General features: G+C 69.3%; 51 protein-coding genes and 5 pseudogenes (2 of these 56 only partly in view). 27 read left to right on the plus strand and 29 right to left on the minus strand.

Annotated elements, in window-relative coordinates:
• Window positions 1-589, minus strand: partial view of a MerR family transcriptional regulator gene (locus WBG99_RS20425; protein ID WP_338897669.1) — the 5' portion only. 347 nt of this gene lie to the left of the window's left edge; only the first 589 of its 936 coding nucleotides appear in the window; the start codon lies at window positions 587-589; its stop codon lies off the left edge, out of view.
• Between the two features lie 87 nt (window positions 590-676).
• Window positions 677-1,183: a glutathione peroxidase gene (locus WBG99_RS20430; RefSeq protein ID WP_338897670.1), complete on the minus strand. Its 507-nt coding sequence runs from the start codon at window positions 1,181-1,183 to the stop codon at window positions 677-679.
• 165 nt (window positions 1,184-1,348) lie between these two features.
• On the opposite strand from WBG99_RS20430, the pseudogene WBG99_RS20435 reads away from it, so the two are divergent.
• Window positions 1,349-1,627, plus strand: a pseudogene (locus WBG99_RS20435) (MFS transporter); the annotation flags it as partial.
• A 144-nt stretch (window positions 1,628-1,771) separates the two neighbouring features.
• On the opposite strand, the gene WBG99_RS20440 reads toward WBG99_RS20435, so the two are convergent.
• Window positions 1,772-2,062, minus strand: a complete 291-nt coding sequence (locus WBG99_RS20440) for a zinc-ribbon domain-containing protein (protein ID WP_338897671.1) — start codon at window positions 2,060-2,062, stop codon at window positions 1,772-1,774.
• A gap of 283 nt (window positions 2,063-2,345) precedes the next feature.
• On the opposite strand from WBG99_RS20440, the gene WBG99_RS20445 reads away from it, so the two are divergent.
• From WBG99_RS20445 to WBG99_RS20455, 3 genes are all read left to right on the plus strand, one after another.
• A complete protein-coding gene (locus WBG99_RS20445) occupies window positions 2,346-2,519 on the plus strand; it encodes a hypothetical protein (RefSeq protein WP_338897672.1) in 174 nt (57 codons plus the stop codon).
• A gap of 343 nt (window positions 2,520-2,862) precedes the next feature.
• On the plus strand, window positions 2,863-3,750 hold the full coding sequence (locus WBG99_RS20450) for a hypothetical protein (RefSeq protein ID WP_338897673.1): 888 nt from the start codon (window positions 2,863-2,865) through the stop codon (window positions 3,748-3,750).
• Window positions 3,751-3,863: 113 nt separating this feature from the next.
• Window positions 3,864-4,337, plus strand: a complete 474-nt coding sequence (locus WBG99_RS20455) for a hypothetical protein (protein WP_338897674.1) — start codon at window positions 3,864-3,866, stop codon at window positions 4,335-4,337.
• Between the two features lie 122 nt (window positions 4,338-4,459).
• Here WBG99_RS20455 and WBG99_RS20460 read toward each other — a convergent pair whose 3' ends face one another.
• Together WBG99_RS20460 and WBG99_RS20465 are read right to left on the minus strand one after the other, a co-directional pair.
• Window positions 4,460-5,914: a serine/threonine-protein kinase gene (locus tag WBG99_RS20460; RefSeq protein ID WP_338897675.1), complete on the minus strand. Its 1,455-nt coding sequence runs from the start codon at window positions 5,912-5,914 to the stop codon at window positions 4,460-4,462.
• Window positions 5,911-6,714: a serine/threonine protein kinase gene (locus tag WBG99_RS20465; protein WP_338897676.1), complete on the minus strand. Its 804-nt coding sequence runs from the start codon at window positions 6,712-6,714 to the stop codon at window positions 5,911-5,913. Before WBG99_RS20465 ends, WBG99_RS20460 begins: the two co-directional genes overlap by 4 nt.
• A gap of 273 nt (window positions 6,715-6,987) precedes the next feature.
• Here WBG99_RS20465 and WBG99_RS20470 point away from each other — a divergent pair, with 273 nt between their 5' ends.
• Window positions 6,988-7,737: a PRC and DUF2382 domain-containing protein gene (locus WBG99_RS20470; RefSeq protein WP_338897677.1), complete on the plus strand. Its 750-nt coding sequence runs from the start codon at window positions 6,988-6,990 to the stop codon at window positions 7,735-7,737.
• Between the two features lie 1,117 nt (window positions 7,738-8,854).
• Here WBG99_RS20470 and WBG99_RS20475 read toward each other — a convergent pair.
• From WBG99_RS20475 to WBG99_RS20490, 4 genes are all read right to left on the minus strand, one after another.
• A complete protein-coding gene (locus tag WBG99_RS20475; RefSeq protein WP_338897678.1) occupies window positions 8,855-9,535 on the minus strand; it encodes a DUF3618 domain-containing protein in 681 nt (226 codons plus the stop codon).
• The gene (locus tag WBG99_RS20480; RefSeq protein WP_338897679.1) at window positions 9,511-9,924 is read right to left on the minus strand and encodes a phage holin family protein; all 414 of its coding nucleotides are present in this window, start codon (window positions 9,922-9,924) and stop codon (window positions 9,511-9,513) included. The genes WBG99_RS20475 and WBG99_RS20480 overlap by 25 nt, the downstream gene beginning before the upstream one ends.
• 1 nt (window position 9,925) lies before the next feature.
• Window positions 9,926-10,522, minus strand: a complete 597-nt coding sequence (locus tag WBG99_RS20485) for a hypothetical protein (protein WP_338897680.1) — start codon at window positions 10,520-10,522, stop codon at window positions 9,926-9,928.
• Window positions 10,523-10,797: 275 nt separating this feature from the next.
• Window positions 10,798-10,995, minus strand: a complete 198-nt coding sequence (locus WBG99_RS20490; RefSeq protein ID WP_338897681.1) for a hypothetical protein — start codon at window positions 10,993-10,995, stop codon at window positions 10,798-10,800.
• Window positions 10,996-11,055: 60 nt separating this feature from the next.
• Here WBG99_RS20490 and WBG99_RS20495 point away from each other — a divergent pair, with 60 nt between their 5' ends.
• Window positions 11,056-11,472 (plus strand): SMI1/KNR4 family protein, encoded by a 417-nt coding sequence (locus tag WBG99_RS20495; RefSeq protein WP_338897682.1) that lies wholly within the window; start codon window positions 11,056-11,058, stop codon window positions 11,470-11,472.
• Between the two features lie 30 nt (window positions 11,473-11,502).
• Here WBG99_RS20495 and WBG99_RS20500 read toward each other — a convergent pair.
• Window positions 11,503-11,790, minus strand: a pseudogene (locus WBG99_RS20500) (transposase); the annotation flags it as partial.
• On the opposite strand from WBG99_RS20500, the gene WBG99_RS20505 reads away from it, so the two are divergent.
• The gene (locus WBG99_RS20505; protein WP_338897683.1) at window positions 11,737-11,919 is read left to right on the plus strand and encodes a hypothetical protein; all 183 of its coding nucleotides are present in this window, start codon (window positions 11,737-11,739) and stop codon (window positions 11,917-11,919) included. The pseudogene WBG99_RS20500 and the gene WBG99_RS20505 overlap by 54 nt on opposite strands.
• A 42-nt stretch (window positions 11,920-11,961) precedes the next feature.
• Here WBG99_RS20505 and WBG99_RS20510 read toward each other — a convergent pair whose 3' ends face one another.
• Entirely contained in the window at window positions 11,962-12,651 is a 690-nt protein-coding gene (locus tag WBG99_RS20510) for a TrkA family potassium uptake protein (protein ID WP_338897043.1), read from the minus strand.
• Complete coding sequence (locus tag WBG99_RS20515) at window positions 12,644-13,987, minus strand: potassium transporter TrkG (protein WP_338897684.1); 1,344 nt, start codon at window positions 13,985-13,987, stop codon at window positions 12,644-12,646. Before WBG99_RS20515 ends, WBG99_RS20510 begins: the two co-directional genes overlap by 8 nt.
• A gap of 125 nt (window positions 13,988-14,112) precedes the next feature.
• Between WBG99_RS20515 and WBG99_RS20520 the strand changes: the two genes are divergently transcribed.
• Window positions 14,113-14,346 (plus strand): hypothetical protein, encoded by a 234-nt coding sequence (locus tag WBG99_RS20520; protein WP_338897685.1) that lies wholly within the window; start codon window positions 14,113-14,115, stop codon window positions 14,344-14,346.
• 456 nt (window positions 14,347-14,802) lie between these two features.
• On the opposite strand, the gene WBG99_RS20525 is transcribed toward WBG99_RS20520, so the two are convergent.
• The 5 genes from WBG99_RS20525 to WBG99_RS20545 form a co-directional block, all read right to left on the minus strand.
• Window positions 14,803-16,434 (minus strand): ABC transporter substrate-binding protein, encoded by a 1,632-nt coding sequence (locus WBG99_RS20525; RefSeq protein ID WP_338897686.1) that lies wholly within the window; start codon window positions 16,432-16,434, stop codon window positions 14,803-14,805.
• Between the two features lie 5 nt (window positions 16,435-16,439).
• Window positions 16,440-18,503: an ATP-binding protein gene (locus WBG99_RS20530; RefSeq protein ID WP_338897687.1), complete on the minus strand. Its 2,064-nt coding sequence runs from the start codon at window positions 18,501-18,503 to the stop codon at window positions 16,440-16,442.
• 63 nt (window positions 18,504-18,566) lie between these two features.
• Window positions 18,567-19,568: a hypothetical protein gene (locus tag WBG99_RS20535; protein ID WP_338897688.1), complete on the minus strand. Its 1,002-nt coding sequence runs from the start codon at window positions 19,566-19,568 to the stop codon at window positions 18,567-18,569.
• A 360-nt stretch (window positions 19,569-19,928) separates the two neighbouring features.
• Complete coding sequence (locus WBG99_RS20540; RefSeq protein WP_338897689.1) at window positions 19,929-21,515, minus strand: serine/threonine-protein kinase; 1,587 nt, start codon at window positions 21,513-21,515, stop codon at window positions 19,929-19,931.
• 156 nt (window positions 21,516-21,671) lie between these two features.
• Window positions 21,672-22,073, minus strand: a complete 402-nt coding sequence (locus tag WBG99_RS20545) for an ATP-binding protein (RefSeq protein WP_338897690.1) — start codon at window positions 22,071-22,073, stop codon at window positions 21,672-21,674.
• Window positions 22,074-22,299: 226 nt separating this feature from the next.
• On the opposite strand from WBG99_RS20545, the gene WBG99_RS20550 reads away from it, so the two are divergent.
• The 3 genes from WBG99_RS20550 (at window position 22,300) to WBG99_RS20560 (ending at window position 23,960) form a co-directional block, all read left to right on the plus strand.
• Window positions 22,300-23,175 carry a helix-turn-helix transcriptional regulator gene (locus WBG99_RS20550; protein ID WP_338897691.1) on the plus strand — a complete coding sequence of 292 codons (876 nt, stop codon included), beginning with the start codon at window positions 22,300-22,302 and terminating at the stop codon, window positions 23,173-23,175.
• The gene (locus tag WBG99_RS20555; protein WP_338897692.1) at window positions 23,172-23,384 is read left to right on the plus strand and encodes a DUF397 domain-containing protein; all 213 of its coding nucleotides are present in this window, start codon (window positions 23,172-23,174) and stop codon (window positions 23,382-23,384) included. Before WBG99_RS20550 ends, WBG99_RS20555 begins: the two co-directional genes overlap by 4 nt.
• Window positions 23,385-23,714: 330 nt before the next feature.
• Entirely contained in the window at window positions 23,715-23,960 is a 246-nt protein-coding gene (locus tag WBG99_RS20560) for a hypothetical protein (RefSeq protein ID WP_338897693.1), read from the plus strand.
• A 37-nt stretch (window positions 23,961-23,997) separates the two neighbouring features.
• Here WBG99_RS20560 and WBG99_RS20565 read toward each other — a convergent pair whose 3' ends face one another.
• Window positions 23,998-24,936, minus strand: coding sequence for a LysR family transcriptional regulator (locus tag WBG99_RS20565; protein ID WP_338897694.1), 939 nt, complete (start codon window positions 24,934-24,936; stop codon window positions 23,998-24,000).
• An 81-nt stretch (window positions 24,937-25,017) separates the two neighbouring features.
• Between WBG99_RS20565 and WBG99_RS20570 the strand changes: the two genes are divergently transcribed.
• From WBG99_RS20570 to WBG99_RS20605, 8 genes and pseudogenes are all read left to right on the plus strand, one after another.
• Window positions 25,018-26,034, plus strand: coding sequence for a DMT family transporter (locus WBG99_RS20570; protein WP_338897695.1), 1,017 nt, complete (start codon window positions 25,018-25,020; stop codon window positions 26,032-26,034).
• A 100-nt stretch (window positions 26,035-26,134) separates the two neighbouring features.
• Window positions 26,135-26,734 carry a TetR family transcriptional regulator C-terminal domain-containing protein gene (locus tag WBG99_RS20575; RefSeq protein WP_338897696.1) on the plus strand — a complete coding sequence of 200 codons (600 nt, stop codon included), beginning with the start codon at window positions 26,135-26,137 and terminating at the stop codon, window positions 26,732-26,734.
• Entirely contained in the window at window positions 26,731-27,714 is a 984-nt protein-coding gene (locus WBG99_RS20580; protein WP_338897697.1) for a GNAT family N-acetyltransferase, read from the plus strand. The genes WBG99_RS20575 and WBG99_RS20580 overlap by 4 nt, the downstream gene beginning before the upstream one ends.
• The gene (locus WBG99_RS20585) at window positions 27,711-28,964 is read left to right on the plus strand and encodes an MFS transporter (RefSeq protein WP_338897698.1); all 1,254 of its coding nucleotides are present in this window, start codon (window positions 27,711-27,713) and stop codon (window positions 28,962-28,964) included. Before WBG99_RS20580 ends, WBG99_RS20585 begins: the two co-directional genes overlap by 4 nt.
• Before the next feature lie 437 nt (window positions 28,965-29,401).
• The gene (locus WBG99_RS20590) at window positions 29,402-30,217 is read left to right on the plus strand and encodes an AraC family transcriptional regulator (protein ID WP_338897699.1); all 816 of its coding nucleotides are present in this window, start codon (window positions 29,402-29,404) and stop codon (window positions 30,215-30,217) included.
• A gap of 38 nt (window positions 30,218-30,255) precedes the next feature.
• Window positions 30,256-30,876, plus strand: coding sequence for a LysE family transporter (locus WBG99_RS20595; protein ID WP_338897700.1), 621 nt, complete (start codon window positions 30,256-30,258; stop codon window positions 30,874-30,876).
• A 177-nt stretch (window positions 30,877-31,053) separates the two neighbouring features.
• A pseudogene (locus WBG99_RS20600) lies at window positions 31,054-31,155 on the plus strand (5,10-methylene tetrahydromethanopterin reductase); the annotation flags it as partial.
• 25 nt (window positions 31,156-31,180) lie between these two features.
• The gene (locus WBG99_RS20605; protein WP_338897701.1) at window positions 31,181-31,405 is read left to right on the plus strand and encodes a Tn3 family transposase; all 225 of its coding nucleotides are present in this window, start codon (window positions 31,181-31,183) and stop codon (window positions 31,403-31,405) included.
• A gap of 78 nt (window positions 31,406-31,483) precedes the next feature.
• On the opposite strand, the gene WBG99_RS20610 is transcribed toward WBG99_RS20605, so the two are convergent.
• Together WBG99_RS20610 and WBG99_RS20615 are read right to left on the minus strand one after the other, a co-directional pair.
• The gene (locus WBG99_RS20610) at window positions 31,484-32,482 is read right to left on the minus strand and encodes a winged helix DNA-binding domain-containing protein (RefSeq protein WP_338897702.1); all 999 of its coding nucleotides are present in this window, start codon (window positions 32,480-32,482) and stop codon (window positions 31,484-31,486) included.
• A gap of 104 nt (window positions 32,483-32,586) precedes the next feature.
• Window positions 32,587-33,321, minus strand: coding sequence for an alpha/beta fold hydrolase (locus WBG99_RS20615; protein ID WP_338897703.1), 735 nt, complete (start codon window positions 33,319-33,321; stop codon window positions 32,587-32,589).
• Window positions 33,322-33,400: 79 nt separating this feature from the next.
• Between WBG99_RS20615 and WBG99_RS20620 the strand changes: the two genes are divergently transcribed.
• From WBG99_RS20620 to WBG99_RS20630, 3 genes and pseudogenes are all read left to right on the plus strand, one after another.
• Window positions 33,401-34,375 carry a YafY family protein gene (locus WBG99_RS20620; RefSeq protein ID WP_338897704.1) on the plus strand — a complete coding sequence of 325 codons (975 nt, stop codon included), beginning with the start codon at window positions 33,401-33,403 and terminating at the stop codon, window positions 34,373-34,375.
• Between the two features lie 117 nt (window positions 34,376-34,492).
• Window positions 34,493-35,614 (plus strand): site-specific integrase, encoded by a 1,122-nt coding sequence (locus WBG99_RS20625; RefSeq protein WP_338897705.1) that lies wholly within the window; start codon window positions 34,493-34,495, stop codon window positions 35,612-35,614.
• Window positions 35,539-35,925: pseudogene (locus WBG99_RS20630) on the plus strand (LOG family protein); the annotation flags it as partial. The gene WBG99_RS20625 and the pseudogene WBG99_RS20630, both read left to right, overlap by 76 nt.
• A gap of 40 nt (window positions 35,926-35,965) precedes the next feature.
• On the opposite strand, the pseudogene WBG99_RS20635 reads toward WBG99_RS20630, so the two are convergent.
• Window positions 35,966-36,123: pseudogene (locus WBG99_RS20635) on the minus strand (IS110 family transposase); the annotation flags it as partial.
• Window positions 36,124-36,368: 245 nt separating this feature from the next.
• Between WBG99_RS20635 and WBG99_RS20640 the strand changes: the two are divergent.
• Window positions 36,369-37,682, plus strand: coding sequence for an ISL3 family transposase (locus WBG99_RS20640; protein WP_338897706.1), 1,314 nt, complete (start codon window positions 36,369-36,371; stop codon window positions 37,680-37,682).
• Here WBG99_RS20640 and WBG99_RS20645 read toward each other — a convergent pair.
• The 5 genes from WBG99_RS20645 to WBG99_RS20665 form a co-directional block, all read right to left on the minus strand.
• Window positions 37,679-38,329 (minus strand): hypothetical protein, encoded by a 651-nt coding sequence (locus WBG99_RS20645; protein ID WP_338897707.1) that lies wholly within the window; start codon window positions 38,327-38,329, stop codon window positions 37,679-37,681. The two genes, WBG99_RS20640 and WBG99_RS20645, sit on opposite strands and share 4 nt — an antisense overlap.
• A 110-nt stretch (window positions 38,330-38,439) precedes the next feature.
• Window positions 38,440-41,640: a type I restriction endonuclease gene (locus WBG99_RS20650; protein ID WP_338897708.1), complete on the minus strand. Its 3,201-nt coding sequence runs from the start codon at window positions 41,638-41,640 to the stop codon at window positions 38,440-38,442.
• A 2-nt stretch (window positions 41,641-41,642) separates the two neighbouring features.
• Entirely contained in the window at window positions 41,643-42,920 is a 1,278-nt protein-coding gene (locus WBG99_RS20655; protein ID WP_338897709.1) for a restriction endonuclease subunit S, read from the minus strand.
• Window positions 42,917-44,926 (minus strand): class I SAM-dependent DNA methyltransferase, encoded by a 2,010-nt coding sequence (locus tag WBG99_RS20660; RefSeq protein WP_338897710.1) that lies wholly within the window; start codon window positions 44,924-44,926, stop codon window positions 42,917-42,919. The genes WBG99_RS20655 and WBG99_RS20660 overlap by 4 nt, the downstream gene beginning before the upstream one ends.
• A gap of 90 nt (window positions 44,927-45,016) precedes the next feature.
• The gene (locus tag WBG99_RS20665) at window positions 45,017-47,245 is read right to left on the minus strand and encodes an N-6 DNA methylase (protein ID WP_338897711.1); all 2,229 of its coding nucleotides are present in this window, start codon (window positions 47,243-47,245) and stop codon (window positions 45,017-45,019) included.
• A gap of 488 nt (window positions 47,246-47,733) precedes the next feature.
• Between WBG99_RS20665 and WBG99_RS20670 the strand changes: the two genes are divergently transcribed.
• The 3 genes from WBG99_RS20670 to WBG99_RS20680 all read left to right on the plus strand — a co-directional run bounded on the left by WBG99_RS20670 (window position 47,734) and on the right by WBG99_RS20680 (window position 53,699).
• Window positions 47,734-47,907 (plus strand): hypothetical protein, encoded by a 174-nt coding sequence (locus WBG99_RS20670; protein ID WP_338897712.1) that lies wholly within the window; start codon window positions 47,734-47,736, stop codon window positions 47,905-47,907.
• A 129-nt stretch (window positions 47,908-48,036) separates the two neighbouring features.
• Window positions 48,037-51,456: an AAA family ATPase gene (locus WBG99_RS20675; RefSeq protein ID WP_338897713.1), complete on the plus strand. Its 3,420-nt coding sequence runs from the start codon at window positions 48,037-48,039 to the stop codon at window positions 51,454-51,456.
• Between the two features lie 824 nt (window positions 51,457-52,280).
• The gene (locus WBG99_RS20680) at window positions 52,281-53,699 is read left to right on the plus strand and encodes an ATP-binding protein (RefSeq protein ID WP_338897714.1); all 1,419 of its coding nucleotides are present in this window, start codon (window positions 52,281-52,283) and stop codon (window positions 53,697-53,699) included.
• An 844-nt stretch (window positions 53,700-54,543) separates the two neighbouring features.
• On the opposite strand, the gene WBG99_RS20685 is transcribed toward WBG99_RS20680, so the two are convergent.
• Together WBG99_RS20685 and WBG99_RS20690 are read right to left on the minus strand one after the other, a co-directional pair.
• Complete coding sequence (locus WBG99_RS20685; RefSeq protein WP_338897715.1) at window positions 54,544-55,008, minus strand: hypothetical protein; 465 nt, start codon at window positions 55,006-55,008, stop codon at window positions 54,544-54,546.
• A gap of 185 nt (window positions 55,009-55,193) precedes the next feature.
• Window positions 55,194-55,409 carry a hypothetical protein gene (locus tag WBG99_RS20690; protein WP_338897716.1) on the minus strand — a complete coding sequence of 72 codons (216 nt, stop codon included), beginning with the start codon at window positions 55,407-55,409 and terminating at the stop codon, window positions 55,194-55,196.
• Here WBG99_RS20690 and WBG99_RS20695 point away from each other — a divergent pair.
• Window positions 55,399-56,025 carry a hypothetical protein gene (locus WBG99_RS20695; RefSeq protein WP_338897717.1) on the plus strand — a complete coding sequence of 209 codons (627 nt, stop codon included), beginning with the start codon at window positions 55,399-55,401 and terminating at the stop codon, window positions 56,023-56,025. The two genes, WBG99_RS20690 and WBG99_RS20695, sit on opposite strands and share 11 nt — an antisense overlap.
• Window positions 56,026-56,462: 437 nt before the next feature.
• Here the strand turns inward: WBG99_RS20695 and WBG99_RS20700 are convergent, their stop codons facing one another.
• A protein-coding gene (locus tag WBG99_RS20700) for a GNAT family N-acetyltransferase (protein ID WP_338897718.1) crosses the window boundary here: on the minus strand, window positions 56,463-56,561 show its end. It continues 483 nt past the right edge of the window; only the last 99 of its 582 coding nucleotides appear in the window; its start codon lies off the right edge, out of view — the gene reads right to left on this strand; its stop codon occupies window positions 56,463-56,465.

Below are 56,561 nucleotides of genomic sequence, written 5' to 3' on the forward strand. Positions count from 1 at the left end.
GCGCGCCCGTGGTTCCGCCGCAGGCCGCCGCGCCCTCCTCCAGCCGCCCCAGCGAGGCCCCGATCCACTCCGGCAACTCGTCCGCCAGTGTGTGCCGTGACTGCGTCAGCAGCACCTGCGAGGCCGTGTCGACCGTTTCGACCGTGAATTGCCCGTATGCCCCTTCCGTGTTGCTCGCGCTGTTCACACCGTTCACACCGTTCACGCCGTTCATCGCAAGGTCCCTTTCGGACAACCGTCCACGGAGGTAGGCGACGAGGGTCCGCTGGGACGCGAACCGTTCCTCGGCCCCGGCCCAGTACGCGGCGAGCAGGCCGGCGGCCCGCTCGCCGTCCAGCTCGACGGCCGCCACGATCTCGGCGATCCGCGCGAGAGGCATGTCGAGCTGCCGCAGCAGGGCCACCAGACGGGCGCGTTCGGCCTGGCCGGCCCGGTAGTACCGGTAGCCGTTGACCTCGTCGACGTACGCGGGCGTGAGCAGCCCCAGCCGGTCGTACAGCCGCAGTGCCTTCGCCGACAGCCGCGTGCGGGCGGCGAAGGCACCGATGGCGAGCAGGTCGTGCGTGTCCACTGGGTCATCCTCCGTCACCGGGCGCCCTCCGCCCGGCGGGAGGGACGGTGCCCCTTGCCCCAGGGGCAAGGTCAACGGCGCACGGTCGGCGAGGGGAAGGCGTGGTCAGCCGATGGCCTTCTCCACGGCGGCGACCAGCTCCGCCGACTCGGGCTCGGTCTGCGGCGAGAAGCGGGCGACGACCGAGCCGTCACGGCCGATCAGGAACTTCTCGAAGTTCCAGCGGATGTCACCGGCGTGCCCCTCGGCGTCCGCGTGGCCCACCAGCCGCTCGTACAGCGCGTGCCGCCCCTCCCCGTTGACCTCGACCTTCTCGGTCATCGGGAAGGTCACCCCGTACGTCGCCGAGCAGAACTCCGCGATCTCCTCGGCCGACCCGGGCTCCTGCCCGAGGAACTGGTTGCACGGCACACCGAGCACGGTGAAGCCCTGCGCGGCGTAGCGCGCCTGGAGCGCTTCGAGGCCCGTGTACTGGGGGGTGAGACCGCACTTGGAGGCCACGTTCACCACGAGGACGGCCTGCCCGGCGTACTGCGCGAGGTCCGCGGGACCGCCCTTCAGGGCATCGATCCGGACGTCGAGGACGGAGGTACCGGCGTTGTCAGAAGTCATAAACGGATGCTATCTCCGGTCCCGCACGCTCCCTCCGGCCGGGTTCACGAACCGGCTGCCCGCGAGGGCCTCGGCGTTGACCTGCCACCAGCCCATGGGGTCCTCCCGCGTTTCGTGTGTGCGCGAAACACTACGGCGGGCCGGCGGAAGGCCTGAAAATCATGGCTCATGCGCAGCTATCAAGCCCTGTCCCTGACCCCGCCCGAACTCGCCGGCCACGCCCTGGGGTTGCACTCCGCCGGGATGCTCACCCTGCAGGGGGTGAGCGCGGCTCTCGCGGGCGGGGTGGCCCAACTGACCTCGCCGGGGGCGGCGATGACGTTGCTGGCGGGGGCTTCGGTGGCGGTGACGCTGGCGCTGTGGAGGCCGGCCCGCCGCTCCCGCCCGGCTCCGACCCGTGCCGACCGGGCCGGAGCCGGGCGGGAGCCGACTGCCCCTTCCTGACCGGCACGAGGGGCGCCCTCCCGGACGGGAAGGCTCCGGCGCTCGGGGCGTCCACGGTGCCCAGCCGCCCCCCGCCGGGCCGGGCGCGGGGAACCGGGAAGAACGAGAACCAGCGAACGCGCAGCTGACCCGCTCAGGGTTTTGTCATGACTGATACGGCTGTCGCTGCGGCTGACCGTACTGCTGGCCGCCGGGACCACCCCTGCCCTGCGCCTGGAGCTGTTCGGCCTGTTCGGCGCTCACTTTCTGCTCGGCGCCGCAGAAGGTGCACTGCGTCTGGTACTTCGTCGAGACCGGGAACAGCGGCACGAAGAACAGCGTGAACTTCGTGACCCGCTTCCTGAGGGTGTGCGCGGCGGGATTCCCGCACTGCCCGCACACCAGCGTCAGTATCGCGAGCTGGTACAGGTATCCCTTGGTGCCAAAAATGATCACGATCTCGATCCTTCCCGGGGGTGCCTACCGACACACTGTCCTCCAGTGTGCCTGTCCCTGATCAGGTTCGTCCGGTTCGCGCCGGGGTTCCCGCCCCGGCGGGTGCGGGTGGCACCGGCGGTCCGTAGCCCGGAACGGGCGGTGGCGGCATGGTGTCTGGACGTGCGCCCGGCGCGGCCGTCCTCCTCGGCGAAGACCGCCAAGCGCACACCCTGCTGCCCGTGAAGGGCGACCAGCCCACCGTGCACGGCAGTTGAGGACGCCGCCCTGGAGGCAGGTCCCCGTGCTGGACCGCTCCCACGACCGCGGGCACGGCCGCGAGGAGATCCGCGAAGCCAAGGTCGTCACCGTCGACGGGCTGCTGTTCCCCCACACCTGCCAGGCGGTACGCGTCCGCCGCAAGCGCCGCCGCATCGGCGCGAAGAAGCGGCAGGCCGAGACCGTCGGGCTCACTTGAGGGCAAGGCGGGCCCTGGGACCTCACAGGTACCCGGGACCGCCGCGCCGCCCCTAACGTCCCACTCAAGGGCGCACCGCCGGTGCGGACAGCCGTTCGGGGCAGGAGGGGAACCGGGCCGCACCTGAAGACGACAGCCGTCGGCGCGGCCATGGCCGGTTCGGGGACCGGGCGCGAACCGCTCAGAGCATGCGGTCCGGTGTCACTGATGTGACACCCGGGAGTCGGCTGATCGCGCTCGCGGAGGGGCTGCTTCGACGACTGTGAGAAAAACATGCGAGAGGGGGATCTTGCTGTCCGGAAATCGTTCTTCAGCTGCCAGGGATCTACTCGGTGCGGCGGCCATGGTTGCGACGCTGATCGCGGTTGTCGGCATTTCCGGCTGCGGGGTGACCACCTCTTCGGAACAGCATGAGTCAGTACGGCCTGAGGGCCGGCTGCGGGAACTGACCGCGGCCGAGGAAGTCGTGGTCGACAGGGCCGAACAGCTACTCGTCAAGAAGTGCATGGAGCAAGCGGGCTTCCAGTTCTGGGTCACGGGGGTGGAGAGCGCCGCGAGCCGAAAAGCTTCGGCATTCGTACTTGACGATGTCAGCTGGGCGAATAAACATGGCTATGGTGGGCAGTTCAGGCGGGACGCTGAAGAAGCCCGGCGAAACGGCCCGAATGGCAGTTATGTGAATTCGCTGACACGGGAAGAGCGCGTCCGCTACAGGACGGCGCTCGACGGCACACCGTCCAGTGGCGTGGTGTCGGCCGCGTTGCCGGGAGGCGGCACTGTCAAGACGCCTCGCGACAGTTGCCACGTCAGGGCGAAGGGCCAACTCTACGGCGACTTCAAGACCTGGTTCCGCGTCGAGAAGATCGCCACGAATCTCACCCCTCTGTATGTTCCGGATCTTTCCAAGGACAAGCGATTCACGAAAGCACTCGCGGCGTGGTCGCTGTGCATGGAAGGCAAAGGTATGGATTACGCCGACCCGTTTGAGGTCCGCGCGGAACTCGACCTTCTCACTGAAGGGTTGAGTGACGCCGCGGCCCATGCCGTAGAAGTAGAACTTGCGGTGGATGAGGCGGAATGCGCCAAAGAGTCGTCTCTCGCGGAAACGGCCCGGACACTGGAAGGCGAATACCGCGCGAAGAAAACCCGTCGCTACGGTGAGGAAATAGCTGCCTTCCAGCGTATGCGACTGGCCGCGTTGGATCGCGCCAAGGACATCGTCGGCGCCTGATCCCGGCTCCCGCTGGAAACTTCCGGGCGTCCGGAAGTTTCCGCGAACCCAAGATTTCCGCAGCTGTCATTCTGCGGGACGTCCCTGTCTGCAACATGACGCAAGGAGGACACGTGCGTAAGACAACCGCCGCACTCGCGGCTCTCGGTGCCGCGGTACTCGGGGTGCTCGTCCCCACCGGTACCGCGAACGCGGCCACCGCGTGTGACAACGCGTGGCACAGCCTGCCGGCAGGCAGCATGGCTGCCTACCAGCACATCAACTGTGGGGGCGCTCTCCTGGGCCGGACGCCGGGCGACGACTCGAACTGGGGCAACGGCCAGGGTGCCTTTCAGGGCAGTGACACCAACAGGGCAAGCTCGGTCCTGAACGCGGGGACGACCCACGACACGTCCTGGCACGCGGTCCAGTTCTTCAACGGAACGGGTACCGACTGGGCCGGCGGGTCCAGCTGCCTCAAGAGGAGCGAGTTCTACGCCAGCAACCTGACCGACGACTACTTCACCAGCGGTCACGTCATCAACGACGCCATCAGCTCACACAGATGGGTGCCCGAGTCCTACTGCGGGGGCCGGTTCATGACCTGACCAACGCGCCCGCAGCGGCGCGCGACGAACCTGTGCCTCGCTCCCCTGTGGGGGCGGGGCACAGGCACGTCACCCGCACCCCGGCGGAGCCCCCCGACCAGGCCTGCGGCGGCTCGGGGGGCTCAGGAGCTGCTGCTGCCCGGCCTGGCGCCGTCCCCGCACGTGGGCAGCGAGGTCGGCTCCTGTCTGGTGCGGACGGCCGGGAACCAGGCGTATCCGGACGGCTCCTCGGTGACCCGCACCCGGTACCAGCGCGTGGTGCCCACTCCGGTCTCGTCGGCCACCCAGTCCCCGTCGTACACCACGCAGTCGGCCCGCAACACATCCCCGTGCCATATCCGCTGCTCGGAGACATTGCCTGCCTGGTACTTCTCGTACGGGTCCAGGGCCAGGCCCATGCTGCAGGCACGCAGCCGCTCGATCTGGTTCCGGCACGGCGCCTCGATGTTGTAGACGGTGATCCGCGCCGTGGTGTCGGCCTTCGCGGGGTTGCCTCCATCCCGTGCGGAGAACCACCACCAGCCTCCGGCGGTTCCGGCAGCCAGTACGGCGGCGGCCGTCACCGCGGAGACCGCGAGCCGCCGGGGCCGGGTGCGCCGACGCCGGGCGTCTGTGTCGGACAACTCGCGAGCCAGGGCCAACAGCTGGTCGGCGGTGGCCGGCGACCGGCCTGCGTGGTCGGGGGCAAGACAGCGGGTGACGAAGTCCCGCCAGGCGTCGTCGAGACCGGGGTGCAGGCGCAGCGGCGCTCTTCCGGAGGCGTACTCCCGGGCCGCGGCGGTGCGTGCCCCAGCGGTGGCACCGGCGAAGGGCAGGGTCCCCCCGGTGAGGATCTGGTGCGCGGTGACGCCCAGCGCCCAGATGTCGGCTGTGGGGCGCACCGGGACTCCACGCTCGCCGAGCCCGTCCTGCCAACGCTCCGGCGGCAGGTAGTCCGGCGATCCGAGGGGCGGCGCATATCCGTGGGTGCCGTCCAGCCGGGAGACCAGGCCGAAGTCGGCCAGGCGGACCGAGCCATCGGGCATGATCAGCACATTGGCCGGCTTGAGGTCGCCGTGCACCCAGCCCTCCGCGTGAAGGTGGGCGAGGCCCTCGCAGATCTCCATGACCGTCCGTGCGGCGTCCGTGAGCGGCGCCGAACCCGATGCCGCGTCGAGCTCGTCCTGCAGGCTGCCTGCGGCACGTTCCATGACCAGGACGACGGCGCCGTCCAGTTCGGGCTGCTCCTCGTCGGTCACCACCAGGGTCTCCAGGATCCGGATGAGCCGGTCGTGGTCGGCGTTCCGGCTGAACTCCACCTCGCGCCGGGCCAGTTCCTGTAACTGGCGGGAGCGGCCCGGTCCCAGTGCGGCTGTGGGCACGAACTTCAGGGCCACCTCGGCCGGTGGCGATCCGGCCGTCTCGCCGTCGGGTCCCTCGTCGAGGGCCTCCCGTCGTGCGGCGTAAACGCTTCCCCAGTTGCCGGACGCGAGGGGGGAGACCACTTCCCACCGCCCCACCCGGTAGCCCGTCGGTACGGCGACCGCCCAGTCGCCGCCTGCTCCGGTGTCGCGCGGCCTGGCGGCCCCGGTGGTCATGCGGAGCCCTCCGCCACCGCGGTCCGTCCCGCCTGGCGTTCCCTCGCCGCGGCTCCTCGCGGAGGCAGCAGTGACAGATGTTCCTCCCCGACCAGCCCGAAGCGCAGGGCGGTCGACACCAGCGTCTCCCGCTTCCAGCTCAGCCCGGCGGCGCCCGAACCGGGAGGCCGCAGCCGCAGCTTGGTGCCGGCCAGGTAGTCGATGTGGAAGTCCACGGCGGTCGTGCTGAGGTCCTGGTGGTCCGGATGCCGCCGCAGCCGGGCCACGACATTGGCTGTCGAGGGGACCCCAGCGGTGGAGGCGTCCCGCAGACGCGGCTCGCAGAGCGCCACCAGCACCTTGAAGTAGGTCGCGGCGGGGTCCAGGGAGAAGGGGTTCGTGGTCACGGTGCCCCGCTCCACGGTTTCCGCACGTCCCTCCAGGTGGCTGTGGCAAGGGGCGAAGACCTGAAAGCCGACGGTGCCGCCACGGGTCGCCACCACCACCCTGCTGAACTCGAACGGGATCGGGGCGGCCAGCCGACCGGGCGGGATCCGGATGAACTCACCGGCGCCCTCGGGGTTCTCCACCAGCAGGCTGGAGCCGCCGCTGAGGTTGCTCAGCTGCCAGTAGCAGTCGACGGCCAGGATCTCCCCGGCCAGCCGGGGCACTGCCGGATCCGGTAGGGCGATGTTTACGGGGCACTCCGGAATGCCGCGGCCGAAGCGCGCCTTCTGCCCGGGGAGCAACGACAGGGAGCGCGCCTGGGGCTCAGGGCCGTCCGTAGCCAGGGCGGGTAAGTGGACCAGCACCGTCTCCAACCGATCCTCCGTTGTGTTCTGCTTCCGATGCCTGACCGGCGTCTGCGCGCCTGTAGCGGGAGCCGTATGCACTTCAGGCGTGCACCTGACAGATTGCTGCACCACCGTCACACAACGGCGTCCGTCGCGAAATCGTTACCGGTCCGGAAGTGAGCGCGACCGTCACGCAATGCGCACCTTCGGCATGTATTTCCGTTTTTATGGGGCTATTTGCTTTTGTGTCCGAGGTGAGGGGTTACGCGTAGGGGAGCGACAGGAGTAAGGAGAGCGCTAATGATCACTCGAGAGCAGATCCCTACTGTGCTGGATCACCCCGTCTACGACGCGGACGGCAACAAGATCGGTGACACCAAGCACGTCTTCTTCGACGATGTAACCGGTGAGCCCGAATGGGTGAGCGTGAAGACCGGCCTGTTCGGCACCAGCGAGTCGTTCGTGCCCATCCACGACGGGACTGTGGTGAAGGACCACCTGGAAGTGCCCTACCCCAAGGACACGGTCAGGGACGCACCGAACGTCGACGTCGACGCCGGCGGACATCTGTCCGTGGAGGAGGAGCACCGTCTCTACGAGCACTACGGCATCGACTGGGCCACCACCGCGCAGACCGGGACCGCTGCCGGGACAGAGCGTGCCGGCGACGACGCGATGACGCGCTCCGAGGAGCAGATGCACGTGGGTGTCGAACGCCGGGAAACCGGCCGGGCGCGCCTGCGCAAGTACGTCGTCACCGAGGAGGTCCAGAAGACCGTCCCCGTACGCCACGAAGAAGTCCGTGTCGAGCGCGAGCCGATCACCGACGCCGACCGGGACGCGGCCATGTCCGGCCCCGACATCTCCGAGGCCGAACACGAGGTGACCCTCCACGAAGAGCGCCCCGTCGTGGAGACGGAAACCGTCCCCGTCGAACGCGTCCGGCTGGGCACCGAGGAGCGTACCGACGAAGAAACCGCCCATGGCGAGGTCCGCAAGGAGCGGATCGAGACCGATCTCCCCGACGAGACCGACCAGAGTGACCGGTGACCGGATCCTCCGCCAGTTCAGCGGGTCGCCGGCGACGGAGGCGCACGGGGCACGTTCCCCTGGGCAACTCGTCCTCGACGGACGAGGGCGACGCCCGGGAGGAACTGCTGACCGTGGACGTCGATGACGCCGACGTCCTGCAGGGCCTGTTGCAGAGCACCGAGACCGTCCCCTGCGACGTCGGCCGCCACGCCCTGACCCTCGGCGTCGCCCCCGTCAGCGGTTGAACCAGCTGCCACACTTGCTCAGCAGGTTCCGAAGAGTGACGGAAGGGCGCCGAGCGGACGATCAACAAGGCTCCGCGTAATGACCGCCAGGCAGGTCCCGGGGGCGCGTGGTGGCACGGTGTCGGGCACGACGGGAGGGCCGGCCAACGGAGGTGAATCCTCCTGGACCGGCCCTTCTGGTTGTGCCCTCGGCATGTAGAGCTACCCCCACCCGCTGCATTCGAGCCACCGCACCGGCTGCGGGAGACGGTCGCTTGCATGCTTCGTGTTCTCCGGCGGCGCGAGACCCCACCGGCTGGCTGTACTGACCGTTCTTCACCGGCGGGCGAGGCGGTGACTGACGCGGCGGGCCACCGAACTTCCGTGCGGCGGACCAGCCGCTGCCAGGCCACAGCCCGGGAACGGGGTCGCCGCGCCCCATGACGTGGTTCTGTCCGCCGCGACCGACCGACAGCTACTGCGCTTCGAAGCGGCGCTTGCTGCTTGCTTGCTTGCCTACCTGCTTGCCTGCCTGTCAGGACGGCTGCTTCCCCGGTCCGCTCGCACGGGCCCGAAGTGCGGCTTCTTCTGCGGCGGGTGAGCTGACGTCCTCCAGCGGCCCGGAAGACGCCGCGACGGCCGCGGACACCCCGTCGACGCCGAAAAGCCGCAGCGGCGGCTCGCTCTCCTGCAGTGGGCAGTCCCGGAGTGACCGGGCGGCCTGCTCCTCGGGCGCCGCTGCACGGAGAACAGCGGCGCCCGAGGAGCAGGCCGAGGGATGCGGCAGCGGACCATGAGCAGGACGCCGCACATCCCCCCATGCCCCACATGCCGTCTGTTGTTGTGCCGGAGTGGCGCTGGAAGCAGCACTGACCACTCCGGTTTCCTTCACCCGCGGCGGTGGTGCAGGATCACATCGTGTCGCCGGCTTGCCGGCGGGTCGTGTCGGCGACCTGCTGCCCCGACTCGCCGGCCTGCTCAGTCACTCGGCCCGCTTGGCCGCGGGCCTCCTCCCCGGTGGTCTTCGCGGCCTCGGCAGCGGTGTCCTTCACCTCCTGGGCCGCCTGCTGAGCGGCTCCGGTGGCGTCCTCTTTCAGTTGCTGCGCGGACTCGACCGCTGCCTGCTTGACCGGCTCGAGAGCTGGGCCCGCCTTCTCTGTGATCTGGGAAGCCGCCTGCTCCTCGGCCTGCGAGGTCGGAAGGAGTGAGGCAGCCAGCAGCCCGGCGCCGAAGGCGATCAGCCCTGCGGCCAGTGGGTTGCCCTGGGTCTGCCGCACCGCCTGCTCCGGTGCCTGCCGCACCGCCTCGCCGGCCTGTCCGGCCACCTCGCGCGTCTTGTCCGTCGCCTGACCGGCGCTCTCCCGCACCGACTGCGCCGCCTGCTGCGTGCGGTCCCTGGTCTGCCCCGCCGTATCCGAAGCGCTCCCCATGACTCGGGTCCGAAGCCCCGACACCGCACCGCGGACCCGGGCCTTGCGGCGGCGGACCGCACGGCGGGGACTGGCCCGGTCGGTCAGCCGGTCCACGTCCTCGGACAGCCTCTCCCGGGTCGCTTCGATGTTGGCCCTCACCTGCTCAGTTGACGTGCCCATTGAGCATCCTCCTTCAGCGTCTGCACGGTCTGCTCCGGCTTGGAGACCTCTCGCATCCGCGAGCGGCCCATCACGTAGAGCACCGCACCGATCACCGCCCACACCCCGACGACGATCAGCGCGGCCCAGCCGGCGTCCATCACGTTGGCCAGACCGAACACGGCCGCGAACGACAGGAACAGAGCCACCATGTAGCCGGCGAACCCGGCCCCGCCGTACATCCCGGCGGCCTTGCCCGCCTTGGTGGCCTCCTCACGGATCTCGGCCTTGGCCAGCTCCGCCTCCTGCCGGAACAGCTCCTGCACATCCGAGGTCACCGTCGACAGCAGCTCACCGATCGACGGGTCCGCCTCGCGCGGCTTAGATGACCGCGGCAAGACCGATGCCATCTCACACCCCCGGATAACTGGGAACGTCAGGCCGCACAGCCTCTTCCGGCGAGGCGAACTCGCCAGCCGGTATCGGTACCGGCTGCTGCTGCGGCGGCGAGGACTGGCCCGCCGTACCGGCCTTGGCCAGCCGACCGACGACGACCCCCGCCAGCGCTGCCGCACCCAGGAACGCCCCCGGCCGACGGCGCGCAAACCCCTGCACGTCCTGCATCAGGCCACCCACGCCCTTCTTCTCCAGGTAGTCCGCGGTGCGGTGACCGCCGCCGGCGGCCTGAGACATCAGAGAACGGGCCGGGGAATCGTCGGAGGCGTTCTCCGCCATGCCGGCCAGGTCATCAGCCCACTGCCGCAGCGTCCCCGCAGCCCGCCGGGCCTGCCCCTCGGTCTCCTCCGTGACCCTGCTCCGCAGGTCACGTACCACCGTGCCGGCCTGCTCCCGGGCCTCTCCGACCACCGTGCGAGCCTGCTCCACAGCGGTACCGGTCACCTCACCCGCCGCCTGCCTGGCCTGATCGGCCGTGGCCGACGCCTGTTCCTTCGCTGTCTGCCCGGCGTGCTGGACACGGCCAGCGTCGCCCTGCGCTGCGTCACTCATAGGCCACTCCTTGCTGCTTGCTGCGGGACGCCGCCCCGGCTCGGCGACGAGCCCGATGCGGACACCTGGGAAAGTCGCCGGAGCTGACGGGCAGCACGAACCGTCACTTCCATGGTCACCCGAACGGCTGCACCCCGCATGTCCAGACCCGGGCGCATGTGTCTGACGGGGGAATCGGCGCCGGAGGCCACGGAGCGGAAAGGCATCCTGCCGGTCCTGACGGCCCCGGCCCTGGCAGCACCGAGCTGTTCACCGGACTACCCGAGGGGTGATCCTCAGGCTCGCAGCGCCGCGGGTTCCTCGACGGTCAGTCCCGCGGGGGCTGTCACCGACTCGACCCTGCCGCCGGAGTCGATGGTGATGTCGAGCCGTTCTCCGGCGACGGTGAGCCCGGTGACGGTGAGCCCGGTGACGGTGAGCGAAACGCACGGTGCGACATGGCGGCACGAGCCTGCTTGAACTTCACACCTCAAGGGGGCGCATCCAAGTCACGGCAGAGTCCTGACGGACTGCCCGCGTCTACCCTCACCTGTGTGACTACCGATTGGATGGCGGCATACCAGCGTATGGCTCGGGGGCGGCGCTTTGACGAGCTCAGCCGTCCACCCGCGAGGCAGGTCGCCTCTCCGCCGCCGCTGTCCGAAGCGGAGATCTGCGAAGCGGAGGCGGAGTTGGACATCGCGTTCCCGGAACAGTACCGAGAGTACTTGCTCCGGCAGAGCGCCGGCGGCGCGGTGAACCGTCTATGCCGATCCGCGGCAGGCTGGGGCTGGCATGGGGACTCAAGCACCAACTACGACCTGCTCACTACTGACTTCCCGCATCCCGACTCCTACCGTGCTTACGAGGATGAGCTGGACGCGCGCGAGCCGCTGACGCAGGACTTCCCTGACCACAATGCCTACCGGGCGGCATGGGAGCAGTGGGACGCTGAGTACGGGGTGGAGTAATTGTCAAGAGTTGTGGATCAGTGGGGTTGCTCAGGCGGCGGCGACTTCAGGGCGTTCTACGAGGTGACCGTTCTTGAAGCGGGCGCCGTTGCGGACGAGGGCGACAAGGTGGGGTGCGGTGATCGCTCGCCAGCGGGCCTGGGCGGACTCGACGAGCTTGAACACCATCGCCAGGGCCGCGGCCGGGCTGCCGGCCCCGCGGGTTACCTTGGTCCTCAACTTCACGGTGCTGAAAGTGGACTCGATGGGATTTGTCGTGCGCAGGTGCACCCAGTGCTCGGCGGGGAAGTCGTAGAACGCGAGGAGCTCGTCGGCCTCGCCTCATCCACCACGAGTTGGACCACTGACAGCCTGCTGTACACCGCTCAGGTGCGAACCGGAGTCGACCCGATCCCCGTGGAGGAGTACCGGCAGACCGGCCGGGCCTGGGTGCACGCAGGCACCTGACCAGGTCCCACAGGCGAGGCCGATGTCTGCCGTCTTCCTGTCCTACTGAAGTTCGCTGAAGCGTTCGGTCGCCCGGGTGCGTCCGGCGACGATGATGGTGTCGTCCGCTTCCACGACGGTCTCGGCGGTGGCGTAGGTGAAGCCTTCGCCGGGGCGTTTGATGGCGACGACGGTGATGCCGTGGCGGGAGCGGACGGCGCTGCTGGACAGGGGGAGGCCGATGATGTCGGCGGGCGGGTTGGTTTTGACCATGGCGAAGTCGTCCTCGAATTCGATGTAGTCGAGCATGCGGCCCCGTACGAGGTGGGCGACGCGCTGGCCCATGTCGTGCTCGGGGTAGACGACGTGGGGGACGCCCAGCTGGGTGAGGATGCGGCCGTGGGCTTCGCTGATGGCCTTGGCCCAGACGTTCTCGATGCCGAAGGAGATCAGCAGCGAGGCGGTGAGGATGCTGGCTTCGAGGTCGGTCCCGATGGCGACGACGGCGCGGTCGAACTCGTGGACACCCAGCTGGCGCAGGGCGTCCTCCTTGGTGGAGTCGGCCCGCACGGCGTGGGTGAGGGAGCCGGAGAGGGCCTGGACGACTTCGGCGTTCTCGTCGATGCCGAGCACTTCGGTGTCCTCGTCGACGAGTTCCAGGGCCAGGGCGCGGCCGAAGCGGCCCAGGCCGATGACGACGACGGAGCCCTGCGGGGCCGTGCGCCGTTTCCTGGGGGTGGTCTTCCTAGCCAATGACGGGTCGCTCCTCGGGAAGGTCGTACAGGCGGACGCGGGCGCGCAGGGCGAGCGCGGAGGCGACGGTGATGGGGCCGAGCCGGCCGATGAACATCAACGCGATCAGCAGCAGCTGCAGACCGGGGTGCAGGTCGGCGGTGATGCCGGTGGACAGGCCGACGGTGGCGAAGGCGGACGTGACCTCGAACAGCGACTGGTCCAGGCTGTGGTCGGAGAAGACCATGAAGGCCACGGTGGTGATGGCGACGGCGGCCACGGACAGCAGCACCACGGTCAGGGCCTGACGCTGAAGGTCGCCGTGCAGACGGCGGTGGAAGATGTTGACCGCGCCCTCACCGCGGATCTCGGCGTATATGACGAAGAACAGCACGGCGAAGGTGGTGACCTTGATACCGCCGGCGGTGCCGGCGCTGGCCCCGCCGACGAACATCAGCACGTCCGTGCCCAGCCAGCTCGCGGGGTTCATCTGGGATGTGTCGATGCTGTTGAACCCGGCGGTACGCGGCATGACGCCCTGGAAGAACCCGGCCAGCAGTTTCCCCGGTGTGTCCAGGGGGCCCAGGGTGGCGGGGTTGGACCATTCGATCGCGGTGATGAACGCGCTGCCTCCGAGAAGGAAGATCCCGGTGGCCCACAGCACGATCTTGGTGTGCAGGGACCAGCCGCGCGGCTTGCGGAACCGGCGGCGCAGCTCGAACAGCACGGGGAAGCCCAGTCCGCCCGCGATGACCGCCAGCGCGACGGGCAGGCAGATCCACGGATCGGTGACGAAGCCCATCAGGCTGTCCGAGTAGAGGGCGAATCCGGCGTTGTTGAACGCGGAGATGGCGTGGAAGACGCCCAGCCACAGCGCGCGCGGCCAGGACTCGTCGTAGGCGGTGGCGAACCGCACGGCCAGCACCAGCGCGGTGACCGCCTCCAGCAGCAGGCTGACCTTGACCACACCGGTCACGACCGCGCGGACATCGCCCAGCCCCAGGGTCTTGGTCTCCGCGGCGGCCGTCATGCGCGCCTTCAGGCCGATGCGGTGGGAGACCAGCAGGACCAGCAGGGAGGCGAAGGTCATGATGCCGAAGCCGCCGACCTGGATGAGCGCCAGGATCACCGCCTGCCCGAAGCCGCTCCAGTAGCCGGGGGTGTCCACCACGACCAGACCGGTCACACACACCGCGGAGGTGGAAGTGAACAGCGCCTCCAGCACGCTGGCACCGCCCGGTCCCGTCTTGGCCACCGGCAGCATCAGCAGACCGGTCCCGCCCGCGATCGCCGTGGCGAAACCCGCCACGACCACCTGCGCCGGATGCCGAAGGCGCGGCCACCGCCGCGTCACCACAACAAGCCCTCCGCCCAGCGGACAGGCACCACGATTGTTCGCACCCGGAGACGATAGACAACACCAGCACCCGTCCCCGGCACCGGACCCTGCCGTACGCCCGTCGCCGTGTCTAGGCTTGCAGCATGCGCCCCCGCCACGGCAACCGTCCGCACACCTCGCGCCGGTCGGTACCGGGGCCCCCGGACAACCGACTGTCCGGCCCCGACCATGGCATGCGACGCATCGAGTACGCCCTGTTCCTGGCCGCCGCGCTCCTGGGCACAGCCGGTGCTCTCAGCGACGCGTTGTGGCTGCTGGGCATCGCGGCATGGGTTCTGATCGTTGCAGGCCTGATCGAAATGATCTATCGGCCCTGACAGACCTTGATGGCTCGGCGGCCCACAGGGAAACCGCTTTCGTGCATCATCCGCTTCGTTCGCTCGTCTGCCTCACTCCGCGACGATCAACTCCGCCAACATGCCTTACTTGCCTGTACGCGCTTCCCTGCGTTGAGCAGCAGATTCACTTGACAGCCCTAGATAATGGTGCCGGCATGCTCGATCGCCGCTCGTAGCGTCATCCACGAGTCGGTGATGAGCGCCGTGTGAAGGACCTGACGGTCGGAGAAGTACCGGTGAATGGTTGCTCGCCCCGGTTGGATTCGACGGTTCTGGCGTGAACGGACCGGGCTCACGCTCCGCATGCTCCCAACGCGACGTGTACGTCTGCGGCCCTCCCGCCATGACCAGGGCCGTGCTCTTCGGCCTGCGGACCTGCAGGTCCCGGCGCGGCGGGTGCACGCCGAGAGGTTCGTCCGGCCCGACCCCGGTCCGTCAGGGACAGGTGCCGTTGAAGATGTCCTCGTGGCTGCGGTAGATCCCGGCCGCCTTCGGCTTCGCGCCGGAGGCCGGTTCCGGGTACTCGATGACGGGCACGGGCTTGCAGACCGCCCACTTCCGTGTGTCCGGAGAGTCGTCGAAGCCGAAGGTGCCGCTGGCTCCCCGTACGCAGTTGACGCAACTCGCCCCGGACCGGGTGCCGAGGATGTTCATGTTGATGACGGTGTTGTAGACGTCGTCATGCCTCGGCAGGACCGCGGCCTCGCTGGTCTCCGCCTCTCCTTCCCTCCCCTCCTTCTCGCCGTTGATGTCGTCGTACGCCCGGCCGGTGGCCTGGGAGAGCACGGTGAAGGCGTCGTAGTACATGACCGCGTAGCCGTCGTCCAGAGGCTTGTTCCCCCACGGCTTCCTGTGCTCGTGTGCCGAGTCGTTCAGGTCCGCCCGCAGCTTCTCGAACTGCTTCAGGAAGCCGCGCGGCCCGGCCGGGAGCTTCTCGTTCCCCGCCCAGGACCGGGTGTCGACGGAGGCGGCGTCCACGAGCGTGATCCGGGCCTCCCGTAGCTGCTCGGTGATGTCCGCCGTGGTGGACTCGGGATCCATGCCGATCCCCACCTTCAGGATGCGCGTCGGCTTCCCGTGGTCGCAGGAGGGTTCGTTCGCCAGCCGGTCCACCAGGTGGGGCAGATCGTGATCGCGTCCCGCGAAGAAGACCGTGTCCGCTTCGGTCAGACAGATGCTGCGGGCGGCGTCGGAGAAGCGCTGGGGGACGCCCTCGTCGTCGCCGGTCAGTCCCAGATAGGACGCCTGCCGCTGCTTCAGCCCGTACTCCTTGCCGAAGTGCGCCAGGAAGACCCTGCGCAGGTCGGCGGAGTAGCTGTCCCGCTCTCGCCGGTCCGAGACGAGGAAGCCCGTACCGTTCCCCGGGTTCTTGTCGAGGTACTCCCGCAGCGCCTCGGCGAAGAGCTCGTTCGACGGGGACGTCTTGAAGAGGTACCCGGCCTCCATGGTGGTCGAGGTGAGGATGGGGCCGATCGCCGGGATCCGGTGAGCGGAGAGGGCCTCGGCCGCGGCGAGCGTGTCCGGAGTGCTGCTCGGCATGCCGAACACGCCGACCAGCGGCGCCTCGTCGTCGGTCATCCCGGCGAGCCGGTCGACGACGGGCTCCCACTGGTCCAGGTCCTTCCCGTCGTGGGCCAGCAGCAGCTGGTAGCCCGGCCCCGCCTGCGCGTTTGCCCGAAGCTGGCCGGCGTGGGCGCCCGCCAGTGCGCGGGCGATCTGCTCCGTGCTCATGGTGCTGGTGGCATCGCTGGTGAACGGCATCATGAGGGCGATCCGCACGTAGGGGATGCCGGCCTGACCGTTCTCCGGGCGCGTCCAGCTCCTCTCCACCCGGGCGTTCTCGTCCGCCACGGCGTGTATCAGGCCCTCCAGCTCCGGATCGCCCCGCAGGACTCCGGCGGTCACGCCCACGCACTCGTCCCCGGCTGCCTCCAGCCCGTCGCCGCACTTCTCGGGCAGCAGCCGTACGACCACGAAGGCGACCGCCGCGAGCAGCACGACGCCCACCGCGAGGACGACCGCCTTGTCGGCCGGTCCCAGAGCACGGTTCCTGAAGCGGTTCAGCACAGTCCTCACTCCTCGTCTCGGGCGGAGCCGTACGTCGGGTAGGGTCTTCGCTCGCGTGCCGCGGCCGGCCAGGCCCGAGCGGCCTCGTTGAGCACGGCGCGCCCCGCGGGATGCCGCATCGACAGGAACGCCAGCTCGGAGCCGAGGTCGTCACACAGGTCGGGCAGGGGTTCCGCGTAGGTCTCGGAGAGGTACCAGAGCGTGTGCAGCAGCCTGTTGACGGATCTGCGTACGTCGTCGGTCTCGGCGTAGCGGTGGTCATGGGCACCGCGGGCGATCTCGGCGCGCTCGTCGGTCCACCGGTCCGACGGGGGCCGGGGGGCCTCGGCGGCGTACCGGAGGGTGTCCAGCCAGCGGCCCGCCTCCCAGGTGCCGAAGTACTCGGTCAGCGCGCTCACCACCGGATCCGCGCCCCCCGCCGCCAGGGTGTGCCGCAGCACGTCGGGCTCGTGCCCGGCTCCTTGTGCCGCGTGGTGCTCGCGCAGGAGAGCGTGCAGATCCTCCCAGCGCCGTCCCGGCGGGGCTGCCGCGGAGGTCGTACGGGCCCCGTGGAGCAGCAGGGCGCGCAGGAACGGGTCGGAGACGAAACCTGTGGCGGGGGCGGCGCCGTCCGTCCCGGCCGTCCAGTGCTCCTCCTCCAGGTACTGGGCGGCGGACGGGAGCCCGGCGCCCGGGAAGCCGCCACCGGCCGGTGCGGACGCCGCCACCAGCGCCTGTGCGGCCTCCCGGTCGCGGGCCAGGGCGAGCGGTATAAGACGGGCGCGCAGCTGGGGCTGCGGAATCAGCTGCTCCAGCAGCACCTCGGCGACCGGTCGTCCCTCCTCGGCCGGCAGGTCGAGCAACTCCTCCGGTGCGACGGCGCGTCGTCCACTGGCGCGTACGACCGCCTCGCACAGCATCCTGCTGCCCCCCGGGTGCCCCCGGGTCAGCGCGTGCAGTGCCGACGGCAGATGGCGGTGGAGCGGGCCCTCGGCCGGGTCGAGCATCAGCAGCAGGTCGTCGTGGGTCAGCGGTGTCAAGGGGATCACGAGCAGTCCCGCCGACGGCGAGCCGGGGACGGTGCGCTCCCAGCCGGAGGCGTGGAGCAGTTCGGGCGGTTCGCGGCGCGTCGCGTCCGGGTAGAGGTCCGCGCCGTCGCCCAGCCGGGTCGCGACGACGACCAGCGGGTCGCGGGTGCCGGACTCGGGCGCGGCACGGTGTTCGAGCAGCAGGCCGAGCACGCGCTGTCCGGCGGCGGTGTGCGCGTTGTCCAGCAGGACCAGGGGGCGCGGTGTCCGGTTGATCCGATGCCACCGGCCGTGGGCGTCGGTGAGGTCTTCGAGGAACGCGGCGATCAGGGTGTGCTCGACCGCGCGCTGGAAGTCGCCGCCCTGGTGGAAGCGCAGGCTCAGCCGGATCAGGGCGGCTTCACCGTCCTCGGAGCCCGGGAAACGGCTCTGGTACCACTGGTGCACCAGCCGTTCGGCGCGGCTGCGGGTGTGCCGGCCGAAGTACTGCTGGACGACCGCCTCGGTGACGGGAGCCAGGTCGTGCCGGCGCCGGTCCGGGTCGGCGAGGCGGTCGCTGACGTCGTACGTCCACTGGCTGCCGTCCGCGTCGGCCGTGCCCTTCTCGAGACCGCAGGCCACGAGGAGGCGCGCGATCCGGTCACGGGCCAGCGACTGTTCGACCTCGCTGCCGCGGTGCCAGCTGGACACGGCGAACAGTCCGGGCAGCAGACGGGAGAACCGCAGCCGCCCGGCACCGGGGACCACGGGCGCCAGCCCGCACACCAGCTGCTCCAGGATCTCCACCACGGCCGACGTGTTGGCCGCCGTGGAACCGGACCACCGCCCCTGCTCGATCTGCGCGGCATCGACCCTGCCGAGCGGAACGCGCCCGCGGTAGGCCTCTTCCAGGGAGTCCAGGACCGCTGTCCTGCCCATGCCGTGGAGGCCGGTCAGCAGCGTCACGGGGAGGTCGTCGCGGTGTTCCCGGAGGACGAGTTCCCGTCGGTCGGCGGCCAGGCCGACCAGACGGGGCACCAACGCGCGCAGGATGGAGTCCCGTGCGTACAAGGGCATCCGCATCGCCCTCTCCCCCGTTCTGCCACCGTCTCCGGTGCCGTTGTCGTTCTGCGTGCTCCCGTTGGCTCAGCTTCCGAGCAGCCTCCCCAGCGCCTGGCCGACGGCGTCCAGCAGGAACTGCCTGCCGACCGTGTCGGGGGCGCTGCCCAGCAGGCGCCGCATCCCCTCCATCAGCCCGCGTTGCCGGTCCGGCCCGGGGGTACCGTCGCCGCCGCTGTCGCCGCTGTCGCCGCTGTCGTCGTCGCCGCGCGCCAGGGCGTCCGCGCTGCGCAGCAGGGCCGCGCGGGACTCCGGTTCGAGGTCCAGTCCCGGTGCCAGCTCCGCGATGAGCCGGGCGAGGTCGGCGGGTCCCAGCGCGGTGTGCACCTCGATGCTGCTGTGCACGCTGTTGTCGGAGTCGCCCTGGGTGATGTGCCCGATCGTCTCGGCCTCTATATGGGTGTGCTGGGCGGGCCGACGGCGCTCGCGCTGCTGTGCCACGTACGCGACGATGTCGGAGGAGCCGCTGAGCACGGCGCTCACGCCCTGTGAGGTGAGGGCCACGTGTGAGCCGACGTCGTTGTGGAACGGCGGCCCCTCACAGGTGATCAGGCCCTCCTCGGCCAGATAGGTGAGGGCCCGGGCGACCTCGCTCCGGGAGAGGGGTTCACCGAGGAAGAAGACGTCCGGCGAATCGAGGAATCCGCTGATCCGCAGCGGCTGCCGGTGCGGGTTGGCGTGAATCCAGTGCAGTACGGCGCGTGCCGCGTGACGGCCCCGCTGGACCGAGTTCGCGCGCAGGGCCTGCAGCCGGCGAGCCCGCTCCGCCCCGGCGGTCCGGAGCGTCACCACGGGAGCACCCGTGTCCGTGCCGTGTCCGCCATGGGAGCTGATCAGCTCCTCGGCGCTGAGATGGTCGACGATGGCCCGGACCGCGCTCATGGGAATGCTCTGCAGAGAGCCGAACTCCGCGCAGGAGATCTGGTGGCCCGGCTCCCCCTCCGCCCTGTCCCAGATCCACAGCAGGAGGCGGGGACCGTACCTCTCGACGTACGCGGCGAAGTCGTCGTAATCCCTGAACGCGGGCACTGAGGCTGACAATGACGGATCCTGTTCGTCTTCGCACCGACGGCTCAACTGCGGCACCTACCCTGCTCTCACTCCTGTAATCAGGTCGATTCACCTGGCGCAGAGGTACAACGCCGGTGAAATCACCCCAAGTCGGCCATGAGCAGTATGGGGCGGTCCTTCCTGTCGCCGGTGCCGGAGGCATGCGGTTCGGCCTGCCGTCCTTGTCCGATCGTTCCCCGCCTTCACCCGGCCTTCCGTTCCCATGGCGTTCCCACGGCGTCCCCACGAGCCCGCGGGAACGAGAGCGGGGGAGTCGGCTGCGGTCGTCGAATCGCGAGCAGCACGGCTTCGGCCGATGCCGCTTCTGGAGGCAGCGGGTCAGGAAGCCGAACCGTCGAGCCCGAGGCGGATCACGGCGAGTGCCTCGGCGATCTCGACGGTCATCTCGTCGTCGGGGCCGAACACCATGCACATGTCCTGGTGGAGCGGTTCGAGGACCTGCCGGGCTTCGACGGCCCGGCCCTGGGCGAGCAGCAGCATCCCGATGTTGTGCCGTAGCTCCACGGCTTCCTCGCTCACGTCGCTGTCGACGGCCCGCACGACGTTCAGCACGCCCTGGAGCGCGGCGAGCGCGTCGGTGACCTGGCCGAGTTCGGCGCGGCACCGGGCCGCCTGGGCGCGGCAGGCGCGGGCCTGCTCGCCGGTGGGTCCGGCGATGCGGGCGTACGCGTCGGCGAGAGCGTCGAACTCGGGCAGGGCGGCCCGGTAGTCGCCGCCGAGGAGGCGGATCGCCGCTCGCTGGCGGCGCAGCGCCAGCACCGGCTTGCTCTCGGAGCCGAGGGCGAGGGCCGCGGGTTCGATGACCTCGCCGAGCACCTCGGCGGCCTGCGCGAACCGCTCCTCCCCCAGCAGGGCGTCGGAGTGGGCGTACGCCTCCTTGATGTCCTCGCGCAGCCGGGCGGGGACGGGCACCGGCCGGGCCCCCGGGAGGACGGCTGTCGGCGTCGAACCGCCGGGTGCGGGGGCCTGGGCGCGGGCGCGGGGCGCGAAGGGGTGACGGAACACGCCCGTCGGGTCGGGCGCGCCGGCCGGCCCGGCATCGGCCGTGCCGGGTTCTCCGCCTGGCGGGGGGAGGAACGGCAGCAGCCGCGCGTACACCTCCTGCGTGTCGGCGGGCCGTGCCTCGGGCGCCTTGCGCAGCAGGTGCAGGACCAGCTCCTCCAGCGCCTCGGGGACGTCGGGCCGCAGCCGGCGCAGCGGGGTGGGGGCGGCGTTGACGTGCTGGTACATCAGCAGGTACTCGCTGGCCGCTTCGAACGCGAGGCACCCGCTGAGGAGTTCGTGCAGCACACAGCCCAGCGCGTACAGGTCGGTCCCCGGGGTGATGCGTCCGCCCCGGACCTGCTCGGGCGACATGTACTGGTGGGTGCCGATGGGGCTGCCGGTGGCGGTCAGCTTGGTGACGTCGGTGCGCAGGATCGCCGCGATGCCGAAGTCGAGGACCTTCACCGTGCCGTCACGGGCGACGAGGATGTTGCCCGGCTTGAGGTCCCGGTGGATCACCGGCACGTCGTGCGCGTACGACAGCACGGTCGCGACCTGCGCGGCGACGGCCGCCGCCCAGCTGACCGGCAGCGGCCGGCCGGGGTCGAGATAGGCGGACAGCGGTACGCCGTCGACGAGCTCCATCACCAGGAACAGCCGCTCGTACGACGCGTCGAGCACCGCGTCGTACACCTGCGGCACGCCGGGGTGCTGGATGCGCGCGGTGATGCGGGCCTCGCGACGGAAGCGCTTGGCGAACTCCTCGGCCAACTGCGGGGAGGTGACCGACGCCTGCCGGATGAGCTTCACGGCGACGGGCCGGTCGAGCACGGCGTCGTAGCCGCGCCACACGTCGCCCATGCCGCCGTGGCTGAGCTCCTCCAGGAGTTCGTAACGGTCGGAGATCGCCTCCTGCGGCACCTTGCCCCCGGTGTGCGTGATGAACAGTCACGGTCAGGAGTCAAGTGTGACCGCTGCGTCGATCCGCCGTCCAGCGGTCGCGGTGCGACATGCCCATGCCCATGCCCATGGACATGGGCGCGCGGTGGACGACGGGCAGGAGGGCGCGGCGGCCGGTCAGCCTCCCGCAGGCAGGACGTACTCCGCCCAGACCGTCTTGCCGGGGCCGTCCCGGCGCGGGTGCCAGTCCCAGTGGTCGGCGAGGTGCTCCACCAGGAGCAGGCCGCGGCCGGTGTCGCGGAGGTCCGTGGGCGTCGCTGCGACCGGTACGACCGGTACGCCTTCGGTGCGGGTGTCGGTGACCTCGATCCGTACGGTCATGGCGTCGCGGACCAACGAGAGGTGGAAGTCGCGGCCGGAGACCCGGCCGTGCCGGACGGCGTTGGCGGCGAGCTCGGCGACGATGTGCGTCAGTGCGTGGTGCGTGTCGCAGTCATAGGGGATGCCCCACGCGTCGAGCCGCTGCCCGGCAAGACGCCGGGCGAGCCGCGCGCCGCGCGGAGTGGAGCTGAAGCGCATCGCGAAGTGGCTTGTGGGGCTGGCGGGTCGGGGGACGCGGTCGGGGGAGCGGTCTCACTGGTCATGCCCTCAACGCTCCCGGTGGTGGCGTAGCGTGACCAGTGGTGACGCACCGCCGCGTTCCGTTTGTACGCGACGGGGCGGGAGGTGTACGGGGCGCGCCGCGTGACCGGCTCGGGGCGGGCGCGTTGGGCCGGGGAACCGGGCCGGGGAGGCGGTGGAGCCGATGGAGTCGGTGGAATCGGTGGAGCAGGGCGAGGCCGAGGGCGCGCGGGAAGACGGTGGGCCCAGGCCGGAGGACGAGCCGGGGTCGGGCGTGGTGACGGCGTTCGGGCGGCAGTTGAAGCTGCTGCGGGTTCGGGCGGGCCTGGAACGACCGGAGTTCGGGAAGCTCACGGGCTACGCGGGCCAGTCGATCGCCTCCTTCGAGCAGGGCCGGCGGATTCCCCCGCCGAGGTTCATCGACCGCGCGGACGAGGTGCTGGACGCCGGGGGCGTCCTCAAGGCGCTGAAGGAGGAGGTGGGGCGGGCACAGTATCCGGCGTTCTTCCGGGACATGGCGCGGTTGGAGGCGGAGGCGGTCGAGTTGTGCGCCTACGACTCCCACGTGGTCAACGGGCTGTTGCAGACGGAGGAGTACACGCGGGCGTTGCTCGCCATGCGGCGCCCGCTGCTGAACGAGGAGACGATCGAGCTGCGGGTGGCAGCGCGACTCGCCCGGCAGGTGATCTTCGATCGCTGGCCTGCACCACTGCTCAGCTTCGTGCTCGAAGAGTCCGTGTTGCGTAAGCCTCTCGGCGGGAAGGCAGTGCTGCGAGGGCAGCTCGAACAGCTACTGCTCATCGGCCAGAAGCGCAATGTGGAGATCCAGGTCATGCCGCTCGACCGGGAGGACAACGCGGGAGTGGACGGCCCGTTCACGGTTCTTACGCGGAAGGGCGGCGAGCAGGTCACGTACATGGAGGTCCAAGGGCGCAGCAGCCTCCTGACGGACCGAGAAGAGGTGCGTCTCGCTGCCGCGCGCTATGGGATCATCCGATCGCAGGCTCTCACTCCGCGAGAGTCCCTGGGATTCATCGAGAAGTTGCTGGGAGAGCTATGAACACCGCAGGTAGCTCGGATGCCGCTCTGGAACTCGCCTGGTGCAAAAGCAGCTACAGCGGCGCCGAGGGCGGGCAGTGCGTGGAGGTCGCAGCCGCCGTGGACGCCGTACACATCCGGGACTCGAAGGTCCGATCCGGACCGGTTCTGACGGTCACCCCCGAGGCGTGGGCCGGGCTCGTCCGGCTGGCCGCCGACCAGGCCGTCTGAGCCGTACATTCGTCACCCCGGTGGGTGCCCAGTCGCACGAGCCGCTGGGCACCCACGTCGTGCAGGGTCAGCCGAGACCTGGAGTACCGGTCTGGCAGATGAGTCCGCGGGGGCGGATCCGATGCAGCGTTGCTACTTCACATCCTTGGCCAGGACGGCGACGGCGACCTTGCCGGGTCTTCGAACTTGAGCGGGGTCTGGTCTCGGGTGGCCTGCCGCACCGTCACTGACGGTCAGAAGGAGGGGAGTTGGGCCCTGGATGCAGGAAGCCCGTGGTCGTAAGTGATCATGACTGTTCTCTACGCAGCTTGATCACCTGGACACACGGGCTTGGACAACAATACGACGTTGCTGCTCGACCTGGACGGCCTGGCCGTGGCCAAGGTCGAGCGGCTCGTGGACGGCACCCGGCGCACGATCTCGTCGATCAGGGAACCGGAGTGGGTGGAGCCGTCATCGGTGACTACGCTGAGCACGGGCGGGCCTTCCCGACCCGCGCTGCGAACGCGGGCCTACTCGGAGACCTTCAGAGGATCATTCGGGAAGGTACGCCCTTGGCGTTCGACCCGAGGCTGATCCACAGGTTCCGAGCATTGCTCCTCAGTGTCCGCATTCAGTCACCGTGGTCGTCGGCACCTGGCTGGACCTCGTCGTCCCGGGTCTGGATTACTGCGGCGGCGCGGTGCAGCTCGGCGAGAACCGTGCGGACGGCATTGCGGGCGATGCGTTCGGGACGGTGCAGTACGTCGATGTGGCGGTGGGTGTGTACACCGCTGAGCGGTTTGAGGACGACCGCGGGGTGGGGACGCGCCGTCCAACGCGGCATGAGTGCCAAACCGCCGCCGGCTGCCACGACCTCGGCGACCACGGAGAATTCATTGACGCGGTGGACGATGTCGGGCCGGCGGTTCGCGGCAGTGGCGATGGCCTCGATGGTGGCCAGCAGCGGGAATCCGTCGTGCACGGTGATCCAGGGCTGATCGGCCACGTCCTGCGGGGACAGCTGGCGCCGTGCGGCCAACGGGTGGTCGATCGGTACCGCGATGTCGAGCGGTTCGCGCAGCAGCGTGGTGGCGGTCACGGTGCGCGGCCATGCCGGAGCGTGGTCGAGCCGGTGGGCGAGCACGAGGTCGTAGTCGCGGGTGAGGCGGGGGAAGTGGTTCTGGGCTACGTCCTCGTCGGCGAGCGCCAGGCGGGGGCGGCCCGGGCCGGTGAGGCCGCGCAGCAGAAGAGGGAAGAACGTGGCCGCTCCACTGTGGAAGGCGGCCACCGAGACGACGCCGTCGGGCTGTTCGACGTAGTCAGTGACGGCGTTCCGTGCTCGTGCCAGGGCGGTCTCCACCTCGATCGCGGCGTCGGCCAGTGCCTGCCCGGCCTCGGTGAGCACCACCCGGCGTCCCGCGCGCTCGGTCAGCGGCACGGGGATCGAGCGTTGCAGCAGCCGCAGTTGCTGCGAGACCGCCGAGGGCGTCACCAGCAGAGCTTCGGCGACCGCGGTGACGCTGCCGAGCTCTCTCAGTTCCCGCAGGATCCGCAGTTGTCGTGCATCCACCTCAATAGTGTAGGGCTGCTACAGCGTAGTTTCAGAGGTTGGCACTGGGCTTCAGTTTCCTGGTCGGGCAGCGTGTGGCGCATGCGTGATGCCCGCCGTACCGACCTGATACTTCTCCTCGTTGCGATCGTCTGGGGTTCCAGCTACCTGTCGGCGAAGACGGCCACCGCCGTTCTGCCGGTCCTCGTGGTGCTGTTCGCCCGGTATGCCATCTCGGCGATCGTCTGCCTCGCTCTGGTCGCCTCCCGTGGGGCGTCCCGACGCTGGACCCGCCCCGAGCTCCGCGTGGGGGCGCTGCTGGGCGTCACGCAGGCGGCGGTCCTGGTGCTGGAGACGTACGGGGTGGCACATACCAGCGCCGCCAACGCGGGCCTGATCATCAGCCTGACCATCGTGCTGACGCCGCTGCTGGACCGCACGGGTGGCAGCGGCAGGCTGCCTCTGACGTTCTTCGCGGCTGCCGGTCTGTGCGTCCTGGCCGTGGGGTTCCTTCTGTCCGGCACCGGACTGCACACCGTGCGGACCGGCGACCTGCTGATGCTCGCCGCCGCAGCGGTGCGTGCCGGACACGTCGCGCTCGTCGGTCGACTCTCCGCGGGCCGCACTCTGCGCCCGCTGCACCTCACGGCCGTCCAGTCCCTCGTCGGCTCCGCACTCTTTCTGGCACCCGCCGCGTCCAACCTGGGGACGCTGGCGCACAGCGATGCCATGACCTGGGCTCAGCTCGCTTATCTGGCTCTGTTCTGCAGCCTCTTCGCCTTCCTGGCGCAGACATGGGCGGTGCAGCGGACGTCAGCCAGCCGGGCCAGCCTCCTGCTGGGCACCGAACCGGTCTGGGCGGTCGCGGTGGGAATCGGCCTCGGCGGCGAAAGGCTCACCGTCCTGTCTGCCCTCGGTGCGTCGCTCATGGTCGCCGGAACCTATTGGGGTCAGGCCATCGAGCGCGCCCACCGCACCGGCCCGGAGCGGGACACCGCAGTCCTCATGACTGCCGACCCACCCCACGGCGCCCACCACAGCGGCGCCGCGGCAGAGCCCGTCCATTCACAGAATGGAGCGGTGGTCGCGCCTTCAGGACACAAGCTGACGAAGACGTAACCACGGTTCCCGCCCGCCAGACAAAGCCGCCGAGGAAGACCCGCCCGTGGTAACGTATCAGCCGTTACGCAACGACTGTTATGTAAAAAAGGGCGGGCGGATGCCGAGACAGGTGGACCACGAAGAGCGGCGGGAGGCGATCTCCCAAGCTGTATGGCATGTCGTCTCGGACAGCGGCCTGGAGGGCCTGACCCTGCGCGCGGTCGCCGCCGCAGCGGGCTGCACCACGGGAATGGTCACGCACTACTTCGCCGACAAGAAGGCGCTCCTGGCCCATGCCCGCACCGAGATGCACCGTCGGATGGCGGCGCGCATCGACACCCTTGCCATCGGCGAGAACGCCCGCGACACGCTGTACGCCGTGGCCGAGCAGGCCCTGCCCCTGGACGCCGAGCGGCATCTGGAGGCCGCCGTCTGGTCCCAGTTCCTCCTCAGCACCCGAAACGACCCCGCACTGCTCGCCGAGCACATCCGCAGTCACGCCTCCTGGATCAGCCGCCTGACTGGTCTGGTGCAGGCCGCCTGCCTCGACCGCCCGGAACCAGCCGACCTCCACATCCGGGTGCGCAGCCTCGTCGCCTGTCTGGACGGGCTCGCCCTGAACGCCGTGACCGACCCGGACGCCTATCCGCCCGACCTCCAGCGGCGCGTCCTGGAAACCCAGCTCGACCTGATCCTCGAACGGAACGGAAGCCTGTGACCTCGCCCGACCCCATCATCACCGCCGTGACGGCCGACGACCCGAGGATCGAGCAGCTGGTACGCGACCTCGACGCCGACCTCACGGCGCGTTACCCGGACGAGCCGTGCACCGGCGGCGCCCACATCAGCCCCGGGATCCGCTTCCTGCTCGCCGAAGCCGACGGCCGGCCGGTCGGCTGCTGCGCCGTGCAGCCCTTCCCGTTCCCGGACAGCGCCGCCGAACTGAAGCGCATGTACGTCACGCCAGAGGCGCGCGGCCGGGGCATAGCCGCTCGCCTCCTGGCCGAGGCCGAGCGCACCGCCACCGCCCTCGGCCACACCGAGATGCGCCTGGAGACGGCCGTCCACCAGCCCGAGGCCATCGCGCTGTACACCCGCGCCGGCTATGCCCTCATCCCCAACTACCCGCCCTACCAGCACAAGACGCTCAGCCGCTGCTATGCCAAGCCGCTGGCGCTGCCCGAAGCGGGGCCGGAGGACCGGGAGGAGATCACGGCCTTCCTCGCGGGCCAGGGGCTCCCGCCCCAGGACGTCCTGGCTCCCGGCACTCGTTACTGGCTCACCAGGGATGCGGCGGGGCCGGCCACGACCGTGGGCCTGGAGCGGCAGGGTCACTGCGTGCTGCTGCGCAGCGTCGCGGTCCGCCCCGATCTTCGGGGGTGCGGAGCCGCGCGGCGGCTGGTGCGGCGCGTTCTCACGGAAGCGGCCGCACAGGGCGGGCATACGGCGTACTTGTTCTCCACCGGCGCCGGACCGGTGTGGGAACGGCTGGGCTTTCGGCCGGTGCCGGTTGCCGAGGCTGCCGAGGCCCTGTCCGATGCGCCACAGGTCCGTCAGTACCGGGCGACCGGAAGTCTGACCGACGAAGCCGCATGGCGCCATGACCTCGTCGATGTCACAACGGGCAACCTGCCGCCCATGAGTGCTGACCACTCCGCCGCCGATGCCCGGCACACTGCTGCGGTCACCGGCAGATGAGACAGGCCGCTTCCGGGCTGCCGCGCCCTTTCTGGTGGTTGTGGGCAAGCATTCTGATCGGCCGCCTCGGCTCCTTCGTTGCCCCTTTCCTGGTCCTGTATCTGACGGCGGAACGCGGCTACTCAGCGAGCTTCGCCGGACTGGTCGCGGCGCTCTTCGGAGCGGGCGGCGCGGCTGCTTCTGTGGTGGGCGGCATGCTGGCCGACCGAGTGGGGCGGCGGACCACCCTGCTGGTCGCGCAGGTGACGGCGGCAGGGCTGACCTCAGCCCTGGGTTTCGCTGACCAGCCCCTGCTGATCGCTGTACTCGCTTGCGCGGCCGGCGCGGCGAGCGGAGCCTCCCGCCCGGTGGTCCAGACGGTCCTGACGGACCTGGTTCCTCCCGCAGACCGGATGCGGGCGTTCTCTCTGTATTACTGGGCCGTCAACATTGGCTTCGGCGTCGCCGCGGCGAGCGCCGGATTCATCTCCTCCTACGGATACCGGTGGCTGTTTCTCATCGAGGCGGCAGCGACGCTGCTCTCCGCGCTCGTGATCGCCGTCAGACTTCCGGAGACCATGACCGACCCGGCGGAGACCGATGGAGAAGGCGTCGATGAGAAGAGCGCCGGATTTCGGACGGTGCTGCGGGACAGGCCGTTCCTGGCAGCCGTGGGCCTGTCCTTCCTCCTGATCGTGGTGTTCCAGCAGGCGACTGCCGGGCTGCCGGTGGCCATGGACCGCGACGGCCTGACCGCGGCCCAGTACGGGCTGGTGATCAGTCTGAACGGCATCCTCATCGTCGCCCTGCAACTGCCGCTCGGCCGCAGACTCGAAGGCTCGAACCCGGGCCGTCTGCTCGTCCTGGCCGCGCTGCTGTGCGGAGGCGGCTTCGGCCTCAACGCCCTCGCCGGAGACGCGGCCGTGTACGCGATCGCCGTCGTGGTGTGGACGCTGGGGGAGATCGTGCACTCGCCGGTGAACATGGGCCTGATCGCACGGTTCTCGACAAGCACTGCCCGAGGCCGCTACCAGGGCATCCACGCGCTGTCCTGGGCCATTGCCACCATGGCCGCGCCCCTGTGCGCCGGCATCGTCATCGACCGTTTCGGCCCCGACACCTTGTGGGCCGCCTGCACGGTTCTCAGTGTCTGCGCCGCTGTCGGCTACTGGGCCCTGCTGCTGCGAGGGCCAGACCGTCACCGGCACGCACCACACCCCGGCATCCCGACCGTGCGGCCCCGGCGTGCCCCGCGGCACCCGCCCTGCTAGACGCCGCCTCACAACCCACCGACACCTCGCACCACATCCCCGGACGAGTGACAGCGTGAGCCGCAGCCCGAATCACCGTCGCCGACCTCTGCACCAGCGGGGCGGGCCTGGACACCGGCGTCGACGGCGCCAACGCCATCGACGCCTTCAACTCCGGCAAGGTGCAATGATGTACAACAGCAGCGGCGCGGCCGCCAACCGTCAAGAACGGCGCCACCCTTCTTGTACACGGTCAAGCCCTACCCCCTCTCCGGCCCCAAGTCCGCCTCCGGGCCCCTCATCGGCGGCTCGGCCCTGTGGGTCGGCGGGCCCGGCCACAGCGGCGCCGAGCAGGTCGCCTCCCGTTGTATCGATCAGCGGGCCTGCCCGAACGAACAGAGTTCCTACTGTTTCTCCCCCTGTCCGGCCACGTTCGCGTCCTGTCGTAGCCTCTGTGCATGCAGGTCATGGAGTCGGGCGGAGGTCAGCTGGCGGTAGTGCGTCCCCCGTCGGGCGGGTTCCCGCGGCACAGCCACGACGAGTACGTGATCAGCGTCAACCTCTGCGGCCTGGAGCGGGTCCGGCTGGATCGCACCTCGTTCGACGTGGGCCTGGACGAGTTCACCGTTTACAACCCCGGCCAGGTCCAGTCGTGCACCACCCAGGTCCCGCCCGAGATGTCCTTCGCGGCCGTGAGCTGGTACGTCCCGGCAACGGTGGTGGAATCGCTGACCGGCGATGCCGCAGTCGACTTCGAACGGCCCGTCGTCCGTTCTCCGCACCTACACGCCGAGTTCCTCGCTGCCGCCAGGGCATTCCGCAAGCTGGCACCGGAGGGACACCCTTCGCCCGCCGAATCCGCTGCTCTGGTTCAGGAGCGACTGGTGCTCGTGCTGTCGCGGCTGCTCGACCTGGCCGCAGGACGGCGCGCGCGTGCTCCAGAGCCCGCTGACGCCCGGATCGCCGCGGTGCTTGACCGGCTCCGCACCGACCTGTCCGGCGCGCCCCGACTGGCCGAGCTGGCCGACGAGGCAGGCATGTCCCGGGAGCATCTGATCCGGACGTTCACCCGCGCCACCGGCGCCCCGCCCTACGCCTGGCACCTGTCGGCCCGGCTGGCCGAGGGGCGGCGTCGGCTGCGTAGAGGCGAGCCCGTCGTCGACGTCGCGCACGGGCTCGGCTTCGCCGACCAGGCGCATTTCCACCGCCACTTCACCGCGGCGTACGCCATCACGCCGGGCCGGTACCGTCGGCTGTCCCAGATCAACATCTGACAAGACCGGACGGCCCGACCCCACGCACAGTGGCTGCCATGTTCGAGATCTTCATGGTGGCTATGTGGTTGGGGCTGGTGTTCAACGCGACACCAGGCGCGGTGTTCAGCGAGTCCCTGCGACGCGGGATACGGGGCGGGTTCCGCCCGGCCTTCGCGGTCCAGGTCGGCTCGCTTGTGGGCGATGCCGTGTGGGCGGTGCTCGGCCTGGCAGGCGTGGGGACGCTGTTCGCGGTGCCTGCCTTGCGCGTGCCACTCACGGTGACCGGGTGCTTGCTGCTGGCCTGGTTGGGGGCAGCGGGCCTACGCGACGCACTCGCGCGGAAGGTGCCCGGTCCGACGGCGGAGCCGTACGACAAACAGGACCGCAAGGCCATGGCTGTGGGAGCGGGCATGTCGCTGGCGAACCCATGGAACGTCGTCTACTGGTCGGGGGCGGCCGGTGGGGTGGGCGCCATCCTGGGCTCGGGCGGCACGACGAAGCTGGGCGTCTTCTTCGCCGGGTTCATGGCCTCCTCAATGCTGTGGTGCCTGATCTCGGCGGGGGTCATCGTGGTGCTACGCAGGGCGCTGCCGTCAGTGGCCATACGTGTGCTCGAAGCCTGCTGCGGTGTCTCGCTCCTGGTCTTCGCGATTCTTCAACTGTGCCGGCTCATGTGACGAGCGGTGCGCTGGGAGATGTGACGGACCGTGCGGCTACGATCCGTTCCGGTCTGCCCGGGTGTGAGAAGCCGTCGATCAACGGGAGAGTGAGGAACTCGGCCTGTACGAGGTCGAGGACCTGCTCGAAAAAGCCCTCTAGGACCCCACCTGGAAACGCTGCGGCCACACCCGCACGTGCCGAACGTTCGAATCGGTGTGATGTACGACCGCGACTGGGCTCCGCAGGGGTTGCAGGGGTTCGCGCGGGATGTCGAGGCGCTGGGAGTAGACGACCTGTGAGTGGTCGAGGACCTCGGATGGCATGGGGGGATCTCGGCACAACGCCCTGGACATCGCGGAGATCGTCCGCCAGCTGCTGGAGGAGGGATGGGAGATCGACCCGGAAGACCTGGCGCACATCTCGCCGTACCTGACCGAACACATCAACCGGTTCGGCGAGTACAGCACCCACGAACTCGGCATCCAGCCGGAAGCGTACGACCCGAAGCTGACGTCGACTTCACCCCGCTCCGTGAGCAGGGTCTGATCGCCGCCGGCCTCGGTCAGGCCGCTTGACCCAACGTTCTCGCCTATGCGGCCCTTTTTGGATCGGGATGCGGATCGGCTATGTGGTGGGCCGCAGGAAGCCGACGACGGCCTCCTTATCCATGTCGATACCCTGCTCGATCTGAGGCGGGACAGGTTCGAACGCATCCACCTGGATGGAGCGCGAGCCGGGGCCACGGGTCCAGGTGGCGATGGCCAGGCCGTCGGCGATGACGGTGGGGCGGATGAGGCCGCCTCCTGGCCAGACGCGGGTCTGGTGGAGAGCGGGGACGGACGCCTCGCGGGTGCGGTAGCCGATCAGGTAGTTGTCGTAGGCGGGCAGCATGCGAACGTCCGGGGTGTCAGACGAGCGTGGGAGTTCTTTCACCCGCCCGGCGAGCATGGTCAATGCGCCGTACTCGGTGATCACGCTTGATTCCGCCAGCATTTTCCAGGCCCTGCGGGCCCAGGTGATCGGCAGTCCGGACCAGGCGGCGAAGTCCTCCAAGGTGGCGGGGGCGTGCGCGGTCAGGTACCGGCGGGCCAGCTCGGCGAGAGCATCGTCGCCCTCCCACCGGAAGCGCCCGGTGGAGGGCAGCCAGTCGTCGAGCAGCACATACGTGGCCTCACCGGCGCGCTGCGGACCATGGCAGAGGGTGCCGGTGAGTGCTGCGTGGCGGATCAGGTAGAACGGCGCCTGCCCGTCCGGCGGAATACCGAGGGTGGTAAGGCGCTCGGTCAGCTCGGCCCGGGTGAGTGGGCCGTGCGCGGCAAGAGCACGGCGGATGAGATGGTCGGCTCGCTGGCGCAGATCATCGCCCAGGCCCAGCTGCTGGTAGCGGCGGCTGGTTGCGGCAAGGATGCGCGGGGACAGCAACTGCAACACCCAGCGGGCGTCGTTGCTGGGGATGGTGTGCAGGGTGCCGCGCATGTACCAGTTGCGGACGATGCTCCGCTCTTTCTCGTATGCCGTGCGGATGGCCTGGGCGGTGATGTCCCGGCCGCGTACCCGGATGCCCAGGTCGGCGGCCGTGGCGTCCTGGGCCTGGATGGCGAAGACCCGTCGGACGACCGTCACGGCAGAGGCCTCGCGTGCTCCGCCGGCCAGGGCCTGAGCACAGGCCCGCAGCCTGCGGATGCTCTCGTGGTCAGGCGTCGGGCTGTGCCTCTCGGCCGGCGCGGTCAGGAGACGGCCTTGTCGAGGACGCGGGCGAGTTCGGCGGGCGCGGACAGCATCGGCCAGTGCCCGGTGGGCAGGTCGAAGCGCCGCCACGGCGGCTGGTTCAGGTAGGCCAGCATCGGCACCCCGGCATCCAGCAGCCCCGTGAAGTCACGGCAGGCGACCAGGACACGGTCCCCACCGGGACCGGGCTCGGCCGGGCCGGCGAGACGCTGGGTGAAAGTGCCGAACGGCTGAGGGGTGGCACGCGAGCGCAGAGCGTCCCGCTGGCCCTCATCGAGCCCGTCGAGGCTGCTGGACAAGCCCAGGACCTCAAACGGCGGCATCGGTAGCCGCCACCCGTCGCCAGACGCGTCGACCTGCTGGCGCAGCTGGTCCGCTGCCTGCGGTGGCATGAGCTCGAGCATGCACATGCCTGCGGCGAACGGGGCGCTGTCCACGTAGATCACGCGCTCCAGCCGGTCGCCGAGACGTCCGGCTGCCCCGGTCACCGGGGCAGCCGCGTAGCTGTGGGCGACCAGCGTGACGTCGCGCAGATCGTTCCGCTCGACGAATCCCGTGATGTCCGCGATGTGCGTGTCCAGGTCCGTCTGGGGTCCGCCCTGGTCTGCGTGCTCGGCCAGGCCGGTCAGTGTCAGCGGCAGCGCCGTGTGGCCGCGCTCCTGCAGAGCGCGGGCGGTGTCTTCCCAGGCCCATGCCCCGAGCCAGGCGCCGGGAACGAGTACGAAGGTGGCCATGTGATCTCCCAGAAGTGAGGTGCTGCGGGGAGCGTAAAGTCGATACAGGACAGAATCCGCCCTGAAATGCCGAGTGATCATGTCGCATCCCGTCACCCGTGTGCTGACCCTGCTGGAACTCCTCCAGTCCAACGCCCGGCTCACCGGGACGGAGCTGGCCGACCGCCTGGACATCGACGTCCGCACCGTGCGCCGCTACACGGCCCACCTACGCGACTTGGGCATCCCTGTGGAGGCCGAACGCGGCCGCTACGGCGGCTATCGACTGGCCCGCGGCTACCGCATGCCACCTCTGGTCCTCACCAATGACGAGGCCCTCGCCGTCGTCCTTGGCCTGCTCGCGGCAGAACGTCTGGGCATGGGCACCGCCGCGCCGGCCAGTGCCGGTGCCCTGGCCAAGATCGAGCGGGTGCTCCCGCACGCCCTGCGCGAACCGCTCGCCGCCATGTGGGAGACCCTGTCCTTCACCGCCAACGCCGTAATCGGGCAGGCACCCGGAACCGGCGTCCTGCTGGCCCTGGCCCAGGCATCCCGCGCCCGCACGACCGTCGCCATCAGCCACCAGTCCTGGCGCCAGGAACACACCGAACGCGACATCGACCCCTACGGCGTGGTCTTCCACACCGGCCGCTGGTACGTCGTCGGCCACGACCACCTCCGCGACAGCTTGCGCACCTTCCGCATCGACCGCATCGCCTCCGTCACCCCCCGAGCCGACAGCTTCACCGCACCCGACGGCTTCGACCCCGTCGCCCACCTGACCTCGACCCTCGCTCAGGGGCCCTACCGCTGGCAGGTCGAGGTGACGATCCATGGCCCCCTCGATGAGATCGCTCGCCGGCTGCCTCGCTCAGCGGTGACCCTCACCGCCCAGCCCACCGGCGTTCTCATGCACGCACGGGCAGAACGGCTGGACGGCATGGCCCACATGCTCGCCTCCCTGGAGTGGCCCTTCACCATCAACCATCCCGACGAACTGCGGCAGGCGCTCAAGAATCTGGCCGCCCAGCTCACCGCAGCCGCCCAGCGGAAACCGGAAGAACTACCGCAGTAAATACCGCATTTACTGCGGCGGAGCCTCTATCGTGATCATCACGACCTGCGGCGGACCATTCCGGCCGCCGGGGCGAGGTGCACGCGTTTACTGCGGCAGTGCCGGAGGGGGGCGAGCATGGCGATCGAACCGGTGACCGAACTCGGGAGCGGGGGCGCGCTCAGGTTGCCGCGAGCCCGGGGCGTGCCCCTGTCCGCCCCGCCCGCGTCGTACACTGCGGCGGTCGAGCGCTACCTCATCGGCGCGGGCATCGCGAAGTCCTCCGCCCGGATCTACCGGATCTCGCTGACGACGTGGGGATGGATGCTCACCGGAGAACCCGCGCCGACCGGGCCCACCCGACGAGGCGCGAAACCGCCCTTCTTCCCCATCACCTCGATCGACGACCCGGCGCTGCCGGAAGTCTTGGCCGAGCTGGCCGCCGCGCGGGCGGACGAGATGGACGCCGACACCGTCAACCGTGAACTGTCCATCGCCCGCAAAGTGATCGGCTGGTGGCAGTGCCAAGGCTGGATCGAAGGCGATCCCACGATCGGCATCGAGCGGCGGCCGGCACCGCCCGACCGCACCAAGGCTCTCGCGGAGAACCAGATCGCCGCCCTGTGGCGCCTCGACGTCGCACTGCGGGAGAAGACGCAGTGGAAGATGCTCTACGAGTCCGCCGCACGGGCCGACGAGGTGCTGTGCCTCAATGTGGAAGACCTGTACCCGCAGGACAAGCGCGGGAAGATCACCGCCAAGGGCGGAGCAACCGAGTGGATTCACTGGCAGTCCGGCACCGCCCAGCTCCTGCCCCGACTCATCGCCCGCCGCACCCGCGGCCCGCTGTTCCTCACCGACCGCAAAGCCCCGGCCGGAACGCCGACGCTGGACGTGTGCCCGGAGACCGGTCGGGGCCGGCTCTCCTACCGCCGAGCTGAAGAAATCTTCGAGGAGAACACCCGGCTGCTGGCCAACCCGCTCGCCTCACCCGAGGACATTGAGGACTTGGACGGCTGGACCCTGCACCGGCTCCGGCACAGCGCTCTGACACACGACGCCGAGGACGGCACCTCGACCCCGATGCTGCTGGCCCGCTCCCGCCACGCCTCCGTCCGCTCCCTGGAGAGATACGCCCGGCACGTCGCCGAACGCGACCCCGCTGCACGCCGCCGCACGTACGAGCCGGCGGCAGGCTGGTGGGGATATCGGTCGAGCTGCTCGCCCACACCGTGTATCAGGGCGCCGACGAGATCGTGATAAGCCCGGACCTGGCCACCCGCAAAGCCGAGCTGTTGGCGCGCACCGACGCGATCACGGTGCTGGTCGGCGGGCTGGGGACGCTCGACGAGGTCACCGAAATCCTGGAACTGAAGAAGCACGGCTTGCACACCAAGCCGGTCATTGTGATGGACACCGCGGGCTTCTACGACGGGCTGCGTACCCAGCTGGCCCGAATGGAAGCCGAGGGCTTCCTTCCCCAGCCCCTGGACGAACTGGTCTTCTTCACCGAGGACGCGACCGCCGCACTCGCGTTCCTGGAGGCCGCGGGCGAGGCATCCGCCGCCTGACGCGGTCGGAAGAGGCCATCGGTACACATCTGCTCACCCGCATGGACAGGCCGGGCAGGTAGACAACCTTGCAGTCGACGTGCCTGGCGACCTTCAGGGACAGGGCGCCGATCGAGGGGGGCTGGTCCACAATCACCAGCACGTTGCCGAACGTCGCCCGGTCAGCTTGTCGAACACGGCCCGCAACTTCGGCTCGCTGGCCCATCTCAAGGCAGCGTCGTTCGATCAGGGCAATGCCCCTCTCTCCAATGATCGTCTGACGCGTCACGGTCTTGCGATCAGCCAAGGCGGGTCTTCGAACTTGAGCGTGGTCTGGTATCGGGTGGCCTGCCGCACCGTCACTGACGGTCAGAAGAAGGGGAGTTGGGCCCTGGATGCAGGAAGCCCGTGGTCGTAAGTGATCATGACTGTTCTCTACGCAGCTTGATCACCTGGACACGGGTTTGGACAACAATACGACGTTGCTGCTCGACCTGGACGGCCTAGCCGTGGCCAAGGTCGAGCGGCTCGCGGACGGCACCCGGCGGGTGCACCTGACCACCGCGGACGAGGCTGCACGGGCCTGCCCCTCCTGCGGGGTATTCGCCTTACGTGCCAAGGGCTTCGTACAGACCCGCCCACGGGATCTGCCCCACGGCGAGCGGGGACTGGAGCTGGTGTGGCGCAAGCGACGCTGGTACTGCACCGAGCCGGCCTGCCCCCGGAAGTCCTTTACCGAGCACGTGAGCCAGGTCCCGGCCGGGGCCCGGATTACCGAGAGGCTGCGGAACGCGGCCGGACGGCGGGTACGCGATGCCGGTTCCACGGTCGTCCAGGCCGCCCGGGACCTGGGCCTGTCCTGGCCCACGGTGATGCACGCCTTCCATTCCGCCGGACAGGAAGTGAGTGCCGCGGTACTCGAACCGGTCGAAGTCCTCGGTATCGATGAGACCCGCCGGGGCCGCATGCAGTGGCGGCAGAACCCGCAAACCAGCCGTTGGGAGCCCGCGGCCGACCGCTGGCACACCGGCTTCGTGGACGCCTTCGGCATCCAGGGCCTGCTCGGGCAGGTCGAGGGCCGCGCTCCCTCCGACGTGCTGGCCTGGCTCGCCACGACGCCGCTGCCCTGGCGCCGGCAGATCCGCTACGTCGCGATCGACATGTCCGTCGGCTACCGCGCTGCGATCCGCACCGGGCTGCCCCATGCCCAGGTCGTCGTCGATCACTTCCACGTGGTCCAGCTCGCCAACAAGATGCTGAACATCGTCCGGCGGCGGACCACTGCCACCCTGCGCGGCCGGCGGGGACGGGCATCCGACCCGGAATGGAAAGCCCGGCGTCGACTCCTGCGAAACCGCGAGGACCTCACCGACGCCCAGTTCAGCACGATGTGGAACGCGCTGATCGGCGCCGGGACGATCGGGATGACGCTGCTGACCGCCTGGATCGCCAAGGAACGACTGCGGGACCTGCTCGCCTGCGCCCGCACCGGCGCCGACCGCCACCGCATCGGCCACCTGCGGTTCAAGTTCCTGACCTGGTGCGCGGACTCCGAGATCCCCGAAGTCCGCCAACTGGCCGTCACAGTGGACCGCTGGTGGCCCGAGATCGCCGCATTCATCGCCACCGGACACAGCAACGCCAAAAGCGAAGGCATCAACCGCGTGATCAAGCTCGTCGCCCGCGCCGCCCACGGCTTCCGCAACCCCACCAACCAACGCCTACGCACACGCTGCGTCACCACCCGGCGAGCCCGTGGACACCTCTACCCCGCCTAACTTCGAAGACCCACCTTGCCCACCACCGTCGTCAGGACGTAGTTGGTCGAGCTACTGAAAGCGACACCTACGCCGGCTGGAATCGCCTTGGCCATAGCCTTCTGGGTGAAGGTGATGGACACCCGCTTGAACAACTGCTTGATCGTGATCAAGGCGGGACCTTTCAGGTACTGGTAGACCAGCTTCTCGGCGATCTTCTGGACCGCTGCCTTGCCGCCCTTCGTCGCCATCTGTTCTGCCGAACCCGCCAACGCGAGCATGAAGGCGAGGTGCTTCTTGTCCTCACTGCTCAGCTCGGTCTCGTACACCTCGACCAGGCACATGCACATGTCGATCTGGAGCTTGAGTGCCGCGGCGATATCAGTGACACCGCCGCCCAAGACTGCGACCGCCGTCCCGACGCCCGGAATCACGCTCGGGGCTGCGGTGACCGCCCCAGCGGCTGCCGAGAGTTTGGAGTACCGGCCAATGATCTTGTTGGCGACCCGGCGCTTGTCCTCCAGGCTCTCGGGCTCCCGCTTGAACTTGGCCTCGAAAGTCGCCCGGTAACCGCCCACGAGCTTGGTGGCCGCCTCCGGTGTGATGGCGATCCCCTCGACGACCTTCTGGAGCCGAGACGCTTCGGGCTCGTCCGCTGCGTGGTCCATTGTTTCCCTCCAGATTCGTTGCACCTCACGAAGAGGACAACTTGCCCTGCGCACAGTCTCGATGTCCTTCAAGGGCGCCCAGGCCGGCACATCCAGCCGGGGCGTACGGATCAGACGTCGTCGTCCAGGCCCTCCTCGCGGCGGATCATCCGCCAGGCGGCCTTGCGGGCGCTGCGGTCCAGGCTGGACTTGAAGCCCTTGTCGGGGCCGAAGTACTGGCGGCCCATGCCCGCGATGGTGTCGATGTGGTCGGCCATCTTGTCCGCGAAGACGTTGTCGAAGACGAGGCCGAAGTTGTCCTCGTCGTTGACGACGGCCGCCGCCCGCACCTTCGGGTCGGCCTTGGCCTCCTCGAACGGGCGGATGACGTCCTGCTCGGTGAACTCCGTGCCGAAGCGTTCGTTGAACTTGTCGATCAACTGCGAGAGCAGCGACTTCTCGGCTTCCTTCGCACCGCCCGAGCCGTCACCGAAGCCCTGCATCGTCGTCGGCCCCTCGGCGGTGAGGGAGACGTCGTACTCGCCGGTCTTCTCCACCCGCATGTGGCTGAGGTCGACCTCGCCTATGTCCACGCCGCCGTCCGCCCGGCGCGGCAGCCGGTTGAGGAGGTAGCGGCCGTAGAGGTGCAGCCGCTCCAGCTCGGCGTCCCGGTAGGGGACGATCTGCGCGAGGAAGCCGTACTTCCTGACGTAGTCGTTGAGGTCGGCGCGGAAACCCTCCGCCGTCTCCTGGTCGTCCTCGTCCTCGCTTTCGAGCAGGTGCGTGAAGCGGGCTACGGCGGGGGACAGCAGCCGGTACAGCTCGGCGTGCAGCTTCTCCCACTTGGACTGTGAGCCTGCCGCTTTTTCCTTGGCGGCGAAGTACGCGGCGGCGAACTCGTCCATCTCCTGTCCGGACAGGATCGGCGCCCGCATGACCCGGCTCTGCGCGGTGTAGAGCAGGTTGGGGTCGGAGGGGAGGGTGTTCGCCTCCTCGAAGTACGGGCGGAAGGACTCCTGTATGTCCTCGGCGTCGTTGACGAAGTCCAGGACCGCCAGGTCCGCCTGGGTCTTGCGCTCGGCGGTCCGGTTCAGCCGGGACAGGGTCTGGACGGCGGAGATGCCGGTCAGCGTCTTGTTGACGTACATCGTCGTCAGCAGCGGCTGGTCGAATCCGGTCTGGTACTTCTCCGCCACGACCAGGATCTTGTACTCCCGCTGGCCCGCACCGCCGGCTCGGGCGGTCTTGTCGTCGGCGCGCGTGTACGCGAACGCCTTCGGCAGCGCGCTCTCCGACAGCCCGCCGTTCTCCTTCGGCTCGGTGGTCTCCTCGCCGTCGACGGTGAGCGAGCCGGAGAACGCGACCAGGACACCCAGGTCGGGGTACTTGGTGTCGTAGTCCCGGTCCTTGATGTAGCTCTTGATCGCGCGCGCCATCTGCACGGCGGACTGCCGCGAGGCGGTCACCACCATCGACTTGGCCCGCCCGCCGAGGCGGCCCCGGCTGTGCGCCACGAAGTGCTCCACGATCACCTGGGCGTGCTGGGCGACCGTCGAGTCATGGGTCAGCGCGTACCGGGCGAGCAGGCCGTTCGCCTTCGACGGGTCGACCTCCCGCTCGTCGGGGTTCTGGTTCACCAGCTTCCAGTACGTGTTGTACGTGACGTAGTTGCGCAGCGGGTCGAGGATGAAGTTCTCCTCGATCGCCTGCCGCATGGAGTACGTGTGGAAGGGCCGGTAGGTCGCCTTGCCCTCGATGTCCTGGAGCGTGCCGAAGAGTTCGAGGGTCTTGGCCTTCGGCGTGGCGGTGAACGCGAAGTAGGAGAGGTTCGCGGCGCGGGAACGCTGCTCGGCCCTCTTCTTCAGCTGCTCGTCGAGGGTGGCAGTCGCCGGGGCCTTGACGGTGGTCGCGCCCGCGTCGTCCGAGTCGGAGTCCAGGCCGAGGTCGCGCAGGGCGGCCCGTACGGCGGTGGCGGCGTCGCCGGACTGCGAGGAGTGCGCCTCGTCCACGATGATCGCGAAGTGGCTGCCCTGGATCTCGGTGGGGTTGCGCTGGAGGTAGTCCAGCAGCGCCGGGAAGGAGTGCAGGGTGACGGTGACGATCTTCCCGGTGTCGCGGGAGAGGGCCTTGGCGAGCTGCTCGCCCTTCGCCCCGTGCTTCTCGTCGATCTTCACGACAAGGCCCGCGGTCTGCTCGAAATTGCCGACCGTTTCCCGGAGTTGCGCGTCCAGGTTGCGGCGGTCGGCGATCACGATGACCTTGTCGAAGACCGGCACGCCCGGCTTGAGGCCCTTGGTCACGGCCTCGGGGCCGAGTTCGCGCGGGTCGGTGGGGGTGTGCAGGTCGCTGAGGCGGTGCGCGAGCCAGCCGATGGTGTTCGACTTGCCCGAGCCGGCCGAGGCCATGACCAGGTAGTCGTGGCCCGCGCCGTGCGTTGCGGCGTGCGCGGTGAGCTTCTTGACCGCGTCCCATTGCTGGAACCGGGGGAAGACCATCGTCTTCGTCGTGCCCCCGCCGGGCGTCTTGCTCTTGTGCAGGTGCACGAACCGCTGGAGCAGGTCCAGCCAGTTGTCCGGCTGCCAGACCTGCTCCCAGAGGTAGGAGGTCGCGTACGTGCCGTAGGCGGTCGGGGCCGGGTTGCCTGCGCCGCCCGGCTGGCCGGGGCCGTTGGAGCCGGTGTTGAACGGGAGGAAGCGGGTCTTCTCGCCCTTGAGCTGGGTGGCGACGAAGACCAGGTCCGGGTCGACGGCGAAGTTCGCGACGACGCGGCGCATGAAGATCAGCTCGGTGGGGTCGCGGTCGGTGCGGTACTGCTCCTTGGCCTTTTCCACCCCCTGCTTGGTCAGCGGGTTCTTCAACTCGGCTGTGGCGACGGGGATTCCGTTGAGGAAGAGGGTGAGGTCGAGCTTGTTGCCCCAGTCGGCCTGCTTCGTCGCGTACACGAGTTCCCGGACGACGGTGAGACGGTTGGCCCGGTAGCCGTCGAGCACGGAGTCGTGGGCGACGAGGTTGGGCTTGAAGTACGCGACGCGGAGCAGGACACCCCGGTCCTTGACGCCGTTGCGGAGGACATCGAGGAGCCCGTCGGTGGCGATGGCCTGGTCCAGGCGGCCGGCGAACCCGCGCTGCGCCTCGTTCGGGTCGCCGCCGTAGACGGTGAGCAGCTCACTCCACTCGTCGGGCTGGGTCTCCCGGATGAAGGTGAACAACTCGTCGGGGTCCAGGCCGAGATCGGCCCGGTAGTCCTGCGGGCGCGCCTCGCGCCAGCCGAGCTCGACCATGGCGGCGACTACGGCGTCACCGAAGGCGGACTCCGTGTGGATCGGGCTCATGGCTACGCGCTCACTCCGTCCGTTACGTTGCGCCCGCTGGCGGTGGTTACGTCCAGCTGACCGGTCACGGCTGCGGTGATGAGGGCTTGGCGGCGTTCAGCCAGAAGGCTGAGGGCTTGCTGTGTTGCGCGCCCCGACGCACGCAGACGTGATGCAGCTTGGTCAAGCCGGTCGATAACGACCCGTTGATGTGCGGCCGGTGGAACGGCGATCGAAAAGTTCTTCAGGAAGTCGTTGTTGATGATGGGGAGAGTCGTATAGGGGGCCAGTTCCCTGAGCTCATCCGTGGCCGCCCATAGCTGCCACGCCAGAAAACGGCCCATCATGCCCGGTTTCGGAATTAGTGCCGTGATCTGCTGGTTGCCGGTGCCTTCGTGATCCAGGTAGGCAACCTTTCCAGCTGTTGCACCGATCCCGATAACCAAGACACTTCCGCTCGGGAATCGCGGAACGACTCTTTCAGTTATGGCGCTTTGCGGTAGGTACTTCACGGAAGGACTCAGTTCGAGGAGCCCTTCAATGTTGGATGGCCCATACCAAGGCACTGCCTCGGTTCGGGTACCTCCATCCATCTCCATCCAGATCTCGGTATTGTCGCTAGACGGTGTCGTCCCTGTCTTGAGCGACGTGAGCGTTCGACGCAACTGCTGTGTGGACCAGCCGTCAGGAAGCGTACCGAACCTGAGTGCCGTACGACCCGTAACCGACTTGGTGAGCGATTCAAATCGCTCACGCATAAGTTCAGATTGGCGGTGTCGACGCGCAACGAGGTTATCGATGTGGGCGGCCTCGGCGTCGAGGAAGTCGGCGATGCGGCGCTGCTCCTCCAGGACGGGTAGCTCCACCGGGAGGTCCCGCAGGAAGGCGTCCGGCACGCGCTGCTGTCCTGCCACGCCGTACATCTCAGCCGCCCCAAGTTTGAGGAAACTGTGCGTGTTGACGACGTAAAAGAGGAAGCGGGGGTCGATTCGCGGCCCGGGACGCACCACATGGAGTTCGGTCGTGCCCGCACCCACCCCGCCGAGAAGTCCGCCGATGAGTACGGCACGACCAGCCTCAAACGTTGGCGTGATCTTCGGAACCAGCACATCGCCATCTTGGAACCGCGTGTAGCCAGTAGCGACGACTGCTTTAATTCGGCGCAGTTTGATGTCCAGGCGACTCCCGGGCCAGACCGCTTCCATGGGCAGAAATGTCAGCTCGTCCTCATCTGCCAGTCGGTCGAATGCGGGGGTGGGCGGGTTAACCTGCGCCAGATGACGAAGTCGTACGGTCGTCATTCCGTCACCTCACCCAGCAGCGCCTGAATCTCCGCCTCCAGCGACTTCAACTCCGCGTCGATCTCCGCCAGCGGCCTCGGCGGCTTGTACACGTAGAAGTGCCGCGTGAACGGGATCTCGTAGCCGGTCTTCGTCTTCGTGTGGTCGATCCACGCGTCCGGGACGTGCGGCAGCACCTCGCGCTTGAGGTAGTCCTCGACGTCCTCGCCGAGCGGAACGTTCTCGTAGTCCCGCAGGTCCGTGTCCGGCTCCGGCTCGCCCTTGACCTTCTGGACCTCACCCTCCGGGTGACGGACGCCGATCGTCTCCCGTACCGCCTTCGCGAACGGCGCTCCCGAGGGCCACGTCAGGCCGGCCGCGACCACCGCGTCCTTGAGCGCGATGAACGCCTCGGACCTCGTCGTCCAGGACGAGCCGAGCAACGTACGCACCGCCCCGACGAATTCCTCGCTCCGCTCCAGCTTCGCGACTGGCTTGGCCTCCGCGAGCGCCGCCAACGTCTCGTCCGTCACCTCGAAGCGCAGCTTCAAGGGGCGTTCGACGGTGATCCGCTGGTACCCGAAGTCCTCGTTCCAGAAGACCTTCACCTTGCCGTGCAGCGGGTGCTCGGGGTCCTTGGCGACCTGGACGGCCTCCGCGTACAGCCGGGTGATGTCCCCGATGTGGTCGGGGCGGCCGTTCGTCCCGTCGCCGAGTTCCTTGCGCTTGTCGCCGAGGGACTTGCGCATCTTCTGCCACTGGTCGCGCGCGTCGAGCAGGACGACCTTGCCCTTGTGGTCGGCGTCCTTGCGGTTGGTCAGGATCCAGAAGTACGTCGAGATGCCGGTGTTGTAGAAGAGCTGGTCCGGGAGGGCGACGACCGCCTCCAGCCAGTCGTTCTCCAGGATCCAGCGGCGGATGTTGGACTCGCCGGACTCGGCCGCGCCCGTGAACAGCGGGGAGCCGTTGAAGACGATGGCGATGCGGGAGCCGCCCCCGCCGTTCACGTTCACCGGCTTCATCTTCGAGATCATGTGCTGGAGGAAGAGCAGCGAGCCGTCGTTGATGCGCGGCAGGCCCGCGCCGAAGCGGCCGGCGTCGCCGAGCGACCTGTGCTCGTACTCGACCTCCTCCCTGACCTTCTTCCACTCCACGCCGAACGGCGGGTTGGCGAGGACGTAGTCGAACCTGCGGCGGGCGTGGCCGTCGTCGGAGAAGGAGTTGCCGAAGCGGATGTTCTCCGGGTCCTGGCCCTTGATCATGAGGTCGGAGCGGCAGATCGCCCAGGACTCGGGGTTGAGCTCCTGCCCGTACACCTCGACAGTGGCGTCCGGGTTGAGGGCCTTGATGCGGTCGTCGGCGGCGCTGAGCATGCCGCCCGTGCCGCAGGCCGGGTCCATGACCGTACGGACGACACCCGGCAGGCTGAGGGCGTCCGCGTCCGGCGCCACCAGCAGGCTGACCATCAGCTTGATGACCTCGCGCGGGGTGAAGTGCTCACCCGCGGTCTCGTTCGACTGCTCGGCGAAGCGGCGGATCAACTCCTCGAAGATGTAGCCCATGTTGTGGTTGGGCACGACATCGGGGTGCAGGTCGAGGTCGGTGAACCTGCCGATGACCTGGTAGAGCAGGTTCGCGTTGTCGAGCTTCCGGACCTGCTGGTTGAACTCGTACTTGTCGAGGACCTCGCGGGCGTTGTCGGAGAAGGCGCCGACGTAGATCTGCAGGTTCTTCGCCGCGTTCTGCGGGTCGGCCGCGATCTTCCGCAGCGTGAGGTCGCTCTTGTTGTAGAAGGAGTGGCCCGAGGCCCTGCGCAGGAAGTGGCCGGTGTCGATGTCCTGGCCCGCGAACCCGGCGGCGGTCTCGACGACCTTGTCGCGCGTCGGCTCAAGGACGCACTCCAGGCGGCGCAGCACGGTGAACGGCAGGATGACCTTGCCGTAGTCGGACTGCTTGTAGTCGCCGCGCAGGAGATCGGCGACGGACCAGGCGTGGTTCGCCAGCTCCGTGTGCTTGCTGCTGTTCAAGAGGTCCCGGCTTCCTTCCGAAGAGCACCGTCCGGGCGTGGGACGGCAGGGATCCAGTGTGGTCGTGTGCGGTGGGACGCGTGGGGCGTTTCAGGCGGAACGGCTGTCCCCGCCCTTCGGGGCCTCCGGGGTGTCCGCCGGCAGGAGTACGCCGGCGGTGAGGCCGGTGGTGAGGGTGGCCGCGGTGCCGGCGGCGAGGTCGGCGGTTCGGCGGACGGCCGCGCGCAGCTCGTACACGCGGCGGAAGGCCTCCCCGTAGCGCCGCTGTTCCTCCAGGGGCAGCAGAGGTACGCGCAGGCGGCCCGGTGTGACGTGCACGAGGGTGCTGCCGGTGGACGCGGAGGCGATGTTGTCCTCGGCGCCGAGGAACCCGGCCAGGAACCACGGGTCGAGGCGGGCCGGGTCGGGGCGCAGGAGGTGGACGTTCGGACCGAGCAGGGCTCCGGCGTCCCGGTCGTCCGCGACCCGGGTCACCGCGGTCGCGTCGCCACCGCCCGCGACGGCGCGTACGAGGACGTCCCCGGCTGCGACGGGTTGCGCGGCGTCGGTGTGGAGGTCGACGGCCCCGCCGGACGGGGGGTTTCCGGCGGAGATGTCCTGGGCGGTGAGGACCGGCCGGTCCACGGTGGGGGCGGCGGGGCCCTTGGAGCCCCGGGTGCCGGGCGTCGCCGCCCGCAGCACGGTCAGGGCCCCGCCGCGCGCCAGGTCGGAGACGGTCGCCGTACGCCACTCGCGGGCCGAGTCCCCGGACGGCTGCCACCCGCCGGACGCGGAGGTGGCCGCCAGGGCGGCGACCTGCTCTGCCAGTTGCTCGTGCAGTTCGTGGACGCGGCGGGCCAGGGCGGCCGGGTCGATGTCGGCCGCGGTCGCCCGCACATGGCGGGCCGGGGTGACGTCGACGACGTCGTCGAGGAGGTCGACGAGCGGCACCGCGCGGGCGACGCCGGGCTCGTCGGCGTAGGTGTCGGGGGCGGTGGTGAACGCCGCCCACTGGCCGAGGACCCGGTCGGTCAGCCCCGCCCAGTCGAAGGAGGCGGCGGAGGCGGAAGAGGCAGGGGTAGAGGAGGCGGCGGAGGAGGAGCCGGATCGGCGGGGGCGTGAGCCGCCGCGGGTGCCGGCGCCGGCCGTGGCCGTACCGGTGGCGGACGGCGTGCCCGTGGCACCGCCCCGCTGCTCGCTTTCCCCGTCGACGAACAGCACCGTCGTACGGTCCGTGCCGCCCGGCTCGGGGCGTTGGAACACCCAGATCTGCAGGCCGATGTGGAGCGGATACGCGGCACGCGCGGGAAGTGAGACGACGGCGCGCAGGGCCCCGCCGCGGATGAGTTCCGCGCGGACGCGGCGGCCGGAGGAGCGGAAGGCGAGCGCGGGCGGCAGCAGCATGACCGCGTAACCGCCGGGCTCCAGGTGCGCGAGGGCGTGTTGCACCCAGGCCAGTTCGGACTCGAAGCGTGGCGGGAGCCCGTACGCCCAGCGCGGGTCGTAGGCCAGCTCGTCATGACCCCAGTCGCGGTCGGCGAACGGCGGGTTGCACAGGACGGCGTCCACGGTGACGTCGGGGAAGGCGTCGGCGCGCAGGCTGTCGCCGACGCGGATCGCCGTCTCGGCCTCGGGTGCGGCGAGCAGCAGCCGGACGGCGGTGCGCCGGCCCTGGACGGGGAGCGAGTCCTGCCCGAACAGCCCCTGTGCGCCCTGCCGGGCGGCGGCGGCGAGGAGCGTGCCGCTGCCGCAGGCAGGGTCGAGGACGCGGGACGCGCCGGCGGGCAGGAGCCGTGCCATGAGCAGGGCCAGGCCCTCCGGGGTCTGGTAGACGCCGCTGGCGGCGCCCTCGTCCAGTTCGCGTTCGGCGAGGACGTCGACGGCGGCCTGCGCCCCCGCCTCACGGACGCAACCCAGCAGCGCGCGGACCGCGCCCGCGTCGTCGGGACCGTAGCGGACCGGCTCGGCCTCGGGCACGGCAACCGGGAGCTCGCCCGCCGTCTTCTCCGCTCGGGCGATCAGCTGGTCGTCGGGCAGGGCGGCGAGTTCGGCCAGCTCCTCCGGCGTGCGGCGGGACGCGGCAGCCACCAGCGGGAACAGTCGCGCGGCCACTCCCGAGCCGGGTCCCAGCAGCCGTAGCGCCGTACGCAGCTCCTCGGTCGGCGAGGCGGTGGAGGTGTGCCCGCGTCCCCGCAGCCATGCCTGGACGGCCGGCAGGTCGTAGAGCGGGCTGGTTTCCGTGCCTGCGCTGGGGGCCGGGAAGTCGTCGTGGCGGCGGCGCCAGTTGCTGACGGTGGCGCGTGTGACCCCTGCGATGCGGGAGATCTCGGCGGCTGTCACGTGGGCGGAGGGTGCCGGTGGGGCTGGTGGCTGCTGGGGCATGGCGTGGGGTTCCGCACCTCTCGGGCCAGTCGGATAGTGGACGGTTAACACGTTACAGCGGCCGTCAAGTCCGTAAGCCTGTTTGACGATGCTTTCAGTGTTGTGCTTCTCTATTCCTGCTTCCGAATGGGAGCGGGGGCCCGGGGCGCTGCTGAGTCGGCGCGGCATCCGATCTCTCCAGATCCCCTGCCTATCCCTTCCATCGCAACGCCACAGGTCAGGGTCGCGCCGGCCCCCCGCCCCCGCCCCCGTGTCCATTCCGCATCGCTGTCGCCACTCACCGCGCATCGCACATCCCGCTCGCAACAGGGAGGAACCCAGATGGCCACCCAGCCCCCGCAGCAGCCGGGCTTCCCGCAGCAGACAGACTGCGACGCACGCGCCGACGGCTGCCCGCGGTGGGCGCGACCGTTTCCAGGTCCGCTGGCTCAAGGGCCACATCGGACATGACCTCAACGAAACCGCCGACGCTCTCGCAGGCCTCGCCGTTCGACGCCCTCGCCGGCCTCGCCGTCCGGCGCGCCACCGGCCGCGTCTCCGCCTCCGCCGCCCGCAAGGAAGAGCCGCGGATCCTGCGCTCTCTCCGCTCCGCCCAGCACCCCGGCACGGCCGCCGTCTGACCTCGACCGACTCCGCCACCGACCTTCTGACCACTTGTCACCAGTCGGTCTCTGATAGTTATTTCACCCGTGTACGGGCACATGCCCGGCGCAGCACCCTTCGGGGCGCTGCAAGGGAGGGGGATACACATGGGCACCACCACGCGCGACGAGATCATCGCCATCGAGCAGAAGGCGGTGGACCGCGCCTACGCCTGCTACGCCGCGCGGCTGGCCGAACTGACCGGGGGGTCGGTCGCCTCGGCCTCCGCGAGCGGCAAGGACAGCGTCGCCAACCGTCTCGCGGCCGAGGAGCGAGCCGCGGCGTACGGAGGTCTCGGCAACGCATCGCTGGTCATCAGCCGCGTAGACGTGCAGGACGGCCCCGGTGGGGAGCCCGGTACCTGGTACGTCGGCCGGCGTGCCGTTTCCGACGTCCGGACCCGCGACACCGTCGTCGTGGAGTGGACCAACGCGCTCGCGAAGAAGTGGCTCGACGCGCTGCCGGACGCCCCGGGGGAGGTGCTCCTGCGGCGGCGGCTGCACTGCACGCGGCGCGTCGTCGAAGGCTATGCCGACGACATCTCCGTCGCCGTCGCCGTCCCAGCCCCGCGGCCGACCGCGGACGACACCGGTCCGGAGACTGCGGCGGCAGACTCCACCACCGGCGTACAGCAGCCGGAAAAGCCACGGCCGCCCGTCCGCACCCCCGCCGACGTCGCCCGCTTCCATCGTCAAAAGCCCCAGCAGCCTGACGACTTCCTCCTGCGCGAGCTTCAGCGCTCTCGCAGCGGCACCATGCGGGACATCGTCGAGACCATACGCCGTGACCAGATGGCTCTGGTCACCGGTTCGCCCTCCGACATCCTCGTCGTGCAGGGCGGCCCGGGTACCGGCAAGTCGGCGGTCGGCCTGCACCGCGTGACCTGGCTCGTCAACAACGGGCATTTCAAAGCCCAGGACGTCCTCGTCGTCGGCCCCCATCAGCGGTTCCTGGACTACGTGAGCCAGGTGCTGCCCACGCTCGGCACCCGGAACGTCAACGCCGTGCAGGTGACCCGCCTCTGGGACGGCGAGATTGCCGGCACCGACACCCCCCGGGCGCGGGTGGTGAAGTCCGATGAGCGTATGGCGGCCGTCCTGCGGCGGCGCGTCGAGATCGAGTGCCGCCCCGAGGCCGTCGACGAGTTCACCACCACTCCCTCCTACGACGGGGCCCAGCCGGAGCTCACCGTCACCGTCGGCAGCACGACCCTGCGTGTCCCGCGCTCCGAGGTGCTCGCCCTCCTCGATGACGTGCGCCAAAACGATGGCTCCTACCGTGAGCGCCGCGACCGCTTCCGAGGCCTGCTCGTCGACCGCCTGCTGCGGGAACTCGTTGCCGTCGCCCCGCGCCGCAGCCGCGACGACACGATCCGCCGCGACCTGGAACGCAACCGTCAAGTCGAGCGCCTGATCGAACGTGTCTGGCCGTCGCCGGGCGCCAGGGAAGCCCTCCGCACTCTCTACGACTCGGAAGATCTCCTGCGTACCTGCTCCGAGGGCATTCTCGATGCCGCGGAGCAGGCCGCCGTGCACCGCCCTCGGGCTGAAAAGGCCGACGACGATCCCTGGACGCTCGACGACCACGTCTGCCTCGAAGAACTGCGGCATCTCATCACCGGGGAGACCCCGCGACGGTACGGGCACATCGTCGTCGACGAGGCCCAGGACCTGACACCCATGCAGGCCCGCTCCCTGCGCCGGCGCTCCGCGGCGCACGGCTCCATGACCATCCTCGGCGACCTTGCCCAGGCCACCGGCGCCCACGCCCACACCGACTGGGACCGCCTCGGCACCCTCCTGTCCGACCACGGCGACTGGCGCGTGGCCGAGCTGACCACCAGCTACCGCGTGCCCGCCGAAATCATGGAGTTCGTCGCCCCCCTGGCCCGTACCGTCGCCCCCACGCTGCCGTACCCGCAGGCCGTGCGCGCGGCGGGCGAGGACGCCGTACGGACGGTCGCGACCCAGCCGTGGGAACTCCTCGACGACACCGTGGCCGAAGCCACCCGCCTCATCGGTACCAGTGATGGACACACCCTGCGCTCCGTGGCGGTCATCGTCCCCGACGACTCCGGCTGGCTCGACGAGATCAGCCGTCACCTGGACCTGGCCGACGGCATCACAGAGCAGGGACGCGAGGCGGTGTCCGTGCTGGCTGCCGCCCAGGCCAAGGGCATGGAGTACGACCACGTCCTCGTCGTCGAACCCGCCACCATCGCCGACCGCGGCCCGGCCGGCCTGCGCCAGCTGTACGTCGCGCTCACCCGGAGCACCCAGAGCCTGACCGTCCTGCACACCTCCCCGCTCCCTGAGGCCCTCACGAACACCGAGGGCAGCGGTACCGAACCAGCACCCACCGAAGGCGAACCAGGCATGGCAGACGGTGACGTCCCCGAGATCGGTACGGACATCCGAGTCCGCGTGACCGGCCGGGCACCCGGCGGTCGCTACAGGGTCAAGGCCCTGTCTCCCTCGATCGATGTCCCCTTGGTCCTGACCGTCCGCCACGGCTCGGTGCCCCCGCGTCCCGGCGAGACACTGGACTGCTGGGTGTTCGCCCACGAGACGAACCACTGCCTGCTCACCGCGGACCAGCGTGGTCGCCAGCCCATCTCGCCCACAATGGCGGAACGCTACGTGGCGGCGCTCGGCGTTTTCGACGACCTGACCAACGGTGACGGAACCATTCCGGAGAACGCCCGTGATCGTCTGTCCGAGCTCAAGGGCATGGCCAACCGGGTCCTCCGCCGCGACCAGGCGGACTGGGTGGACGTGCGCCGTGTGCTCGGATCCCCGGACAGGCACCGCCTCAGCCTCCTGCGCGACCTCGCGGCGCACACCAACCGCATGCTCAAGGACAACAACCTGGACGTGAACCGACTCCAGGAGGACCTGGCACGCGCCGGCTGGGCCCAGGCCATGGACGAAGCCCGGGAGGCGCTCCAGCACCGCCGGGCCGCCTCCCGGGAAACGCTCCAGCACCGCCGGGCCGCCATGGGCGAACCCGAAACCGACCATGCACCCGCCTCCGCTGAACAGCGGTCCGAGCAGAAGGAATCCGAGCCCGTGACCTCCGCCGAAGACCTGCCCGCCACGCCAGAGCCCGCGAAAGGGCTTCTGCACTCGCTGGAGACCTCGGCGGCCGCCGACCGCACGTGCAAAAAACACGAGGCGGTGCGCCATGCTCTCAAGGCGGCCCTGCTCTGGGCTGACCTGCAGCCCACCGACTCCCCGGTCATCGATGTCAGCCGGATCGCGGAAGACGGCCACTTCCTCTACGAGGTTCTCGGCGCCGGCCGCTCCACCTACGCCGACCTCCGCTCGGGAGCCACCCGCCTCCTGGAGATCAACCACACCCTGCCCGCTCCTGCCGACCGCCTCTATCTGGTGCTTCCCGAAGCGCCCGCCGAGGACTGGTCGGCCCACACCTTGTACGGCGTCTTCGGGGTTCACGTCCTGTGGCGCACTCCCGACAGCTGGGGCGGCCAGGACGCGGAAACCGCCCTGGGCTCCGGACAGGGGTAACCCCTTCCGACAGGCGCGCGATTCTCCCGTGCCCGCTCGTGCGCTCCTGCGCGCCCGAAACGCGGCGTGCCCGCAGCGCAGGGCGTTCCCCTCCGCGCGGGTTGGGCTGTGCCGGCCCGGGGTCGGTCTCGGCCTCGGGTGCGGGTGCCTCCCGGGGTGTAGAAGGGCTCGGACTGAAAGACGGGCAGCAGGCGGTCGGAGACGGCGTTGTAGAGGACGTTGCCGCGGACGACCGCGGGGTTCTTGTCGGGTTCGAGGGTGCCGATGTGGACGGGGGTGTGCCAGTGGTGGTGGCCGTGTTGGAGGGGGACGAGAATCGGGGGAGCCCAGCGTTCCCACGGAAGACGGCGACGGCGTTCCCACGGAGGACGCTGCTCAACGGCGCGTTCCCGTTCGTTCCCATGCAAGGTCGAAAAGCCCCCGGAGATCAACTCGGAGGGGCCTTTCTGATGCTCAGTGCCTGGTCAGGCATGGTGCCCCCGGCAGGATTCGAACCTGCGACACCCGCTTTAGGAGTGGGATCGAATCTCTGACGGATGGTGCTTGGTTGTGCCGCGTGGTGCTCTTCTGCCTGATCAGCGCCGCGCGGCATGACCGGTCCATCCGGCTCAGGACGGCTCCTGTTGCGTAGTCCGCTCACGCGCCGCTCACGCATCCGGCGACCGTGGGGCGTCCAATGGCAGACCGTGCTGGGGCGCGGAGGCTGATCTCCTCCTGTGGGCGCACCGGGGGAGTAGCACCTCCCCGAGCCTATAACTAACATTAATGTCGCTAACTTTGATGTTAGTATCCGTGGAGTTAGGGGATACTGGAGAGGTGGCGGCATGGCAGATTTCGTGGGCAGGCGGCACGAACTCGAGACGCTGGACCGCGAGCTGGGCAAGGTGACGGCCGGGGCCGGTGGGGAGCGGCCCGGGCGGTGCGTGATGCTTCGAGGGCGCCGCCGGGTGGGTAAGTCGCGGTTGGTGGAGCGGTTCGCCGAGAGGTCCGGTGCGCCGTTCCTCTTCTATGCCGCCACAGGGGCGTCGCCGGGGGCGGACCTGGAGCGGTTCGGCCAGGATGCGCAGTCGTCCAGCCTTCCGCTGGCGAATCTGCTGTCCGCGGCCCGCCCGGCGAGTTGGGATGCGGCCTTCGATGTACTGGCGGCGGCACTTCCGCACGACCGGGCGAGCGTGGTGGTCATGGACGAGGTGCCCTATCTGATGGATGCGGAGGGCGCCTTCGAGGGCATGCTTCAGCGGGCCTGGGACCGAGTGCTGGAGAAGAAGCCGGTTCTGCTGGTTCTCATCGGTTCCGACCTGTCGATGATGGAGGCGCTGAACAGCTATGGGCGCCCGTTCCACCAGCGCGGACGGGAGATGGTGCTGGGTCCGCTCAACCCGGCGGAGGTGGGCGAGATGCTCGGCCTCGATCCCGCCTCGGCCTTCGACGCGACCCTGATCACCGGTGGACTGCCTCTGATCTGTGCGGAGTGGACGCACGGCGCCGGGATGTGGGAGTTCCTGCAGGCGGCACTCAGCGATCCGGTCTCGGCCTTGCTGGTGTCGGCGGAGCGCTCGCTTGCCGCAGAGTTCCCCCAGCAGGTCCAAGCCCGCACCGTCCTCTCGGCGATCGGTAGCGGTGAGCGGACGTTCTCCAATATCGCCCGCGCCGCCGGCGGGATCGGGGCGACCCCGCTACAGCGGTCGCTGGGGATCCTTGCGGACAAGCGGGTGATCGCAGCGGAGCTTCCCGTGTCCACACGGCCTTCGAAGGATCGTCGCTATCGGGTCGCGGATCCCTACCTCCGCTTCTGGCTGAAGCTCCTGGGTCCGGCGATGGAAGAGATCGAGCGGGGCCGGGGTGACCTGACACTGCAGCGCATCCGTGAAAACTGGACCAGCTGGCGTGGCAGGGCCATTGAACCTCTGGTGCGCGAGGCACTGGCACGGCTGCTGCCCGACGCGAACCTCCCCGCCGCCTCCGCCATCGGCGGTTACTGGACCCGTACCAACGATGTGGAGATCGACGTGGTGGGAGCGGACCGCGCGCCGATCGCCAAGGAGCTGTTGTTCGTCGGCTCGGTGAAGTGGCTGGAGAACTCCCCGTTCGACCGGCACGATCTCGCGGCGCTGCACCGGCACCGCGCCGCGCTCACCCCTGCTCCCGTGCCTGTGATCGCTGTCTCGCGCAGCGGGACCGACTGCGCGGGGCTCGACGCTGCGTATGGCCCGGCGGAACTCCTCGCGGCGTGGTCCTCCTGAGGATTCCGGAATACGTGTTGGGGCCAGGTGTCTATCGCCTGTTGCCCCCACTTGGGCCAGCCGCGAGCCTCCGGCCCACCGCGACGGTGACGTCCTCCCGCTCACGCAAACGGCCCCGGACGAGGAGTCCGAGGCCGAGTAGGAGCCCTTCTTGGGGGATAAACCCCAGGTCGGAGCGTTAATGCGGTGTGCCCCCGGCAGGATTCGAACCTGCGACACCCGCTTTAGGAGAAAGCCGAGATCGCGTTTGGGTGCGGTGGGGTGGGAACGGCCTCACCAGGCAGGACTCCGGGGAAGCGCCTTCGTGGGTTCTCATTCGGCCTCTGACCTGCGCGAATGATGTCATGGTCGGTCCCGCACGGTCCCGCACGGTCCCTGGCTGTACCAAGCACTACGTCCCCGATCTGTCCCCGCCTGGTTCCCGGCGGAGGTGACTGGTGTGCCCCGCCGAGCGGGGGCGTACAGCGGGGCACGTGGGACCGCGTATCGCGGATTCGTGAGCACCGCTCGACCTTCGCGGCCGAGTGAGCATTGCCTCGGTGGAGCGCACTTGGGGGACTGGGACTCGGGGAGCGTCCTGCGCCTGTGCCTCTCCCCTGCGGTCATGCCAGAGCAGGCGGCAGTGCAACAGAACACCGAAGCCCTGTTCACCTCGCCGCGGTTGCTGCCCGGGGTGGCGGTCGCGCTGCTGCATGACCGTGAGGGCTGCGCCCGTTTCACCCGATAGGTCCGGAAGTGCTTGTAGTGCTGATTCGGCCATTCTCCACGCATCATCGATTCGTGGGTGGTGCCGGAGAAGCAACGCGTCCCGCACCGGGAGTGCGGGACGCAGGCGCTGAGGGAGTCAGTTGCAGGCGTGGCCCCACGACATGTTGGGCTTCCAGGTTTCCTGGCCGGTCGAAGCGCCCCGCCAGTTGAATGTAGCCACGACGACGAAGGAGTTGGTGGGCCACCTGCACGGGTCGACGGCGGTGGTGCCGGCCGAGTCCCGGGTGCCGTGCCAGCCGTCGTAGTCGTCAGCGGAGCGCACCGTGATGAACCCGTCGCCGTTGAAGCGTCGGAGCTTCACGTTGGTGACCTTGACTTGGTAACTGCCGCCACCTGCGACGTCGATGATCTTCGCCCGCGCCGCGTAGGTATCGGCCGTCCGGTCCCAATAGACGGCCGCGCACCGCTTGACCGCAGTGCCGTGGCACTGCCAATCGACAGCTGCGGACGCCGAGGACGGGGTGAAGACAACGGACGCGCCGAACGCTGCGGCCGCCAATGCGCCGGCAGTGCCCAACCGGCCCACACGCCTGAAGCTCATGGGGATCCCCCTTGTGATCTGTCGTAATTGCAGCGGGAGTCTATGCGGAAACCCGGGTCACCCCTCGTTCTGTACTGGGCGGTTGCTCTGCTGTGACAAAGTCAGGATTTGATCCTTTGACCAGGGTCGGCCTGTTACCGCGACAGAGCACCGACGCCGCACTCGTAGCAGCCGGAGTCCTCCGGCTACAGCTGCGCCGTCCAGAACCCGGCGACCATCGCCGACCCGTCCGGCCTCGGCGTCCCCGAGTGCAACGAGCCGCAGAAGTATGGCATCACGTGCCGGGGCGGCATTCCGGTGAGCAGCGGTACGAAGAGCAGCACCAGCAGCAGCGGTGAGGGTCCGGTCCGTGCCTGCCGCTGCGGAGGCCGCCCCACGCTGGTGAAGGGAATGAAGCCCACCGGCCTCGGAGGCACTCCCGGCCGACGCAACATCACCCTGCCCTCGACGCCTCCGCCGACAGGCTGGCTGAAGACCGTGCCCCCGCCCAACCCAGGCCCCAAGCCCAAGGCCGAGGCCAACAAGAACTGGTTCCAGCAAGCGACCGACTGGGTCCCCTCATGGGAGGAAGTCAAGGACGGCTACGACTACGTCATGTCGTACAGCAAGACATCCGGCCTGTGCGTGAGCGGCAGCGCGATGTTCGGCGCCGGAGTCGAGTACTCGGGATGCTTCATGCGGGTCGGCGACGAATACGCGTTCGCATGGGTCGAAGAAGACCAATCGGGCGGCGAAGCGTCCATCGGTGTCACCGCCGGCCTTGTCTGGAGCAACGCCGACTCGATCGACCAGGTCAGGGGTGAGTCTGCGGGCATCGGAGGAAGCGCCGGGCCCTTCAGCCTCAGCCACCGCGGAACGTTCGGGACCAGGAACAGCCGGGGCGACATCGTGCACAGCGTCACGACATCCGTCGGAGCCTACGGCGGACTCGGCGGAAACTTCGGCGCCGGAAACACCAAGATAGCCAGTGCGGGAACAGTGTTTGGGGAAGTCGGTGATTTTCTGAAGTTCTGGTAGAAACTCGCTGCCGCGCCGCTGATGTAGACTGCGGCGCGGCAGCATCAGCACCTTTGCTCACTTCGTACAGCTGGAGAAGAAATTCCGGGAAGCGCGATAATCACAGCTGCCCCTGAGGGAGCTGTCGGCTTCCTTTATCTAGCGTGGAAGGGAATTCTCGGAATTCTCGGATTCTGCCTCGCCCTCAACATTCGCGACTCCGCTTACAGGATCTACGAGTTCGCCACGAATCGCGGGCCGTTCGCTCCTGGCCCCGGGTTCAGCCCGGTCGTCATCAGGATCGTCGGGGCCCTCATTGGTTTCGTCTCAACGTGGGCATGCGTGCGTGGTCTGGTGGCGTGACGTGAGTCGGCAGGGGAAGTCCAACCTGCTCTGGATGAAACGTCACCGGTCGCGTCGAGGAGGAGTTCCCGGTAGGGGGGTGCTGTCGCTGCCGGTCAGCGGCTGGCGCGGATCATCACGGTGAGGACGGGCGAAGCTGGTGACGGCTGGCTCTGGCCGATGTCCGCGTACCCCCACGACTTGTAGAGCGCGTG

Origin of the sequence: Streptomyces sp. TG1A-60 (genome assembly GCF_037201975.1) — a bacterium.
GTDB lineage: Bacteria > Actinomycetota > Actinomycetes > Streptomycetales > Streptomycetaceae > Streptomyces.

Bases quoted from the DNA above. Each gene is read 5' to 3' on its own strand.
- WBG99_RS20685 (WP_338897715.1), bottom strand. From the start codon at position 55,008: ATGAGCTTCAGGCGTGTGGGCCGGTTGGGCACTGCCGGCGCATTGGCG.
- WBG99_RS20520 (WP_338897685.1), top strand. From the start codon at position 14,113: ATGCGCCCCCGCCACGGCAACCGTCCGCACACCTCGCGCCGGTCGGTA.
- WBG99_RS20655 (WP_338897709.1), bottom strand. From the start codon at position 42,920: ATGACGACCGTACGACTTCGTCATCTGGCGCAGGTTAACCCGCCCACC.
- WBG99_RS20585 (WP_338897698.1), top strand. From the start codon at position 27,711: ATGAGACAGGCCGCTTCCGGGCTGCCGCGCCCTTTCTGGTGGTTGTGG.
- WBG99_RS20480 (WP_338897679.1), bottom strand. From the start codon at position 9,924: ATGGCATCGGTCTTGCCGCGGTCATCTAAGCCGCGCGAGGCGGACCCG.
- WBG99_RS20625 (WP_338897705.1), top strand. From the start codon at position 34,493: ATGGCGATCGAACCGGTGACCGAACTCGGGAGCGGGGGCGCGCTCAGG.
- WBG99_RS20485 (WP_338897680.1), bottom strand. From the start codon at position 10,522: ATGAGTGACGCAGCGCAGGGCGACGCTGGCCGTGTCCAGCACGCCGGG.
- WBG99_RS20550 (WP_338897691.1), top strand. From the start codon at position 22,300: ATGGAGTCGGTGGAATCGGTGGAGCAGGGCGAGGCCGAGGGCGCGCGG.
- WBG99_RS20590 (WP_338897699.1), top strand. From the start codon at position 29,402: ATGCAGGTCATGGAGTCGGGCGGAGGTCAGCTGGCGGTAGTGCGTCCC.
- WBG99_RS20680 (WP_338897714.1), top strand. From the start codon at position 52,281: ATGGCAGATTTCGTGGGCAGGCGGCACGAACTCGAGACGCTGGACCGC.
- WBG99_RS20695 (WP_338897717.1), top strand. From the start codon at position 55,399: ATGAAGCCCACCGGCCTCGGAGGCACTCCCGGCCGACGCAACATCACC.
- WBG99_RS20595 (WP_338897700.1), top strand. From the start codon at position 30,256: ATGTTCGAGATCTTCATGGTGGCTATGTGGTTGGGGCTGGTGTTCAAC.
- WBG99_RS20570 (WP_338897695.1), top strand. From the start codon at position 25,018: ATGCGTGATGCCCGCCGTACCGACCTGATACTTCTCCTCGTTGCGATC.
- WBG99_RS20620 (WP_338897704.1), top strand. From the start codon at position 33,401: ATGTCGCATCCCGTCACCCGTGTGCTGACCCTGCTGGAACTCCTCCAG.
- WBG99_RS20605 (WP_338897701.1), top strand. From the start codon at position 31,181: ATGGGGGGATCTCGGCACAACGCCCTGGACATCGCGGAGATCGTCCGC.
- WBG99_RS20430 (WP_338897670.1), bottom strand. From the start codon at position 1,183: ATGACTTCTGACAACGCCGGTACCTCCGTCCTCGACGTCCGGATCGAT.
- WBG99_RS20470 (WP_338897677.1), top strand. From the start codon at position 6,988: ATGATCACTCGAGAGCAGATCCCTACTGTGCTGGATCACCCCGTCTAC.
- WBG99_RS20545 (WP_338897690.1), bottom strand. From the start codon at position 22,073: ATGCGCTTCAGCTCCACTCCGCGCGGCGCGCGGCTCGCCCGGCGTCTT.
- WBG99_RS20530 (WP_338897687.1), bottom strand. From the start codon at position 18,503: ATGCGGATGCCCTTGTACGCACGGGACTCCATCCTGCGCGCGTTGGTG.
- WBG99_RS20615 (WP_338897703.1), bottom strand. From the start codon at position 33,321: ATGGCCACCTTCGTACTCGTTCCCGGCGCCTGGCTCGGGGCATGGGCC.
- WBG99_RS20650 (WP_338897708.1), bottom strand. From the start codon at position 41,640: ATGAGCCCGATCCACACGGAGTCCGCCTTCGGTGACGCCGTAGTCGCC.
- WBG99_RS20670 (WP_338897712.1), top strand. From the start codon at position 47,734: ATGACCTCAACGAAACCGCCGACGCTCTCGCAGGCCTCGCCGTTCGAC.
- WBG99_RS20475 (WP_338897678.1), bottom strand. From the start codon at position 9,535: ATGGGCACGTCAACTGAGCAGGTGAGGGCCAACATCGAAGCGACCCGG.
- WBG99_RS20645 (WP_338897707.1), bottom strand. From the start codon at position 38,329: ATGGACCACGCAGCGGACGAGCCCGAAGCGTCTCGGCTCCAGAAGGTC.
- WBG99_RS20450 (WP_338897673.1), top strand. From the start codon at position 2,863: ATGGTTGCGACGCTGATCGCGGTTGTCGGCATTTCCGGCTGCGGGGTG.
- WBG99_RS20555 (WP_338897692.1), top strand. From the start codon at position 23,172: ATGAACACCGCAGGTAGCTCGGATGCCGCTCTGGAACTCGCCTGGTGC.
- WBG99_RS20675 (WP_338897713.1), top strand. From the start codon at position 48,037: ATGGGCACCACCACGCGCGACGAGATCATCGCCATCGAGCAGAAGGCG.
- WBG99_RS20575 (WP_338897696.1), top strand. From the start codon at position 26,135: ATGCCGAGACAGGTGGACCACGAAGAGCGGCGGGAGGCGATCTCCCAA.
- WBG99_RS20460 (WP_338897675.1), bottom strand. From the start codon at position 5,914: ATGACCACCGGGGCCGCCAGGCCGCGCGACACCGGAGCAGGCGGCGAC.